This window comes from Kluyvera sp. CHPC 1.251, from assembly GCF_036759945.1.
Lineage (GTDB): Bacteria > Pseudomonadota > Gammaproteobacteria > Enterobacterales > Enterobacteriaceae > Kluyvera > Kluyvera sichuanensis.
On the sequence record NZ_JAPKIC010000009.1, the window covers coordinates 1 to 57,533 of the forward strand.

53 protein-coding genes (1 of these 53 running past the window's edge) are annotated in these 57,533 nt (G+C 55.7%); 38 read left to right on the forward strand and 15 right to left on the reverse strand.

The window, feature by feature from the left end; genetic code table 11:
* Positions 1-257: 257 nt before the first annotated feature.
* The gene (gene mltA / locus V6940_RS16950) at positions 258-1,355 is read left to right on the forward strand and encodes a murein transglycosylase A (RefSeq protein ID WP_333496634.1); all 1,098 of its coding nucleotides are present in this window, start codon (positions 258-260) and stop codon (positions 1,353-1,355) included.
* 107 nt (positions 1,356-1,462) lie between these two features.
* Positions 1,463-2,275 (forward strand): tRNA cyclic N6-threonylcarbamoyladenosine(37) synthase TcdA, encoded by an 813-nt coding sequence (tcdA, locus tag V6940_RS16955; protein ID WP_333496635.1) that lies wholly within the window; start codon positions 1,463-1,465, stop codon positions 2,273-2,275.
* Here the strand turns inward: tcdA and csdE are convergent.
* The gene (gene csdE, locus V6940_RS16960) at positions 2,260-2,709 is read right to left on the reverse strand and encodes a cysteine desulfurase sulfur acceptor subunit CsdE (RefSeq protein ID WP_333496636.1); all 450 of its coding nucleotides are present in this window, start codon (positions 2,707-2,709) and stop codon (positions 2,260-2,262) included. The two genes, tcdA and csdE, sit on opposite strands and share 16 nt — an antisense overlap.
* A complete protein-coding gene (csdA, locus tag V6940_RS16965; protein ID WP_333496637.1) occupies positions 2,709-3,914 on the reverse strand; it encodes a cysteine desulfurase CsdA in 1,206 nt (401 codons plus the stop codon). Before csdA ends, csdE begins: the two co-directional genes overlap by 1 nt.
* A 192-nt stretch (positions 3,915-4,106) precedes the next feature.
* Here csdA and V6940_RS16970 point away from each other — a divergent pair, with 192 nt between their 5' ends.
* From V6940_RS16970 to rlmM, 4 genes are all read left to right on the forward strand, one after another.
* Positions 4,107-4,334, forward strand: coding sequence for a YgdI/YgdR family lipoprotein (locus tag V6940_RS16970; protein ID WP_333496638.1), 228 nt, complete (start codon positions 4,107-4,109; stop codon positions 4,332-4,334).
* Between the two features lie 353 nt (positions 4,335-4,687).
* Positions 4,688-5,605 carry a glycine cleavage system transcriptional regulator GcvA gene (gene gcvA, locus V6940_RS16975; protein ID WP_185667985.1) on the forward strand — a complete coding sequence of 306 codons (918 nt, stop codon included), beginning with the start codon at positions 4,688-4,690 and terminating at the stop codon, positions 5,603-5,605.
* A gap of 19 nt (positions 5,606-5,624) precedes the next feature.
* The gene (locus tag V6940_RS16980) at positions 5,625-6,020 is read left to right on the forward strand and encodes a DUF423 domain-containing protein (protein WP_123650616.1); all 396 of its coding nucleotides are present in this window, start codon (positions 5,625-5,627) and stop codon (positions 6,018-6,020) included.
* Positions 6,013-7,113: a 23S rRNA (cytidine(2498)-2'-O)-methyltransferase RlmM gene (rlmM, locus tag V6940_RS16985; RefSeq protein ID WP_333496639.1), complete on the forward strand. Its 1,101-nt coding sequence runs from the start codon at positions 6,013-6,015 to the stop codon at positions 7,111-7,113. The genes V6940_RS16980 and rlmM overlap by 8 nt, the downstream gene beginning before the upstream one ends.
* A 116-nt stretch (positions 7,114-7,229) precedes the next feature.
* Here the strand turns inward: rlmM and xni are convergent, their stop codons facing one another.
* From xni to queF, 5 genes are all read right to left on the reverse strand, one after another.
* The gene (gene xni, locus V6940_RS16990) at positions 7,230-7,985 is read right to left on the reverse strand and encodes a flap endonuclease Xni (RefSeq protein WP_333496640.1); all 756 of its coding nucleotides are present in this window, start codon (positions 7,983-7,985) and stop codon (positions 7,230-7,232) included.
* 121 nt (positions 7,986-8,106) lie between these two features.
* Positions 8,107-9,474 carry an L-serine ammonia-lyase gene (locus V6940_RS16995; RefSeq protein WP_333496641.1) on the reverse strand — a complete coding sequence of 456 codons (1,368 nt, stop codon included), beginning with the start codon at positions 9,472-9,474 and terminating at the stop codon, positions 8,107-8,109.
* Positions 9,475-9,527: 53 nt separating this feature from the next.
* Positions 9,528-10,817, reverse strand: a complete 1,290-nt coding sequence (locus tag V6940_RS17000; protein WP_185667989.1) for an HAAAP family serine/threonine permease — start codon at positions 10,815-10,817, stop codon at positions 9,528-9,530.
* Between the two features lie 501 nt (positions 10,818-11,318).
* Complete coding sequence (gene ppnN, locus V6940_RS17005) at positions 11,319-12,683, reverse strand: nucleotide 5'-monophosphate nucleosidase PpnN (protein ID WP_035892831.1); 1,365 nt, start codon at positions 12,681-12,683, stop codon at positions 11,319-11,321.
* Positions 12,684-12,798: 115 nt separating this feature from the next.
* The gene (queF, locus tag V6940_RS17010) at positions 12,799-13,644 is read right to left on the reverse strand and encodes an NADPH-dependent 7-cyano-7-deazaguanine reductase QueF (protein WP_333496642.1); all 846 of its coding nucleotides are present in this window, start codon (positions 13,642-13,644) and stop codon (positions 12,799-12,801) included.
* A 69-nt stretch (positions 13,645-13,713) separates the two neighbouring features.
* Between queF and syd the strand changes: the two genes are divergently transcribed.
* The 6 genes from syd to V6940_RS17040 all read left to right on the forward strand — a co-directional run bounded on the left by syd (position 13,714) and on the right by V6940_RS17040 (position 19,236).
* On the forward strand, positions 13,714-14,259 hold the full coding sequence (gene syd, locus V6940_RS17015) for a SecY-interacting protein (RefSeq protein ID WP_333496643.1): 546 nt from the start codon (positions 13,714-13,716) through the stop codon (positions 14,257-14,259).
* A 634-nt stretch (positions 14,260-14,893) separates the two neighbouring features.
* Positions 14,894-15,223, forward strand: a complete 330-nt coding sequence (locus V6940_RS17020; RefSeq protein WP_333496644.1) for a YqcC family protein — start codon at positions 14,894-14,896, stop codon at positions 15,221-15,223.
* The gene (truC, locus tag V6940_RS17025; RefSeq protein ID WP_333012744.1) at positions 15,223-16,005 is read left to right on the forward strand and encodes a tRNA pseudouridine(65) synthase TruC; all 783 of its coding nucleotides are present in this window, start codon (positions 15,223-15,225) and stop codon (positions 16,003-16,005) included. The genes V6940_RS17020 and truC overlap by 1 nt, the downstream gene beginning before the upstream one ends.
* Before the next feature lie 15 nt (positions 16,006-16,020).
* Positions 16,021-16,464 carry a flavodoxin gene (locus tag V6940_RS17030; RefSeq protein ID WP_333496645.1) on the forward strand — a complete coding sequence of 148 codons (444 nt, stop codon included), beginning with the start codon at positions 16,021-16,023 and terminating at the stop codon, positions 16,462-16,464.
* 220 nt (positions 16,465-16,684) lie between these two features.
* Complete coding sequence (gene gudD / locus V6940_RS17035) at positions 16,685-18,025, forward strand: glucarate dehydratase (RefSeq protein ID WP_333496646.1); 1,341 nt, start codon at positions 16,685-16,687, stop codon at positions 18,023-18,025.
* A gap of 62 nt (positions 18,026-18,087) precedes the next feature.
* Positions 18,088-19,236, forward strand: coding sequence for a glycerate kinase (locus V6940_RS17040; RefSeq protein WP_333496647.1), 1,149 nt, complete (start codon positions 18,088-18,090; stop codon positions 19,234-19,236).
* A gap of 116 nt (positions 19,237-19,352) precedes the next feature.
* Here V6940_RS17040 and barA read toward each other — a convergent pair whose 3' ends face one another.
* Positions 19,353-22,106, reverse strand: coding sequence for a two-component sensor histidine kinase BarA (gene barA, locus V6940_RS17045; RefSeq protein WP_333496648.1), 2,754 nt, complete (start codon positions 22,104-22,106; stop codon positions 19,353-19,355).
* A 56-nt stretch (positions 22,107-22,162) separates the two neighbouring features.
* Between barA and rlmD the strand changes: the two genes are divergently transcribed.
* From rlmD to eno, 5 genes are all read left to right on the forward strand, one after another.
* Positions 22,163-23,461: a 23S rRNA (uracil(1939)-C(5))-methyltransferase RlmD gene (rlmD, locus tag V6940_RS17050; protein ID WP_333496649.1), complete on the forward strand. Its 1,299-nt coding sequence runs from the start codon at positions 22,163-22,165 to the stop codon at positions 23,459-23,461.
* Between the two features lie 50 nt (positions 23,462-23,511).
* Positions 23,512-25,749: a GTP diphosphokinase gene (gene relA, locus V6940_RS17055; protein WP_185667999.1), complete on the forward strand. Its 2,238-nt coding sequence runs from the start codon at positions 23,512-23,514 to the stop codon at positions 25,747-25,749.
* Between the two features lie 60 nt (positions 25,750-25,809).
* Positions 25,810-26,601: a nucleoside triphosphate pyrophosphohydrolase gene (gene mazG / locus V6940_RS17060; protein ID WP_333496650.1), complete on the forward strand. Its 792-nt coding sequence runs from the start codon at positions 25,810-25,812 to the stop codon at positions 26,599-26,601.
* Positions 26,602-26,824: 223 nt separating this feature from the next.
* Positions 26,825-28,459, forward strand: a complete 1,635-nt coding sequence (pyrG, locus tag V6940_RS17065; RefSeq protein WP_035892851.1) for a glutamine hydrolyzing CTP synthase — start codon at positions 26,825-26,827, stop codon at positions 28,457-28,459.
* A gap of 79 nt (positions 28,460-28,538) precedes the next feature.
* A complete protein-coding gene (gene eno, locus V6940_RS17070; protein ID WP_035892853.1) occupies positions 28,539-29,837 on the forward strand; it encodes a phosphopyruvate hydratase in 1,299 nt (432 codons plus the stop codon).
* A gap of 49 nt (positions 29,838-29,886) precedes the next feature.
* Here eno and V6940_RS17075 read toward each other — a convergent pair whose 3' ends face one another.
* The gene (locus V6940_RS17075; protein WP_333496651.1) at positions 29,887-30,996 is read right to left on the reverse strand and encodes an SDR family oxidoreductase; all 1,110 of its coding nucleotides are present in this window, start codon (positions 30,994-30,996) and stop codon (positions 29,887-29,889) included.
* Positions 30,997-31,565: 569 nt separating this feature from the next.
* Between V6940_RS17075 and queE the strand changes: the two genes are divergently transcribed.
* Positions 31,566-32,237 carry a 7-carboxy-7-deazaguanine synthase QueE gene (queE, locus tag V6940_RS17080; RefSeq protein ID WP_333496752.1) on the forward strand — a complete coding sequence of 224 codons (672 nt, stop codon included), beginning with the start codon at positions 31,566-31,568 and terminating at the stop codon, positions 32,235-32,237.
* 85 nt (positions 32,238-32,322) lie between these two features.
* Here queE and agp read toward each other — a convergent pair whose 3' ends face one another.
* Together agp and queD are read right to left on the reverse strand one after the other, a co-directional pair.
* Positions 32,323-33,564 carry a bifunctional glucose-1-phosphatase/inositol phosphatase gene (gene agp, locus V6940_RS17085; RefSeq protein WP_333496652.1) on the reverse strand — a complete coding sequence of 414 codons (1,242 nt, stop codon included), beginning with the start codon at positions 33,562-33,564 and terminating at the stop codon, positions 32,323-32,325.
* A 165-nt stretch (positions 33,565-33,729) separates the two neighbouring features.
* Positions 33,730-34,095 carry a 6-carboxytetrahydropterin synthase QueD gene (gene queD / locus V6940_RS17090; protein ID WP_163446301.1) on the reverse strand — a complete coding sequence of 122 codons (366 nt, stop codon included), beginning with the start codon at positions 34,093-34,095 and terminating at the stop codon, positions 33,730-33,732.
* Between the two features lie 304 nt (positions 34,096-34,399).
* Here queD and cysJ point away from each other — a divergent pair, with 304 nt between their 5' ends.
* The 3 genes from cysJ (at position 34,400) to cysH (ending at position 38,767) form a co-directional block, all read left to right on the forward strand.
* Positions 34,400-36,202: an NADPH-dependent assimilatory sulfite reductase flavoprotein subunit gene (cysJ, locus tag V6940_RS17095; protein WP_333496653.1), complete on the forward strand. Its 1,803-nt coding sequence runs from the start codon at positions 34,400-34,402 to the stop codon at positions 36,200-36,202.
* Positions 36,202-37,914 carry an assimilatory sulfite reductase (NADPH) hemoprotein subunit gene (cysI, locus tag V6940_RS17100; protein WP_333496654.1) on the forward strand — a complete coding sequence of 571 codons (1,713 nt, stop codon included), beginning with the start codon at positions 36,202-36,204 and terminating at the stop codon, positions 37,912-37,914. The genes cysJ and cysI overlap by 1 nt, the downstream gene beginning before the upstream one ends.
* A gap of 118 nt (positions 37,915-38,032) precedes the next feature.
* A complete protein-coding gene (gene cysH, locus V6940_RS17105) occupies positions 38,033-38,767 on the forward strand; it encodes a phosphoadenosine phosphosulfate reductase (protein WP_333496655.1) in 735 nt (244 codons plus the stop codon).
* 37 nt (positions 38,768-38,804) lie between these two features.
* On the opposite strand, the gene V6940_RS17110 is transcribed toward cysH, so the two are convergent.
* The gene (locus V6940_RS17110) at positions 38,805-39,707 is read right to left on the reverse strand and encodes a LysR family transcriptional regulator (protein WP_333496656.1); all 903 of its coding nucleotides are present in this window, start codon (positions 39,705-39,707) and stop codon (positions 38,805-38,807) included.
* 103 nt (positions 39,708-39,810) lie between these two features.
* Here V6940_RS17110 and V6940_RS17115 point away from each other — a divergent pair, with 103 nt between their 5' ends.
* On the forward strand, positions 39,811-40,143 hold the full coding sequence (locus V6940_RS17115) for a nuclear transport factor 2 family protein (RefSeq protein WP_333496657.1): 333 nt from the start codon (positions 39,811-39,813) through the stop codon (positions 40,141-40,143).
* Entirely contained in the window at positions 40,121-40,900 is a 780-nt protein-coding gene (locus tag V6940_RS17120) for an SDR family oxidoreductase (RefSeq protein WP_333496658.1), read from the forward strand. Before V6940_RS17115 ends, V6940_RS17120 begins: the two co-directional genes overlap by 23 nt.
* A gap of 40 nt (positions 40,901-40,940) precedes the next feature.
* Here V6940_RS17120 and V6940_RS17125 read toward each other — a convergent pair whose 3' ends face one another.
* Complete coding sequence (locus V6940_RS17125; protein ID WP_333496659.1) at positions 40,941-41,987, reverse strand: aminopeptidase; 1,047 nt, start codon at positions 41,985-41,987, stop codon at positions 40,941-40,943.
* Positions 41,988-42,318: 331 nt separating this feature from the next.
* On the opposite strand from V6940_RS17125, the gene cysD reads away from it, so the two are divergent.
* The 12 genes from cysD to rpoS all read left to right on the forward strand — a co-directional run bounded on the left by cysD (position 42,319) and on the right by rpoS (position 52,118).
* Entirely contained in the window at positions 42,319-43,227 is a 909-nt protein-coding gene (cysD, locus tag V6940_RS17130) for a sulfate adenylyltransferase subunit CysD (protein ID WP_185668011.1), read from the forward strand.
* A 9-nt stretch (positions 43,228-43,236) separates the two neighbouring features.
* Positions 43,237-44,664: a sulfate adenylyltransferase subunit CysN gene (gene cysN, locus V6940_RS17135; protein ID WP_333496660.1), complete on the forward strand. Its 1,428-nt coding sequence runs from the start codon at positions 43,237-43,239 to the stop codon at positions 44,662-44,664.
* Complete coding sequence (cysC, locus tag V6940_RS17140; RefSeq protein ID WP_333496661.1) at positions 44,664-45,269, forward strand: adenylyl-sulfate kinase; 606 nt, start codon at positions 44,664-44,666, stop codon at positions 45,267-45,269. Before cysN ends, cysC begins: the two co-directional genes overlap by 1 nt.
* 43 nt (positions 45,270-45,312) lie before the next feature.
* Positions 45,313-45,639: a DUF3561 family protein gene (locus V6940_RS17145; RefSeq protein WP_333496662.1), complete on the forward strand. Its 327-nt coding sequence runs from the start codon at positions 45,313-45,315 to the stop codon at positions 45,637-45,639.
* Positions 45,640-45,800: 161 nt separating this feature from the next.
* The gene (gene ftsB / locus V6940_RS17150) at positions 45,801-46,118 is read left to right on the forward strand and encodes a cell division protein FtsB (RefSeq protein ID WP_185668015.1); all 318 of its coding nucleotides are present in this window, start codon (positions 45,801-45,803) and stop codon (positions 46,116-46,118) included.
* Positions 46,119-46,137: 19 nt separating this feature from the next.
* The gene (ispD, locus tag V6940_RS17155) at positions 46,138-46,833 is read left to right on the forward strand and encodes a 2-C-methyl-D-erythritol 4-phosphate cytidylyltransferase (protein WP_333496663.1); all 696 of its coding nucleotides are present in this window, start codon (positions 46,138-46,140) and stop codon (positions 46,831-46,833) included.
* Positions 46,834-46,848: 15 nt separating this feature from the next.
* Positions 46,849-47,328: a 2-C-methyl-D-erythritol 2,4-cyclodiphosphate synthase gene (gene ispF / locus V6940_RS17160; protein ID WP_185668017.1), complete on the forward strand. Its 480-nt coding sequence runs from the start codon at positions 46,849-46,851 to the stop codon at positions 47,326-47,328.
* Positions 47,325-48,374 (forward strand): tRNA pseudouridine(13) synthase TruD, encoded by a 1,050-nt coding sequence (truD, locus tag V6940_RS17165; protein ID WP_333496664.1) that lies wholly within the window; start codon positions 47,325-47,327, stop codon positions 48,372-48,374. The genes ispF and truD overlap by 4 nt, the downstream gene beginning before the upstream one ends.
* Positions 48,355-49,116, forward strand: a complete 762-nt coding sequence (surE, locus tag V6940_RS17170) for a 5'/3'-nucleotidase SurE (protein ID WP_333496665.1) — start codon at positions 48,355-48,357, stop codon at positions 49,114-49,116. Before truD ends, surE begins: the two co-directional genes overlap by 20 nt.
* On the forward strand, positions 49,110-49,739 hold the full coding sequence (locus tag V6940_RS17175; RefSeq protein WP_333496666.1) for a protein-L-isoaspartate(D-aspartate) O-methyltransferase: 630 nt from the start codon (positions 49,110-49,112) through the stop codon (positions 49,737-49,739). Before surE ends, V6940_RS17175 begins: the two co-directional genes overlap by 7 nt.
* A 122-nt stretch (positions 49,740-49,861) precedes the next feature.
* Positions 49,862-51,010 (forward strand): murein hydrolase activator NlpD, encoded by a 1,149-nt coding sequence (nlpD, locus tag V6940_RS17185; RefSeq protein WP_442910828.1) that lies wholly within the window; start codon positions 49,862-49,864, stop codon positions 51,008-51,010.
* A 115-nt stretch (positions 51,011-51,125) separates the two neighbouring features.
* The gene (gene rpoS, locus V6940_RS17190) at positions 51,126-52,118 is read left to right on the forward strand and encodes an RNA polymerase sigma factor RpoS (protein WP_035892885.1); all 993 of its coding nucleotides are present in this window, start codon (positions 51,126-51,128) and stop codon (positions 52,116-52,118) included.
* Between the two features lie 61 nt (positions 52,119-52,179).
* On the opposite strand, the gene V6940_RS17195 is transcribed toward rpoS, so the two are convergent.
* Positions 52,180-52,584, reverse strand: a complete 405-nt coding sequence (locus V6940_RS17195) for a MarR family winged helix-turn-helix transcriptional regulator (RefSeq protein ID WP_333496667.1) — start codon at positions 52,582-52,584, stop codon at positions 52,180-52,182.
* A gap of 151 nt (positions 52,585-52,735) precedes the next feature.
* Here V6940_RS17195 and V6940_RS17200 point away from each other — a divergent pair, with 151 nt between their 5' ends.
* Genes V6940_RS17200 through V6940_RS17210 form a run of 3 tightly spaced genes read left to right on the forward strand, consistent with a single transcriptional unit; the run spans position 52,736 to position 55,003 of the window.
* Entirely contained in the window at positions 52,736-53,329 is a 594-nt protein-coding gene (locus V6940_RS17200) for a non-oxidative hydroxyarylic acid decarboxylases subunit B (protein ID WP_333496668.1), read from the forward strand.
* The gene (locus tag V6940_RS17205; protein WP_333496669.1) at positions 53,329-54,756 is read left to right on the forward strand and encodes a non-oxidative hydroxyarylic acid decarboxylases subunit C; all 1,428 of its coding nucleotides are present in this window, start codon (positions 53,329-53,331) and stop codon (positions 54,754-54,756) included. Before V6940_RS17200 ends, V6940_RS17205 begins: the two co-directional genes overlap by 1 nt.
* Positions 54,757-54,766: 10 nt before the next feature.
* The gene (locus V6940_RS17210) at positions 54,767-55,003 is read left to right on the forward strand and encodes a non-oxidative hydroxyarylic acid decarboxylases subunit D (RefSeq protein ID WP_333496670.1); all 237 of its coding nucleotides are present in this window, start codon (positions 54,767-54,769) and stop codon (positions 55,001-55,003) included.
* Positions 55,004-55,746: 743 nt separating this feature from the next.
* Here V6940_RS17210 and mutS read toward each other — a convergent pair.
* On the reverse strand, positions 55,747-57,533 hold the 3' portion of the coding sequence (mutS, locus tag V6940_RS17215; protein ID WP_333496671.1) for a DNA mismatch repair protein MutS. The gene runs 775 nt beyond the window's last position; 1,787 of the gene's 2,562 nt are visible here — the last part of the coding sequence; its start codon lies beyond the right edge, outside the window; the stop codon is at positions 55,747-55,749.

Consider the following 57,533-nt stretch of genomic DNA (forward strand, 5'->3'; position numbering starts at 1 on the left):
CGACCTTCGGGTTATGAGCCCGACGAGCTACCAGGCTGCTCCACCCCGCGTCCGTGGATGCGCACTATACTCTGCTCAGCATTTGTTGCAACCATTTTTGCGGCAAATCACTCATTTTTTTATAAGTTGTACGGATACGACGCAATTTGCGCTTTTTTTGTGCGAATTGGTTACCGTGGGGCGCGTTCGCATTTCAATACCCCTGGGGGTTTGTTATCTTCACCGGGCACTTTCGACTATGCGGAACACAAAATACCATGAAAGGACGTTGGGCCAAATATGTGGCAACGGGCGCACTGCTGGCAATGCTAGCCGCCTGTTCGTCAAAACCGACCGATCGCGGTCAACAGTATAAAGACGGGAAACTCACCCAGCCTTTCTCACTCGTGAATCAACCTGATGCCGTCGGCGCGCCAATCAACGCGGGCGACTTTGCGCAGCAGTTAAATGAGATTCGTAACGCCTCTCCGCGCCTGTACGGCAACCAGAGCAACCTTTATAGCGCCGTGCAGCAGTGGCTGCTCGCGGGCGGCGATACCCGCACCATGCGTCAGTACGGTATCGATGCCTGGCAGATGGAAGGGACCGACAACTACGGCAACGTGCAGTTTACCGGTTACTACACGCCGGTTGTCCAGGCTCGCCATACGCGCCAGGGTGAATTCCAGTACCCTATCTACCGCATGCCGCCTAAACGCGGCAAGCTGCCGTCTCGCGCCAGCATCTATGCCGGTGGGCTTAGCGATACCTACGTGCTGGCCTACAGCAATTCGCTGATGGATAACTTCATCATGGACGTGCAGGGCAGCGGCTATATTGATTTCGGTGATGGTTCTCCGCTGAACTTCTTTAGCTACGGCGGCAAGAACGGCTGGGCGTACAAAAGCATCGGTAAGGTGCTGATCGACCGCGGTGAAGTGAAGCGCGAAGATATGTCGATGCAGGCGATCCGCCACTGGGGCGAAACCCACAGCGAAGCAGAAGTCCGCGAACTGCTGGAGCAGAACCCGTCGTTTGTCTTCTTTAAACCGCAGTCGTTTGCACCGGTAAAAGGCGCTAGCGCTGTGCCGCTGATTGGCCGTGCCTCTGTGGCGTCTGACCGCAGCATCATTCCGCCGGGCACCACGCTGCTGGCTGAAGTGCCGCAGCTCGACAATAACGGTAAGTTTAACGGTCAGTACGAACTGCGCCTGATGGTGGCGCTGGACGTCGGTGGTGCGATTAAAGGCCAGCACTTCGACATCTACCAGGGCATCGGCCCGGATGCCGGGCATCGCGCAGGCTGGTATAATCACTATGGCCGCGTATGGGTGCTGAAAACAGCCTCCAACGGCGGGAATGTGTTTAGCGGCTAGTTGCTGGATGGCGCTTCCTTATCCGGCCTACATGATTGAGTAGGCCTGATAAGGCGTCGCCGCCATCAGGCAGTCATATCGCGCGAAATTGATGAATTTGAGGTTTTATGTCTGTGGTTATCAGTGACGCCTGGCGCCAGCGTTTTGGCGGCACGGCACGTTTATACGGTGAAAAAGCGCTGCAGGTTTTTGCTGATGCGCACGTGTGCGTAGTCGGTATCGGCGGCGTGGGTAGCTGGGCGGCGGAAGCGCTGGCGCGTACCGGCATTGGTGCGATCACGCTTATCGATATGGATGACGTCTGCGTCACCAACACCAACCGTCAGATCCACGCCCTTGGCGGTAACGTCGGGCTGGCGAAAGCGGAAGTGATGGCCGAGCGTATTCGGCAGATTAACCCCGAGTGTCGCGTCACCGTGGTGGACGATTTCGTCACGCCAGATAACGTCGCTGAGTACATGGGCGCGGGCTACAGCTACGTGGTGGATGCTATCGACAGCATTCGCCCAAAAGCGGCGCTGATTGCCTACTGCCGTCGTTATAAAGTCCCGCTGATTACCACCGGCGGCGCGGGCGGGCAGATTGACCCGACGCAGATTCAGGTGAGTGACCTTGCGAAAACTATTCAGGACCCGCTGGCGGCGAAGCTGCGCGAGCGGCTGAAAAGCGATTTCGGCGTGGTGAAGAACAGCAAAGGTAAGCTTGGCGTAGACTGTGTCTTCTCAACTGAAGCGCTGGTGTACCCGCAGGCGGACGGTTCGGTCTGTGCCATGAAAAGCACGGCGGAAGGGCCGAAACGTATGGACTGTGCCGCCGGGTTTGGCGCGGCGACCATGGTTACCGCCACTTTTGGCTTCGTGGCAGTGTCCCATGCGCTGAAGAAAATGCTCGCGAAGGCGGAGCGTCAGGCCAGCGCCTGACGCGCGGCTTCCATCATCGCTTCACTTAGGGCCGTCAGGCCCTGAGTACGTGAAGCGCTCAACTGACCGCGCAGCCCCAGTTCATCGAACAGGTTGAGCGGATCATTTGCCAGAATCTCTGCCGGCTGCTTGCCTTCCGCCGCCGTCAGCAGCACGGCCAACAGGCCGCGTACAATCCTTCCTTCGCTATCGCCAAAGAAGTGCAGCGCCCCGTCTGACGCCTGCGTGTAGCCCAGCCAGACGCGGTTTTCGCAGCCGGGAATTTCGCGTGCCTGCGCTTTAAGTTCGTCCGACAGCGCCGGAAGCTGTTTCCCTAACAGGATCAGCTGGCGGTATTTCTCTTCCCATTGTGACAGCGCCGCGAACTGCTGGCGCAACGTCTCAGGCGTTACGCGGGTGCCGAACGGGTGTTCGGAGAGTGAAGGCATCGTCATTAATCCACCAGAAGTTCGAGTGCACGATCGACGGCACTGACCAGCGCCTGTACGTCGTCCTGTGTATTGTAAGGCGCAAACGAGGCGCGCAGCGTACCGCTCACGCCCATCGCCGCCAGCAGCGGCTGAGCGCAGTGCTGACCGGCGCGCAGCGCAATGCCGTATTCCGCCAGCAGCGTCACCATATCGCTGTGGTGAACGCCAGCAAAATCAAAGGCCAGCAGGCTGGAGTCCTGGCAGCGGAAGGAGCGGAAGCCCGGTCGTTTTGCCAGTTCCTCTTCCGCAAGCGTCGCCAGACCCCGGCTCCAGGATTCAGCCTGCACCATATCAATCTCGGATAGCCACTCCAGCGCCGCGCTCAGACCAATTACCCCGGCGACGTTTGGCGTACCCGCTTCCAGGCGATACGGCACCGGCTGCGTGGTGAAGCCATCGAAAGTCACCTCGCTTATCATCTTGCCGCCACCTAGCCACGGGGTCATGGCGTCGAGCAGCTCAGTTTTACCGTACAGCGTGCCGATGCCGGTTGGCCCATAAAGCTTATGGCCGGAAAAAGCATAGAAGTCGATATCCAGCGCCTGCACGTCTGCCGGGAAGTGAACGGCACCTTGTGCGCCATCGACCATCACTATCATGTTCGCCTGATGGGCGAGGGTGATGGCTCGGGCCAGATTCGGGCAGCCGCCGGTGACGTTGGACATCTGCCCCAGCGCCAGAATGCGGCTGCGTGGGGTAATCAGCGCCGTTAGCCGTTCAACGTCGGGAAGACGGTCAGCGCCCAGCGGCAACTGGACGATGTTCGCGCCGGTCTGTTGGGCGACCATCAGCCACGGCACCAGGTTGGCGTGGTGCTCGGCAACGCTGACGATGATTTCATCACCCGGCTGCAGGCGAGGGCGCGCGTAGCACTGGGCCACCATGTTGATGGCTTCAGTGGTACCGCGCGTCCAGACGATATCCTTGCCGCTCGGCGCGTTGAGCCAGTGGGCGACCTGGTCGCGGGCGGCTTCATAACGCGCAGTCAGGCGCTGCGCTTCGGCAAACTGGCTGCGATGGACGTTACCCGCGCTCAGCGAGTAGAAATTCGTCGTCGCCTCGATAACCGCCTGCGGTTTTAACGCGGTGGCGGCGCTATCAAGGTATACCCCGGCATCGTGCAGGGCGGGAAACTGGGCGCGAAAGTGCGCAAGGGAGAAGGCGTTCATGGAATTCCTCATATCAATAAGGAGATCGTCGCGCAAAATGCGCGTTGATACAAGGTTTGTACTCATCGTCGGAATTGTCCGGAACTTCATACGAAGCCGTATCAGTGTCTTATGCTGTTTAGTGTTGGGGAAGAATTAATCCCTGTTGTTAATCTTATATTGAATAGCATAAGTCGCTTTAAGGAGAAGAAAATGAAAAAGACTGCCGCCGTACTCTCTGCCTGTATGCTGACTTTCGCGCTGAGCGCCTGCGCTGGACCTAACTACGTGATACACACCAATGATGGCCGGAGCATCGTTTCTGAGGGTAAACCGCAGACGGATAACGATACCGGATTGATTTCGTACAAAGATGCGAACGGTGTGAAACAGCAGATTAATCACAGCGAAGTGAAAGAGATGATTGCGCTGGAGAAATAAAACCGCGATCGTCCAGGCAAAAAAAAGCACCGCAAATAGGCGGTGCTACATTAATCACTATGGACAGACAGGGTAAATGTACAGGAAGTGAAAAAGGGTAGCCTTGCTACCGTGATCTGAATTGCAGACCAATTGCAAACACAACAACACAACATCACAACCGTAAGCCAAAAGCCCTTCAGAACACGCATTCCAAAAAAAGCTTCTCGTTCCGGCTCAGGAAGTGCCGCCATGATAGGTATTTGCTGGTAGAAGCTCAACGGACAAATTATAATGGCTCAGATAAAAAAAACTAATAGGTTAACTGTTGTTTCCTATTTGTTAAATTCAGTTAACAATTGAGTTCTGGGACCATGTCAAAGCGTTTGCCACCTCTTAATGCATTACGTGTATTTGATGCTGCCGCACGCCATTTAAGCTTCACGCGCGCGGCCGATGAGCTTTTTGTGACGCAGGCCGCAGTAAGCCACCAAATCAAGTCTCTTGAGGATTTTCTGGGGTTGAAGCTGTTCCGGCGGCGCAATCGATCTCTGCTTCTGACCGAAGAAGGGCAGAGCTATTTTCAGGATATCAAAGAGATCTTTTCGCAATTAACAGAGGCAACGCGTAAACTACAGGCACGAAGCGCGAAAGGGGCGTTAACCGTCAGTTTATTGCCCAGTTTTGCGATTCAGTGGCTGGTGCCGCGTCTCTCAAGCTTTAACTCAGCTTATCCGGGAATTGATGTCAGAATCCAGGCTGTAGATCGCCAGGAAGATAAGCTTGCGGACGACGTCGACGTGGCGATTTTTTATGGTCGCGGCAACTGGCCGGGGCTACGCGTGGAAAAACTGTACGCCGAGTATCTGCTCCCCGTCTGTTCCCCGCTGTTGCTGACCGGTGAGAAAGCGTTAAAGACGCCCGCCGATCTTGCCAAACACACGCTGCTGCACGATGCTTCCCGCCGTGACTGGCAAACGTATACGCGCCAGCTGGGGCTCACCCATATCAACGTACAACAGGGACCGATCTTCAGCCATAGCGCCATGGTGCTACAGGCTGCCATCCACGGACAGGGGGTTGCGCTCGCGAATAACGTGATGGCGCAGTCTGAAATTGAGGCAGGCCGTCTGGTCTGCCCGTTTAATGATGTTCTGGTCAGTAAGAATGCGTTTTATCTGGTTTGTCATGACAGTCAGGCTGAACTGGGTAAAATAGCGGCCTTTCGGCAGTGGATACTGGCGAAAGCGGCCCATGAACAAGAAACGTTCCGTTTCCGTTACGAACAATAAACGAATTTAGGGTAATACCATGACCAGCCGTTTTATGCTGATTTTTGCCGCTATCAGCGGCTTTATCTTTGTCGCACTGGGCGCGTTTGGCGCGCATGTGCTGAGTAAATCGTTGGGCGTTGTAGAAATGGGCTGGATCCAGACCGGCCTGGAGTATCAGGCGTTCCACACCCTGGCGATTTTCGGACTGGCGGTGGCGATGCAGCGCCGCATTAGTATCTGGTTCTACTGGAGCAGCGTATTTCTGGCGCTAGGCACCGTGATGTTCAGCGGTAGCCTGTACTGCCTGGCGCTCTCTCATTTACGCCTGTGGGCGTATGTTACCCCGGTGGGCGGCGTCAGCTTCCTCGCCGGTTGGGTTTTGATGTTGATTGGTGCCATTCGACTTAAGCGTAAGGGTGTTGTTCATGAATAAGGTTGTGCTGTATTGCCGCCCTGGGTTTGAGAAAGAGTGTGCTGCGGAAATTACCGATAAAGCCGGTCGCCGCGAAGTGTTTGGCTTTGCGCGCGTTAAAGATAATTCCGGCTATGTGATTTTCGAATGCTATCAGGAAGGGGACGCCGACAAGCTGGCGCGCGAGCTGCCGTTTAGCTCGTTGGTGTTTGCACGTCAGATGATTGTGGTGGGCGAACTGCTGAAAGATTTACCGGCCGAAGACCGCGTGACCCCGGTTGTCGGCATGCTGCAAGGCGTGGTGGAGAAAGGGGGCGATCTGCGCGTTGAAGTGGCGGACACCAACGAAAGCAAAGAGCTGATGAAGTTCTGCCGCAAATTCACCGTACCGCTGCGCGCCGCGCTGCGTGAAGCTAACGTGCTGGCGCCATACGAGACTACCAAGCGCCCGGTGGTGCACGTGTTCTTTATCGCGCCGGGCTGCTGCTATACCGGATACTCCTATAGCAACAACAACTCGCCGTTCTACATGGGGATTCCGCGTCTGAAATTCCCGGCCGATGCCCCAAGCCGCTCAACCCTGAAGCTGGAAGAGGCGTTCCACGTCTTTATCCCTGCCGATGAGTGGGACGAGCGTCTGGCCAACGGTATGTATGCGGTCGATCTCGGGGCTTGCCCTGGCGGCTGGACCTATCAGCTGGTGAAGCGCAACATGTGGGTCTCCTCCGTGGATAACGGCCCAATGGCGCAGAGCCTGATGGATACCGGACAGGTCACCTGGCTGCGTGAAGATGGCTTCCGCTATCGTCCAACCCGCAGCAACATCTCGTGGATGGTGTGCGACATGGTTGAGAAGCCGGCGAAAGTGGCGTCTCTGATGGCCGATTGGCTGGTGAACGGCTGGTGCCGTGAGACCATCTTCAACCTCAAGCTGCCGATGAAAAAGCGTTATGAAGAGCTGTCGCAGAACCTGGCGCACATCCAGGCAAGGCTTGATGAGAACGGGATTAACGCCCAGATCCAGGCGCGTCAGCTGTATCATGACCGCGAAGAGGTAACCGTTCACGTGCGTCGTCTGTGGGCTGCTGTTGGTGGTCGTCGCGACGAACGTTAATAACGCATAACCCGGTCTAATGTGGTTTGTAGGCCGGATAAGGCGAAGCCGCCATCCGGCAGTCCGGTGGACATTGCCGGATGGCGGCTTCGCCTTATCCGGCCTACGTCATTACGTTATCGGTTAAGCCGCAGCTGCTGCAAATTCCCATCAATATGCAAATCCGTCTGAAGCCGTGCGATATCGCGGCATAAAAACGCCATCTCCCGGTGTTCTACCAGCTTCTTGCGCCACTTCTCTGGCACCTCATCCTGATGCTCATACAGCGCTTCCAGCGTGGGAAACTGCGTTAACAGCTGAGTGGCGCTCTTCGGACCAATACCCGCCACACCCGGCACCTTCGAGCTGCTGATGCCCGCCAGCCCCCAGTAGTCCGGTAGTTGATGCGGCTGGACGCCAAATTCGTTTTCGATAAACGGCACGTCGAGCCAGCGTTTCTGGAAATAGTCGCGAATGCGCAGGTTTGGCGAGAGCAGCTGGCAGTAGCCTTTATCGGTGGAGACGATGGTGGCCTGATGGCCCGCTCCGGCGACTTTTACCGCCAGCGTTGCCGCTAAATCATCGGCCTCGTTGCCGCTGGAGACCCAGCAGCGTACCCCGCGTAGCTCGAAGGCGGCGCGCAGCGCGGGCATCTCGGCGTGCAGGTCGTCTGGCATCGGCGGGCGGCCCGCCTTGTAGTCAGGAAGACGCTGGTGTCGCCAGCCGCTATTGCGCGCCTCATCGTCAAACACCGCCACCGCGTGAGTCGGCTGGCTATGGGCAATCAGCAGATCCAGCGCATGCTGGCAGGTTTCCACACAGGGGGAACCCTGAACGGCATGAATACGGCGTATCAGGTTGAGTGCATCAACAATCAGCAAATGGACGGCCACGGGTGTTCTCCCTAACGATTCGAGCGGTAAGGGTAACATTCACGGCAGAGTGAGGCTATTGGCGGGGGATAAAACGGGAAGAGGCCTCGCAAAACTGCACGAGGCCTCTGGGGGGATGACGTTAGTCGCAGGCAACCACTTTCATTGCCAGGCCGCCGCGAGAGGTTTCGCGATACTTGGCGTTCATGTCTTTACCGGTTTCGTACATGGTCTCGATAACCTTATCGAGGCACACGCGCGGCTCGCTGGTACGGCGCAGCGCCATACGTGCGGCGTTTACCGCTTTCACCGAGGCAATCGCGTTACGCTCGATGCACGGGACCTGAACCTGGCCCGCAACCGGGTCGCAGGTCAGACCGAGGTTATGCTCCATGCCGATTTCCGCCGCGATGCATACCTGCGCAGGGCTTGCGCCCAGCAGTTCAGCCAGACCGGCTGCCGCCATCGAGCAGGCCACGCCCACTTCACCCTGGCAACCGACTTCCGCACCGGAGATAGAGGCGTTCATCTTGTACAGTGAGCCAATCGCGCTTGCGACCAGCATGTAGCGCGCCAGCGAGTTGGCGTTCACTTCGCGGATAAACTTGTCGTAGTACGCCAGCACCGCAGGAACAATCCCGCAGGCGCCGTTGGTTGGCGCCGTCACTACGCGGCCACCGGCGGCGTTTTCTTCGTTAACGGCCAGCGCAAACATGTTGATCCAGTCCACCACCGCCATCGGGTCGCTGCTGATTTTATCCTGGCTTACCAGCATGCGGCGCAGCGCTGCGGCACGGCGCGGAACGCGCAGTTTACCCGGCAGGACGCCTTCAGTGGTGGTGCCGTGTTCGATACCGCCCTTCATCACTGCCCAGACGTCAGCGAAGTGTTTTTCCAGCTCTTCTTTGCTGTGCAGCGCGAGTTCGTTTTTCATCATCAGGCCAGAGAGTGACAGCCCGGTTTCGTTGCAGTGACGCTGCAGGTCGGCGGCGTTTTTGTACGGGTAAGGTACGGCCACCGGCGCTTCAGTCTCCTGACCGAAGTGCTCTTCATCGACGATAAAGCCACCGCCGATGGAATAATAGGTTTTGCTGTAAACGGCGTTATCGCCCGCCAGTGCGGTGATACGCATGCCGTTTTCATGCAGGGAGAGGTTGTCGGCATGGAAGTTCATGCACTGGTCAACCGGGAATTCCACTTCGTGCTGACCGTTAGCAAGCATCAGGCGACCGTGGGTGTTCACATCCTGGATAAACGCCGGGATAGACTCGATATCGACCGTATCAGGCAGATTTCCTGCCAGACCCATAATGATGGCGATATCGGTATGGTGACCTTTACCGGTCAGAGAGAGTGAGCCGTAAACATCGACGACTACGCGAGTAATATCATTGAGGATCCCACGCGCAATCAAGTCGTCCGTGAACTGTTTGCCTGCTTTCATTGGCCCAACGGTGTGTGAGCTGGAAGGACCAATGCCGATTTTGAAAATATCGAATACGCTAATCATGAGGCGTCCCTATGGTATTGAAGAGCGCCGCCCCAAGGGACGGCGCAGGGTGATTAACTAAACAGAGAGTAGGAGATAGCGGAGATAGCGATGAGACCCATCAGGACAACGAAGACGTTGCTGATGTGACCGCTGTACTTACGCATTGCCGGTACTTTCTGGATAGCATACATCGGCATCAGGAACAGAATCATCGCGATGATTGGGCCGCCCAGGGTTTCAATCATCCCCAGGATGCTTGGGTTCATGGTTGCCACGATCCAGGTGGTAATCAGCATGAACAGCGCAGTGATTTTGTTCAGTTTGTTGATTTCGATGGTTTTGCCTTTGCTACGCAGAGACTTAATAACCATACCGTTAAAGCCTTCACGTGCGCCCAGGTAGTGGCCCAGGAAGGATTTGGTGATAGCGATAATCGCGATAATCGGTGCCATCCAGGCGATAACCGGCGCGTTAAAGTGGTTCGCCAGGTAAGACAGGATGGAGATGTTCTGCTCTTTTGCCGCTGCCAGGTCCGCTGGGGACAGGCTCAGTACGCAGCTGAAGACGAAGAACATAACGGTCAGCACCATCATCACGTGGGCACGTGCCAGGATAGAGGAGCATTTTTTCTCTGCGCCCTGGCCGTATTCTTCACGCTTCGCGACCGCGAAGGAGGAGATGATTGGTGAGTGGTTGAAGGAGAACACCATAACCGGGATTGCCAGCCACAGGGTCATCCACAGGCCGTTGCCAGTAGAGGCTGCGCTGCTGAAGGACAGCGTTTCCAGCGCCGCACCGCTCCACTGTGGGATCAGGTACAGAGCCAGCACCATCAGGGCTGCGACAAACGGGAACACCAGGATGCTCATCGCTTTAACAATCATCTGCTCACCGAAGCGAACGATGGTCATCATTCCGACGATCAGAATCAGCGACAGCAGCGCACGCGGTGGCGGCGTGATGTGCAGCTGGTGAGCCAGGAAGCTCTCAACGGTGTTGGTGATAGCTACGCTGTAAACCAGCAGGATTGGGTAGATAGCGAAGAAGTAGAGCAGGGTAATCAGTTTACCTGCGCCGATACCAAAGTGCTCTTCAACCACTTCAGTGATGTCTTCGCCCGGGTTTTTACCGGACAGCACGAAGCGAGTCAGACCGCGGTGTGCGAAGAAGGTCATCGGGAAAGCAAGGATAGCCATGATGATCAGCGGGATCATGCCACCAACGCCGGCGTTGATTGGCAGGAACAGAACGCCTGCACCGATTGCGGTGCCGTAAAGACCCAGCATCCACATTGTATCTGTTTTGCGCCATCCGCTAGCAGATTCTGCTGTGACGATAGTGCTGGTTTGAGTGTTTTCCATCTGTATCTCCTGGAGGAAGGAAAATGCTAATTTTTTAGTCAAATAAAATAAAAATAACGTTAAAACCAAGATTAAATTTTATAAGTATCGGCTTTTTTGTGATTTTTACCCGATACCGTTTTAGACGAGCGCAAATGTACATTTAACTGGTAAATGTATCAGTGATCATGATCGCAAATGTAATAATCCACTTTTAGTGTGGGTTATTGCAGGCGTTTTTACTGTAATTGCAATATATGCAGAAATTAATGGTCGCGAAGGCTACCATTCGCAGTATGTGTGGTAAATGGTTGAGGGTGTAAATGCGATGTTTTCGCTGATAAAAATGGTGAAAATGGCGTTTTTTAGCGCTCAATCATAACTATTGCTAATAATATGTGGTTGGATAATGCACGCAAACGATTGGCTGTGAATGAATAGGTGGAGCTAAGCGGGCTGTTTTGGGAGAAATTCCGGCGGAAAAGACCGCCGGATGGGGAGTGAATTACGCTGGGGTCAGACTCAGGCGCAGATTTCGTAGCACGGAATATAGGCAGAGCCTGGCAGTTTCATGCGGTGCTGGGCGACGAAGCCCTGCAGCAGTTCATCCATGCGGCGCATCATCTCTTTATCACCGTGGATCTTATACGGCCCAAACTCTTCGATAGCGCGAATGCCCACTTCCTTCACGTTCCCTGCCACGATGCCGGAGAAGGCGCGGCGCAGGTCGGCGGCCAGCACTTCAACCGGCTGATCGGGATAGAGCTTCAGGCTTGCCATGTTTTCGTGCGACGGCTCGAACGGCATTTGCAGGTCTGGCGCAATGCGAATTGACCAGTTAAAGCTGTAGGCATCACCGGTATCGCGACGGTTCTCTTTCACCAGCGGCATCGCTTTCTTCATTTGACGCGCCACTTCCACTTCATCATCAATGATGATTTTGTAATGACGGCGTGCGCCTTCGCCCAGCGTATGCACGACAAAATCGTCCAGCACGCGGAAGTAGTCGGCGCTCTCTTTCGGGCCGGTGAGGATAAGCGGCAGCACCTGGTCTTTGTTCGCTGGGTTCATTAGAATGCCCAGCAGATACAGCAGCTCTTCCGCCGTACCGACGCCGCCAGGGAAGATAATGATCCCGTGGGCAATACGGACAAACGCTTCCAGACGCTTTTCGATATCCGGCATGATGATCAGTTCGTTCACCAGCGGGTTAGGCGGTTCTGCGGCAATAATCGACGGTTCGGTCATGCCGATAAAGCGGCCTTCTTTATAGCGTTGCTGCGCGTGACCCACTGCGGCGCCTTTCATTGGTGCTTCCATCGCGCCTGGGCCACAGCCGGTGCAGATGTTCAACTCACGCAGACCAAGCTGGTTACCGACGCGGCGAGCGTACAGGTATTCGTTTTCATTAATGGAGTGACCGCCCCAGCACACCACCATGCTCGGTGCTTCCCCGACGTGCAGCGCGCGGGCGTTACGCAGAATAGAGAAGACCAGGTTGGTAATGTGGGTCGAGCTTTCCAGATCGAGGTTCGGGAAGCGGACGGTGTTATGGATCTGCCCGTAGACAAACAGAATATCGCGCAGGACGGCGAACAGGTTGGCCTGCAGCGAGCGGATAATACGCCCGTCAACGAAGGCATCTTCCGGGGGATTAATCAGTTCAAGCTTCACGCCGCGCTCGCGGCGCAGCACGTTAATGTCGAAGCTTTCAAAACGGGACAGCAGCTCTTTGCTGTTATCGGTCAGGCTGCCTGAGTTCAGTACGGCCAGGGAACAGTTGCGGAACAATTGATACAGGTCGCTGCTGGCCGTGCGTTTAAGCATGTCAACTTCCAGCTGCGACAACATATCCATTGAGCCAAGCGGGCTAATATGTGTAATCAAGTGAACTCCTTACGGGACGAAAATCGTCTTCCTTGATGATTACAATAGCCTCGCTGGCCCGTTTACTACAACCTCAGCGCGGAACAAAGCGCGCAAAATTGAGATTTTGTTAAGCTTACTGACGTACCAGTCGGCCGATGGCCGGGACAAACTCGCCGTTTGAGCGCCATGGGTTGATATCCAGACCGCCGCGACGTGTGTAGCGGGCGTAAACGCTCAGGCTTTCCGGCGCGCAGAAACGCAAAATGTCATTGAAGATACGTTCAACGCACTGCTCGTGGAATTCGTTGTGATGACGGAATGACACCAGATAGCGCAGCAGCTTCTCGCGGTCGATTTGCGGGCCGCGGTATTGGATCTGCACGGAGCCCCAGTCTGGCTGATGGGTGATCAGACAGTTGGATTTCAACAGATGGCTGACCAGCGTCTCCTGCACCACCTTTTGCCCAGCGGCGCCATCGAGATAGTCAGCATTAAACTCGTAGCTTTCAATCTCGATATCCTGGTCATCGATGCAGTTGCCATGGAAATGGGCAATAGGCTGGCCTTCCAGTTCATCGATGCGATACAGCGCGACGGTCACGACGCCCTGCGCGCAGGCGCTCAGATCGCGCTCCAGCGTCTGTTGAACCGATTCCCAGCTATCAAAGCGCGTTTGGTTGAAGCTGTTGAGGTATAGTTTGAAGCTTTTGGACTCCACCAGATTGACCGTCGCGTGGCTCAGCTCGACGTGGCCAACGGCCACCTGCGGCAGCCCTTTAGCATTCAGCCAGGAGAGTTCATACAGCGTCCAGATATCCGCGCCGTGGAACGGCAGGGTATCCGCGTGCAGCCCCAGCGGGTCGCGGTTTAAGCTGCGCGGTACGCCCTGAAGCAGAGAGGCGTCGTAAGTATCGCGATAATCTGTGGTTTTACCCAGGGTCAGGCCAGACAGCGCCTGGTGGTTCTCGTAAGAAGACATGTTTCACCGTTACAAAGCAGGTACACTATTGTTTCTAGTGTATCTTAGCTAACCAGAAGAGAGAAATTCGTGGATCAGCAGACCGCAGACGCATTACACGCTTTCACCCAACGCTATTGCGATGCCTGGCAGCGTGAGCACAACAGCCTGCCGCGCAGCGAGGAACTTTACGGCATTCCGTCCCCGTGCCAGGTCTCAACGACCGATGATGAGGTGCTCTGGCAGCCTCAGCCGTTTGACGGCGAGCAGAATGTAAATGGCGTTGAACGCGCAATGGAGATTGTGGTACAACAACCCATTCACACCTATTATACCACTCAGTATGCGGGTGATATGCGCGCGATGTTCATGGGGGAAACCCTGACGCTGCTGCAGGTGTGGAGTCCCGACGATTTCCGTCGCGTGCAGGAAAACCTGATTGGTCACCTGGTTACGCAAAAGCGCCTGAAGCTTTCACCGACGCTTTTTATCGCCACGCTGGACAGCGAACTGGACGTGATTTCCGTGTGCAACGTGACCGGTGAAGTGGTCAAAGAGACGCTCGGAACCCGTAATCGTCTGCCGCTAGCCTCTTCTCTTGCGAGTTTCCTGACTCAACTTGAGCCTCTCCTGTAAGGCAATTCGCCCATCACCTTGTGAGAGATCTCTTACACGCCCTGTGAGAGATCGCCAGAATATAAGTAAGACACTCATCCCATTTGTTTAGTCATTTCGTTGTATATCAATAAGATAAATGAATCCTGTGCGCTTAATCTCTCATGTAAGCCTTAAGTGTTTGCCTGAGAGGCACTTGTAAGACGGGGCGGAATAGCGGATTCTATCTACGTCGACAGGGAGTCGCACAATGAAGTGAACATCAGGATGATGACGCTTCATAGGACACACCGGGAAGGTGATTCAAGGAAAGGCTTCAGGATGAAGCAAGAGGATAACGCAGGTACGCGTTAAAGGACACCTCCAGGACGGAGAATGAGAGCCAGACAGGATATCTGGTGGATCAGGAAGATCAGGATACACTCACGGATTGGGTGAAATCACATCGGGGTGGTGTGATGCAGGATGCAACCGTTTATGGATGAACATGGTCAGGAGACCACAGGAAAAGTTGTCACGGACGAGCAGGGAGCACCAAAAGTAGCTGGATTGCTGCGAAACGAACCGGGAGCACTGTTTTTACAGTGCTCCCTTTTTTTTGTTTCCCGCCAACTAGTGATATCCTGCGCCCGATTTTGTTTCCTCTGAGGTTCCCATGACACGCCACGACAACGTACGCGACCAACTACTGCTTATTGAAAACCTGCTGCGTCAGCATGAACACTGGCAGGAGACGGCACCGCATGAGAGCGCATTTGCCAGCGACCAGCCGTTCTGTATGGATACGCTTGAGCCGTTGGAGTGGCTGCAATGGGTGCTGATTCCGCGCATGCACCAACTTCTCGACGGCGGCATGCCGCTGCCAACCGGTTTTGCTATCGCCCCCTATTATGAAATGGCGCTGGATGCCGCCCATCCGCTGCGCGCGATCATTTTGCCGCCGCTGGAGCAGTTGGACGCCTTCTTCGTGAGCGATGCGCACTGATGCTGGAAATCATTTACCAGGATGAGTGGCTGGTGGCGGTGAATAAGCCCTCCGGCTGGTTGGTTCACCGTAGCTGGCTCGACCGTGATGAAAAAGTGGTGGTGATGCAAACGGTGCGTGACCAGATTGGGCAGCACGTCTTCACCGCCCATCGCCTCGACCGCCCAACCTCAGGCGTACTGCTGATGGGGCTCTCCAGCGAAGCTGGCCGCCTGCTGTCGCAGCAGTTCGAACAGCACCAGATGCAGAAACGCTATCATGCCATCGTGCGCGGCTGGCTGACGGACGATGCGGTGCTCGATTATCCGCTGGTGGAAGAACTCGATAAAATCGCCGATAAGTTCGCCCGTGAAAATAAAGACCCGCAGCCGGCGGTAACCCACTACCGCGGTCTGGCGACGGTGGAAATGCCGGTCGCTACCGGGCGCTACCCGACCACCCGCTACGGGCTGGTGGAGCTGGAGCCGAAAACGGGTCGCAAGCATCAGCTGCGTCGCCATCTGGCGCATCTTCGTCACCCGATTCTTGGCGACAGCAAGCACGGCGACCTGCGCCAGAACCGCAGTGCTGCGGAGCATTTTGGCTGCCATCGCCTGATGCTACACGCCAGCCAGCTCTCGTTAACCCACCCCTTTACCGGCGAGCCGCTGACCATTCGCGCCGGGCTGGATGACGTCTGGATGCAGGCGCTATCACATTTCGGCTGGCGCGGGCTTCTCCCCGAGAATGAAAGGGTTGAGTTTGTGGCCGACTCCGGTCAGGATGAAGCTATCGAGAAGTAAACAGGGAGTTAAATCATGGCTGAAGTAGGGATTTTTGTCGGCACCATGTACGGCAATTCGCTGTTGGTGGCCGAGGAAGCGGAAACCATTCTGAGCGGTCTTGGCCATCAGGCGAAGGTGTTTGAAGACCCGATGGTTGCCGATTGGGAAAGCTATACCGGGAAGTATGTGCTGGTGGTGACGTCCACCACCGGTCAGGGCGATTTGCCTGATAGCATCGTGCCGCTGTTTAACGATCTGCAGGATATGTATCAGCCTCACCTGCGCTACGGCATTATTGCCTTGGGTGATAGCACCTATGCTAATTTCTGCGGCGGCGGTAAGCGGTTCGACGCACTGTTGCAGGAGCAGGGCGCACAGCGCATCGGCGACATGCTGATGATTGATGCGTCCGAAGACCCCGAGCCGGAGAGCATCTCCAATCCGTGGGTGGAGCAGTGGGCGACGCTGCTGAAATAAACGGTTTTCTTCTGGCACCGGTACGAGACTGTCGTACCGGCTGCTATTTGTACATTAGCCATATCATCTCATAATATCCCCTAAAAAAATTGTGCATATGCACGATGAGCTGCCGCTCACCGCTTCCTATACTGCGTTAAGTCATCCCATCTTATGGATAGCGAGATGCCCAATGCTATGCGCCGTTCCCGCTATCGCTATTGTTAACAAGGATTGAACCATGTCGATTCACGCTTCCACGCCTGTAGTGACGTCTATGCAGGTTATCCCGGTTGCCGGGCACGACAGTATGCTAATGAACCTGAGCGGGGCGCATGCGCCGTTCTTTACTCGCAATATTGTGGTTATCAAAGATAACGCGGGTCATACGGGCGTAGGAGAGATCCCCGGCGGTGAGAAGATCCGCCTGACTCTTGAAGACGCCATTCCGCTGGTGGTGGGGAAAACGTTGGGCGAGTACAAAAACGTACTGAATGCTGTGCGCAATACCTTCGCCGACCGCGATGCTACCGGTCGTGGCCTGCAAACCTTCGACCTGCGTACCACTATTCATGTGGTGACCGGTATTGAAGCGGCGATGCTGGATCTGTTAGGCCAATATTTGGGCGTGAACGTGGCATCGCTGCTGGGGGAAGGCCAGCAGCGTAGTGAAGTCGAAATGTTGGGCTACCTATTCTATATCGGGAACCGCCATGCAACTCCGCTGCCGTATCAAAGCCAGCCGGACGAGAAATGTGACTGGTATCGGCTGCGTCATGATGAAGCAATGACTCCGGATGCGGTGGTGCGCCTGGCGGAAGCGGCGTATGAAAAGTACGGCTTCAACGACTTTAAGCTGAAAGGCGGCGTGCTGGCAGGCGAAGAGGAAGCGGAGTCTATCGTGGCGCTGGCAAAACGCTTCCCGCAGGCGCGCGTGACGCTCGACCCGAACGGGGCATGGTCGCTGGACGAAGCGATTAAGATTGGCAAATACCTTAAGGGAACGCTCGCCTACGCCGAAGATCCGTGCGGGGCGGAGCAGGGCTTCTCCGGGCGCGAAGTGATGGCCGAATTCCGTCGTGCTACCGGACTGCCGACGGCGACCAACATGATTGCCACCGACTGGCGTCAGATGGGCCATACGCTGGCGTTGCAATCGGTGGATATCCCGCTGGCGGACCCGCACTTCTGGACCATGCAGGGCTCGGTACGCGTGGCGCAGATGTGCCATGAGTTCGGCCTGACCTGGGGCTCGCACTCCAATAACCACTTCGATATTTCGCTGGCGATGTTCACCCACGTGGCGGCCGCCGCACCGGGGAACATTACGGCGATAGATACCCACTGGATCTGGCAGGAAGGTAATCAGCGTCTGACCAAAGAACCGTTTGAAATCAAAGGTGGTATGGTACAGGTGCCGAACAAACCGGGTCTGGGCGTTGAGTTGGACATGGACCAGTTGATGCAGGCTAACGCGCTGTACAAAAAGCATGGCCTTGGCGCGCGTGATGATGCAATGGGAATGCAGTACCTGATCCCAAACTGGAGGTTTGATAACAAACGCCCGTGCATGGTGCGCTAAGCTTACCGCCAACTCTGCTGGAGTACGCAGAATCCAACCGCAAACTCGCATAAGGACAGCCCATGAAGATTGTGATTGCCCCTGACTCCTACAAAGAAAGCCTGAGCGCGCTCGATGTTGCCTGCGCGATAGAGGATGGCTTTCGTGATGTGTTCCCCGATGCTGAATACTTCAAGCTGCCCGTTGCCGACGGTGGCGAGGGGACGGTAGAAGCGATGGTAGCGGCAACGCAGGGGCGGGTGCTTGAGGTTGAAGTGACCGGCCCGTTGGGTTATCCCGTGTCAGGCTTCTTCGGTATTTCCGGCGATGAGCAATGTGCGTTTATTGAAATGGCAGCGGCAAGCGGCCTGGAAAGCGTGCCTGTCGCAAAGCGTAATCCACTAAAAACCACATCCTGGGGAACGGGAGAACTCATTCGTCATGCGCTGGACCAGGGCGTGAGCCGGATTATTATTGGCCTTGGTGGCAGTGCCACTAATGACGGCGGCGCGGGTATGGTTCAGGCGCTGGGGGCAAAGCTGTTAGCGGGCGACGGACAGCCTATTCCACCTGGCGGTGCGGGGCTGGAGATGCTGGCGAGTATTGATATCAGCGGGCTGGATAGCCGACTATTGCGCTGTCAGATTGATGTTGCCTGCGATGTTACCAACCCATTGACCGGCGCAGAGGGTGCATCAGCGGTGTTTGGGCCGCAAAAGGGGGCAACGCCGGAAATGGTGAGACTCCTTGATCGGGCACTGGCGCACTATGCGGCATGTATTCGACGAGATCTAGGCCGCGATGTGCTGACGCTAGAGGGCGGCGGTGCGGCGGGAGGAATGGGGGCTGCGTTGTCCGCGTTCTGCGGCGCAACGCTGCGACCAGGCATTGAGATTGTCACCGAGGCATTGCATCTTGATGCGCTGGTGGCGGATGCCAGTCTGGTGATTACCGGTGAAGGGCGGATGGATAGCCAGACGATTCACGGCAAAGTGCCGGTGGGCGTGGCGAAGGTGGCGAAACGCTACCGTATCCCGGTGATTGGTATTGCTGGCAGCCTGACACCGGACGTCGGCGTGGTGCATCAGCACGGGATTGACGCGGTGTTCAGCGTGATGTATCGCATTTGCACGCTGGAGGAGGCACTGTCGGAGGCAGGTGAGAATGTGAGAATGGCAGCGCGGAATATTGCCGCCGCCATTAAATTAGGCCAGGAGCTGCAGGCCGGATAAGGCATTTATGCCGCCATCCGGCGAGCTGCGCCGAATTGCCTGATGGCGCTGCGCTTATCAGGCCCACAAATCCCGCATTGTAGCCCGGCCAGGCGAAGCGCCGCCGGGATCGGCACCTATCCTAATATCTTCCGGGTTTCCCGAGTCACATTGTCCATCTCATCTAACAGTTCCAGCAGCTCCGGTTCCAGCTCTTCCGCCGCCGTGCCGCTACGCAGCTGGCTCTCGATCAGATGACACAAATGCTTGAGACGCGGAACGCCGCTGTAGCCGCAGCTACCGTGCAGTTTATGAATGGCATCGACCAGATTTTCCGGCTGCTCACCCACCAGTTGTTCTTCCACTTTGTTACGCACTTCCGGCAGGAAGGCGATCAGCATCTGCAACATCTCGCGCGCCAGGTCAGGCTTATAGGCGGCCTGACGCAGCGCCAGCTGCCAGTCCAGCGTCGCGTTGAGGTCGACCGGTGGTTCAATCGGGTCGGCGTGCATCGGGCGAGGCACCACATTCACGCCGGGCTTATAGCGCAGCAGTAAATCGTGCAGCCGGTTTTCTTCAATCGGCTTCGCCAGATAGTCGTTCATACCGGCGGTCAGCAGCTTCTCGCGCTGCCCGGCAAGGGCGTGGGCGGTAACGGCAATCACCGGCGTTTGCTGCTGATGAGGAAGCTGGCGTATCAGCTCGCAGGCGCGAATGCCGTCGATGTCCGGCATCTGAATATCCATCAGAATCAGATCGAACTTCATCTGTTTGGCGCACTCAACGGCCTGGTGGCCGCTTTCGCAAAGTTCTACGTGCTGCACCTGATCGTCTAACAGCGCGCCAATCAGCTTCAGGTTGGCCGGGTTATCGTCCACTGCCATGACCGTCATCGGCAGGCGATGTTCGGTATGCGGAACGGCAATCTGAGAAGATGTGCTGAGGCTAAACTCCAGCAACACCGGCATCAGTCGGGTAATGGTCAGCGGTTTCAACAGACAGGCTGATGCCCCGTCCTTCTTCAGCGCTTCTGCATCGACCTGCGCGTGGCACGGCAGCGCCAGCACCAGGTGATCGGTCATATTGAGCGCCATGCTCAGCTTCTCGCGGTGAATACTCAGATCGCGAACGGATACCGGCACCGCAACCAACAGAATGTCGTAAAACTCGGCCGGGAGCGCGGCGATGCTGACGGCATAGACCACCTCCAGCGGCGTAGAAGCAAGCATATCCAGCGTGGCCTGCGCGGCGGCGGCGTTAGCCTCCACGTAGGCAATGCGTTTGCCTTTCAGGCTGCTGGTATCCGGGCCATCGGCAATCACGTTCGGGTTCAGATCGAGGTTGATGTTAAACCAGAAGGTCGAACCGCGGTTTGGCTGGCTGTGGAAGGAGATATCACCGCCCATCTCGCGGACCAGTTTCTGGGTAATAACCAGCCCCAGCCCGGTGCCCCCGTGGCGGCGAGAGATGCTGGCATCTGCCTGACGGAAGGCCTGGAACAGACGGGACTGATCGCGTTCCGGAATACCAATCCCGGTATCGCGGATCTGCACTTCAATCTGCACCTTGTTATTGCTGATGGCGCGCTGCTCAACCAGCACGTCGATGTTACCGTTTTCGGTAAACTTGATGGCGTTCCCCACCAGGTTAGTGATCACCTGCTGCAGACGCAGCGGGTCGCCGATGACGTTATCCGGCACGTCGTTCTTAATATTGAGCGTCAGCTCCAGCCCTTTATCGTGGGCCGAGTGCGCCAGCAGGGTGACCACTTCATCAAGAGAGTTACGCAGCGGGAAGGGAATGCTTTCCAGCAGTAGCTTACCGGCTTCCAGCTTCGAGAAGTCGAGCACGTCGTTGATGATCGCCAGCAGGTTGTTGGCCGAACGCTCGATGGTATTGAGGTGGTCGCGCTGGGTTGGGTTTAGTTCGGTTTTGAGCGTCAGGCGGGTAAAGCCGATCACCCCATTAAGCGGCGTACGCAGCTCGTGTGACATGTTGGCCAGGAACTCGGACTTGATGCGCGCAGCTTCCTGCGCACGCTTTTTCGCCAGATCCAGCTCCACGTTCTGGATCTCCATCTGCTCAAGCGTTTCCCGCAGATCCGAAGTGGCCTGGTCGACGTTATGCTGCATCTCCTCATGATAGGCGGCCAGCGACATGGCCATCGAGTTGATGCCGTTTTTCAGCATATCCAGCTCGCCGAGCATAAAGCCTTCAACGCGGCTATCGAGCTGCCCTCGTCGGATGCGGTCAACGGTATTGACCATATTGCGAATCGGCCCCGTGACATCCTGCATCAGCCGCCAGCCGAAGATCAGCGCAATACCGATACAGAACAGCATCATCACGCTGGAGATGAAAATCTCTTTGTACTGCTGTAGCCGCACCGATTTAAGGTCCAGCTCTAGCGCTACGTAGCCCAGCATGTTGATCGGCGTTTTGGCATCCGACTGCGGCGACTCGTCCGGCGAATAATGCTCGGAGATAATCGGCGTACGCAGAATCATGATATCGCCAAGCCGCGTGACGCTTAGCCTTCGGGGAAACGCGGTGCCGCGCGGCAGCTGTAACTCGCTGGGATCCAGCTGATAGTTAGAGGTGACGAACAGCTTGTTGTGCTCATCGTATACGGAAATGGCGCGCACAATATCGGAATGACGGCGATGCAGCACGCTGATCAATTGGCCAATCGACTCGCGATTTTGCAAATTCATACCATATTCACTGGAGACGGCGAGCGGTTCAATAATGCTGGCACCGGCGTCTTCCAGCTGACGCTGCAGGTCGTTATAGCGGTGTACGACGAAGAAGATACTGAGCAGTAAACCGATGAGTACGGTCGGCGCCAGGATCAAAATCATCATTCTTGCACGCAGGCTGTAGTTGGTCATGGAGGTCCGTTGTGGGAGAATCAGTGCAATATTTTTGATTGAGAACAATCTCTACGATGGCGCAATTCTACTCTGCAAAACGGCGCGTGACGACGCGCCAGATCATAACCGTGACAGTCAGCAGTCTTGACCCTTTCGGGCAAGGTGTGGCGCGCCACAACGGTAAAGCATTATTCATCAATGGGTTATTGCCAGATGAAAGCGCGGAAGTGACCCTGACGGAAGATAAAAAACAGTACGCGCGCGGGCAGGTAAAACGCCGTCTGACCACCAGTTCTGAGCGTGAAACGCCACGCTGTCCGCATTTTGGCGTCTGCGGCGGTTGCCAGCAGCAGCATGCTGCCGTTGCACTACAACAGCGCAGCAAACGCGAGGCGTTGAACCGGCTAATGAAACACGACGTCGATGACGTTATCTCGAGCGAACCCTGGGGATATCGCCGCCGGGCGCGTCTGAGCGTGAATTATCAGCCCAAAACTCAACAATTGCAGATGGGTTTTCGCAAAGCAAATTCGAACGATATTGTCGACGTGGTGCAGTGCCCCGTTTTGGTGCCCAATCTTGAGGCGCTGCTGCCCACCGTGCGGGAATGTCTGGAGAGCCTGAAGGGAAAACGCCAGCTCGGACACGTTGAACTGGTCAGTGCCGACAACGGTCCGCTGATGGTACTGCGCCATACGGCGGCGCTCTCGGATGAAGATAAAGAAAAACTGGAACGCTTTTCGCATTCTTCCGGCGTTGCGCTTTATCTGGCGCCGGAAAGCGAGATACTTGAACGCGTGACCGGCGAGGAGCCCTGGTATTCGTCAGACGGGCTACGCTTAACCTTCAGCCCGCGCGATTTTATTCAGGTAAACGACGGCGTGAATCAGCAGATGGTTGCAACGGCGTTGTCGTGGCTCGATGTACAGTCAACCGACCGTGTACTGGATCTGTTCTGCGGAATGGGGAACTTTACTCTGCCGCTGGCCACCCGTGCGCAAAGCGTCGTCGGCGTTGAAGGCGTCCCGGCGCTGGTGGAGAAAGGGCGGGAAAACGCCGCGCTGAACCACCTGGAGAATGTCACCTTTTTCCACGAAAATCTGGAAGAGGATGTCACGCTTCAGGCATGGGCGAAACATGGTTTTGACAAGGTTTTACTCGATCCTGCCCGTGCTGGCGCATCGGGCGTGATGCAGCATGTTATAAAATTAGCGCCAACGCGGGTGGTATACGTTTCCTGTAATCCGGCAACGCTGGCGCGCGATAGCGAAGCGTTGTTGAATGCGGGGTACCAAATTCAGCGTCTGGCAATGCTTGATATGTTCCCGCACACTGGGCACCAGGAATCTATGGTGCTGTTTGAGCGTAGGTAATAACGGTGGCTTGTCGACTTCGACAGGCCGGTCCCTGAAAGGAGAGGACAATGGTTGCGGTAAGAAGTGCACATCTCAATAAAGCTGGTGAATTTGACCCACAAAAATGGATCGCAAGTCTGGGAATTTCCAGCCAGCAGTCGTGTGAACGCTTAGCCGAGACCTGGGATTATTGTCGTCGCCAGACCGTGGGACATGATGACGCCGAGCTGATGCTGTGGCGCGGCGTAGAGATGGTCGAAATCCTCTCCACGCTGAGTATGGATAACGACACGCTGAGAGCCGCGCTGCTGTTTCCGTTAGTAGACGCTAACGTTGTCAGTGAAGAAGTGCTGAGCGAAAGCGCCGGTCAATCCGTCGTGACCCTGATTCACGGCGTGCGCGACATGGCGGCAATTCGCCAACTGAAAGCCACCCATACCGATGCGGTCTCATCTGAGCAGGTGGATAACGTCCGCCGCATGCTGCTGGCGATGGTGGATGACTTCCGCTGCGTGGTTATCAAGCTTGCCGAGCGTATTGCCCACCTGCGCGAAGTGAAGGATGCGCCGGAAGATGAACGCGTGCTGGCGGCTAAAGAATGTACCAACATCTATGCGCCGCTGGCTAACCGCTTAGGCATCGGTCAGCTCAAATGGGAGCTGGAAGATTACTGCTTCCGCTATCTGCACCCGGCGGAATACAAGCGCATCGCGAAGCTGCTGCACGAGCGTCGTATTGACCGTGAGCACTACATTTCCGATTTCGTCGGCCACCTGCGCAGCGAAATGAAGACCGAAGGCGTGAAGGCTGAAGTGTACGGCCGCCCGAAACACATCTACAGCATCTGGCGCAAAATGCAGAAAAAACACCTCGCCTTTGACGAGCTGTTTGACGTGCGCGCGGTGCGTATCGTCGCGGAGCGTTTACAGGACTGCTACGCCGCGCTGGGGATAGTGCACACTCACTATCGCCACCTGCCAGATGAGTTCGACGACTACGTTGCAAACCCGAAACCAAACGGCTACCAGTCCATCCATACGGTGGTATTAGGGCCGGGCGGAAAAACGGTTGAAATCCAGATTCGTACCAAACAGATGCACGAAGACGCCGAGCTGGGCGTTGCCGCGCACTGGAAATACAAAGAGGGTACTGGTACGGCGAGCGGGCCGCGTTCCGGCCATGAAGATCGCATCGCCTGGCTGCGTAAGCTGATTGCGTGGCAGGAAGAGATGGCCGACTCCGGCGAAATGCTCGACGAGGTGCGCAGCCAGGTCTTCGACGACCGCGTGTATGTGTTTACGCCAAAAGGCGACGTGGTGGACCTTCCGGCAGGCTCCACGCCGCTGGACTTCGCCTATCACATTCACAGCGATGTCGGCCACCGCTGCATCGGCGCCAAGATTGGCGGGCGCATCGTGCCGTTCACCTATCAGCTGCAGATGGGCGACCAGATTGAAATTATCACCCAGAAGCAGCCGAACCCGAGCCGCGACTGGCTGAACCCGAACCTCGGTTACGTAACGACCAGCCGTGGACGTTCGAAAATCCACGCCTGGTTCCGTAAACAGGACAAAGACAAGAACGTACTGGCCGGGCGGCAGATCCTCGACGACGAGCTGGAGCATCTGGGCATCAGCCTCAAGGAAGCCGAGAAGCACCTGCTGCCGCGTTACAACTTTAACGACGTGGAAGAGCTGCTGGCGGCCATCGGCGGCGGTGATATTCGCCTCAACCAGATGGTGAACTTCCTGCAGGCGCAGTTCAATAAGCCGAGCGCCGCCGAGCAGGACGCCGCCGCGCTGAAACAGCTTCAACAGAAGACGTATACGCCGCAGAACCGCAGCAAAGATAACGGCCGCGTAGTGGTAGAAGGTGTCGGTAACCTGATGCACCATATCGCGCGCTGCTGCCAGCCTATTCCCGGCGACGAGATTGTTGGCTTTATCACCCAGGGGCGCGGGATTTCCGTGCACCGGGCGGACTGCGAACAGCTGGCGGAGCTGCAGTCGCACGCGCCGGAGCGCATTGTTGATGCCGTGTGGGGCGAAAGCTACTCGGCGGGCTACTCGCTGGTGGTACGCGTTCAGGCCAACGATCGCAGCGGCCTGCTGCGCGATATCACTACCATTCTCGCCAACGAGAAGGTGAACGTGCTGGGCGTGGCCAGCCGTAGCGACACCAAGCAGCAGATGGCGACTATCGACATGACCATCGAAATCTACAACCTGCAGGTGCTGGGCCGCGTGCTTGGCAAACTGAACCAGGTACCGGATGTGATCGACGCCCGTCGACTGCACGGCGGTTAATGTTCTTTTTACCCTCTCCCAATGGGGGAGGGTAACTCTCTCTTTTTGCAAGGAATCATCATGACTCAAATCGACCGACTGCTCGGCATCATGCAGCGCCTGCGCGACCCGGAAAACGGCTGCCCGTGGGATAAAGAGCAGACGTTCAACACCATTGCCCCTTACACGCTGGAAGAGACATACGAAGTGCTCGACGCCATTGCGCGCGAAGACTTTGACGACCTGCGCGGCGAACTGGGCGACCTGCTGTTCCAGGTGGTGTTTTACGCGCAGATGGCCCAGGAAGAGGGGCGCTTTGATTTCAATGATATTTGCGCCGCTATCAGCGACAAGCTGGAGCGTCGTCACCCGCACATCTTCGGCGACGCCAGCGCCGAAAACAGCCAGGAAGTGTTGACCCGCTGGGAGAAAATCAAAACCGCCGAACGGGCAGAGAAAGCGCAGCACTCCGCGCTGGACGATATTCCGCGGGCCTTCCCGGCGCTGATGCGGGCGTATAAAATTCAGAAACGCTGCTCGGCAGTTGGTTTTGACTGGACCACGCTTGGCCCGGTGCTCGATAAAGTTTACGAAGAGATCGACGAAGTGATGGACGAAGCCAGGCAGGCGGTAGTCGACGAAGCTAAACTGGAAGAGGAGGTGGGCGACCTGCTGTTTGCCACCGTTAACCTCTCTCGCCATTTAGGGGTAAAAGCAGAGACCGCATTGCAGAAGGCGAACGAAAAATTTGAGCGCCGTTTCCGCGAAGTTGAGCGGATTGTCGCCGCGCGTGGCCTGGAAATGACCGGTGTGGATCTGGATGTGATGGAAGAAGTTTGGCAGCAGGTAAAACGGCAGGAATCTGATCTCTAAAGAATTTTTGTGGGAAAGGGCGAAAAGTGCGAAATCTTAAATGACAAGCGCTTGATTTGCGTCAAAAACTTTTACCCCAAAGGGGCTATTTTCTCACTCCCCATGTTTGTTTCTGCGGCGATTGAGGAGCGAGAATGAAAGTTTGTGGCGCTCGCCATGTTCGGGTATACTACTTTCCCGTCTTGGTTATTCCATCGTTTCACCCTAACTTCTCAGGTCCAGCATGACAACGAACTATATTTTTGTGACCGGCGGGGTCGTATCCTCTCTGGGTAAAGGCATTGCCGCAGCATCCCTGGCAGCCATTCTTGAAGCCCGTGGCCTCAACGTGACCATGATGAAACTGGATCCGTATATTAACGTCGATCCTGGCACCATGAGCCCGATCCAACACGGGGAAGTGTTCGTTACCGAAGACGGCGCTGAAACCGACCTGGACCTGGGTCACTATGAGCGCTTCATTCGTACCAAAATGACTCGCCGTAATAACTTCACTACCGGTCGTATCTACTCAGATGTCCTGCGCAAAGAGCGTCGTGGCGACTATCTGGGCGCAACCGTGCAGGTCATCCCACACATCACTAACGCGATCAAAGAACGCGTCCTCGCTGGTGGCGAAGGTCATGATGTGGTGCTGGTTGAAATCGGCGGTACCGTCGGTGATATCGAATCTCTGCCATTCCTGGAAGCGATTCGTCAGCTGGCCGTGGATATCGGTCGTGAAAACGCGCTGTTCATGCACCTGACTCTGGTGCCTTATATGGCAGCCGCGGGCGAAGTCAAAACCAAACCGACTCAGCACTCCGTGAAAGAGCTGCTGTCCATCGGTATTCAGCCAGATATTCTGATCTGTCGTTCCGATCGCGCGGTTCCGGCCAACGAACGTGCAAAAATTGCATTGTTCTGTAACGTGCCAGAAAAAGCCGTTATTTCAATGAAAGACGTCGATTCCATTTATAAAATTCCAGGCCTGTTGAAATCTCAGGGGCTGGACGATTATATTTGTAAACGATTCAGCTTGAACTGCCCGGAAGCAAACCTGGCCGAATGGGAACAGGTTATCTTCGAAGAAGCGAACCCGGCAGGCGAAGTCACGATTGGTATGGTCGGCAAGTACATTGAACTGCCAGATGCTTATAAATCGGTGATTGAAGCGCTGAAGCACGGTGGCCTGAAAAACCGCGTAACCGTCAACATCAAGCTGATTGATTCGCAGGATGTGGAAACGCGCGGCGTCGAAATTCTGAAAGATTTGGATGCTATCCTGATCCCTGGCGGCTTCGGCTACCGTGGTGTTGAAGGTAAGATCGCTACCGCACGCTATGCGCGTGAGAACAAAATTCCTTATCTGGGCATCTGCCTGGGTATGCAGGTTGCGCTGATCGAATTCGCGCGTAACGTTGCAGGCATGGAAAACGCCAACTCTACGGAATTTGTGCCAGACTGTAAGTACCCGGTTGTGGCGCTCATTACCGAATGGCGTGATGAAGATGGTAATGTCGAAGTTCGTACTGAAAAGAGCGATCTCGGCGGCACAATGCGCCTTGGCGCACAGCAGTGCCAGCTTAGCGATGACAGCCTGGTCCGCCAGATGTACGGCGAGCCAACTATCGTTGAGCGTCACCGTCACCGCTATGAAGTCAACAACATGTTGTTGAAACCGATTGAAGCTGCAGGTCTGCGCGTTGCGGGCCGTTCCGGGGATGATCAGTTGGTCGAGATCATCGAAGTTCCGAACCACCCGTGGTTCGTTGCTTGTCAGTTCCATCCGGAGTTTACTTCCACGCCTCGTGATGGGCACCCGCTGTTTGCTGGCTTCGTGAAAGCCGCGAGCGAGTACCAGAAGCGTCAGAAGTAAGAAAAGTTAGAACGGCAACGCCCCACGAGGGGCGTTGTTTGTCTGGAGTTTTAGTTTAACTTGTACTGAGGAAAACCTAATGTCCAAAATCGTTAAAATCATCGGTCGTGAAATCATCGACTCCCGTGGTAACCCGACTGTTGAAGCAGAAGTTCACCTGGAAGGTGGTTTCGTTGGTATGGCAGCAGCCCCGTCAGGTGCTTCTACTGGTTCCCGCGAAGCGCTGGAACTGCGCGATGGCGACAAATCTCGCTTCATGGGTAAAGGCGTACTGAAAGCAGTTGGCGCTGTAAACGGCCCAATCGCTCAGGCTCTGCTGGGTAAAGATGCTAAAGATCAGGCTGGCATCGACAAGATCATGATCGATCTGGACGGTACTGAGAACAAATCCAACTTCGGCGCGAACGCAATCCTGGCCGTATCTCTGGCAAACGCCAAAGCAGCAGCTGCTGCTAAAGGTCTGCCACTGTACGCTCACATCGCTGAACTGAACGGCACCCCAGGCAAATACTCCATGCCAGTTCCGATGATGAACATCATCAACGGCGGCGAGCACGCTGACAACAACGTCGACATTCAGGAATTCATGATTCAGCCAGTTGGCGCGAAATCCCTGAAAGAAGCCGTACGTATGGGTTCCGAAGTGTTCCATAACCTGGCTAAAGTACTGAAAGCTAAAGGTATGAACACTGCAGTTGGTGACGAAGGCGGCTACGCTCCTAACCTGGGTTCCAACGCTGAAGCTCTGGCTGTTATCGCTGAAGCGGTTAAAGCAGCTGGCTACGAGCTGGGCAAAGACATCACTCTGGCGATGGACTGTGCAGCTTCTGAATTCTACAAAGACGGTAAATACGTTCTGGCTGGCGAAGGCAACAAAGCATTCACCTCCGAAGAATTCACTCACTTCCTGGAAGAACTGACCAAACAGTACCCAATCGTCTCCATCGAAGATGGCCTGGACGAATCTGACTGGGCTGGTTTCGCATACCAGACCAAAGTACTGGGCGACAAAATCCAGCTGGTTGGTGACGATCTGTTCGTAACCAACACCAAGATCCTGAAAGAAGGCATCGAAAAAGGCATCGTTAACTCCATCCTGATCAAATTCAACCAGATCGGTTCCCTGACCGAAACTCTGGCTGCGATCAAAATGGCGAAAGACGCTGGCTACACCGCTGTCATCTCTCACCGTTCTGGCGAAACTGAAGACGCTACCATCGCTGACCTGGCTGTTGGTACCGCTGCTGGCCAGATCAAGACTGGTTCTATGAGCCGTTCTGACCGTGTTGCTAAGTACAACCAGCTGATTCGTATCGAAGAAGCTCTGGGTGAACAAGCGCCGTACAACGGTCGTAAAGAGATCAAAGGTCAGGCATAAGCCCGACTTTCTCTGATATAAAAATGCCAGCCCTCGGGCTGGCATTTTTTTACTTAAAATCGACCGCCATCTGCTGCGGTATGGTCAGCCCGCGAGTGGTCTGCACGCAGCGGTCAATATAGTCAGTAAAGCGAGGGGGTTTTGGCATCCCCATACTCAGCAGCTTGTCGTTGCTAAAACGCACGTTCAGCGTGGCGAAGGCCCCATACAGGCGCATTGCCTTCAGCATCAATCGTTCGTTGCACGGGCCGAAAATGGTTTTCAGCTCGCGGCGCATTTTGACCAGCGTTTCGTAGCTGACCTGAGCGTATTTATCGCCCACCGGCGCTTGCTCTAGCGCGGAAGCCATTGCGTTGTCGATATCGGCAAAGCGAACGCTGTTCTCTTCACCGGCTGAAATATGTACCACTTCTCCCTGAGCGACCGTTGCCGTCAGCAGCATAAGCAGCGCGCTGGCGCAGTAGTCTACTGGGATCACGTCGATGCGGTCTTCCATAGAGCACATGAACTTTTGCAGCATCAACCCCATGCTGAAGACCCAGAAAATGCTGCTGGAAGGCTGGCAGCCATGATGGGTGTGGCCCACGACGATAGAAGGGCGGGCAATCACCAGCGGTAGCGTCGGGAGCTGCTGCTGCATCAGCTGTTCGATGGTAGATTTGGAGTGCGTATACTCCACCAGATGCTCTGCGCGCTCACGGAACTCTGCGCTTTCAGCCACCAGAGAATCCGGCTCAGGCGAGCAGGACATTGCCGTACCAACGTGCAGGAAGCGCTGTAACCCTTCTACCTTCGCCATACGATGAGCAAACTGCAGCGTGCCTTCTACGTTCACTTTCCAGATCAGCGGGTTGCTGCCGAATGACGCGACGGCGGCGCAGTTCAGCACGTGGGTTACGCTGTTCAGGCGTGAATCGTTGAGAAAATGCTCCGGGGAGGCCAGGTCACCGAGCAGGATATTGCGTGGGGTGATCTTCGCCAGCTTCTCTTCGTCGATATTGAATTTACGTAAGTTCTCCTTAACCCTTGCGACAGCGGCTTCACCGTTATCCGCACGGACTAAAAGCAGTAAATTAACGCCGCTGTGGCTATTGAGGATTGCTTCCAGTGCCGCGCCGCCCAGAAAACCGGTAACGCCTGTGATTAATAGTGTATTCATGAATACTGTCTCGTCATGGTTGGTTTGCGGATTCTAGGATCGAGAAAGTAAACGGCAGTTAAATAAAGAATGGAGCAATAAAAGGAGGGCTTAAGCTTATTTTAAGCTTGTGGAGTGAAGCGGGTTAAATTTGACAATATGCTATTTAAAAAAATTCAATAATTTTCAATTTAAAAATTAATTCATTGTTTTTAATGACGTTTATTAATTTAATGGTTATTTCATAACTGTAAAAATGAACATCTCTTGTTACATGATAAATGGCTGGTTTTGTCGCGATAAAATAAGTTCCCGTACGGAAAGGTGCGTGTTATCTATGACGGTTTTTTTTAAATAAGTGAAGATGATTAATTTGCTCCATAATACAATTAACGAATCGACAACGGAGTAAGTTAATTTTAAAAGCCATAGGCAGCTTGTGGTATTTAAGGATATTGCCCGTTAGTGAGCACGAAACGCAGGAAGGCGGCACTTCCCCTTATCTTCGCATGCGGTTGCGCAAGAAGTGCGAGGGATAGTTGGCGCGAAGTATGCAATAATAACGGTTTACCACTACTGAAGAGTTGATGATGCAGTACCCGATTAACGAGATGTTCCAGACCCTGCAGGGTGAAGGTTATTTTACTGGCGTCCCCGCCATTTTTATTCGTTTACAGGGATGCCCGGTAGGCTGTGCCTGGTGTGATACTAAGCATACCTGGGAAAAGCTTAGCGATCGGGAAGTTTCGCTGTTCAGTATCCTGGCAAAAACCAAAGAGAGCGACAAATGGGGGGCGGCGAGCAGCGAAGACCTGCTGGCGATTATTGGCCGTCAGGGGTGGACCGCGCGCCACGTGGTGATTACCGGTGGTGAACCCTGCATCCATGATTTAACGCCGCTCACGGCGCTACTCGAGCAAAATGGCTACAGCTGTCAGATTGAAACCAGCGGCACCCATGAAGTGCGCTGCACACCGGGTACCTGGGTGACCGTGTCGCCGAAGGTGAATATGCGCGGTGGCTATGACGTGCTGTCGCAGGCGCTGGAGCGTGCCGATGAAATCAAGCACCCGGTAGGGCGCGTGCGCGATATCGAAGCGCTGGATGAACTGCTGGGTACGCTGAGCGATGACAAACCACGCATCATTGCACTGCAGCCAATCAGCCAGAAAGATGATGCCACCCGCCTGTGCATTGAAACCTGCATTGCGCGCAACTGGCGCCTGTCGATGCAGACGCACAAATATCTGAATATTGCCTGATAAGATTCGTAGCCCGGACGAGGCGCATCGCGCCGACTCCGGGGAATTCCCGGCGTCGCGTTGCTCAGCCGGGCTACGTTAAGCGTTATTTCGCCGCGTCGTTCATCACCTTCGAAAAGGTATCCATCGGGCAGAAACCGTTGGCATCTACCGGGCAGCCTTTCAGCGACAGCGTGACGCGCTGCGGCGGCGTCTTCAGCGTCAGCGTATCGGCGTTACGCAGCTGATCCGCGCTCTGATAAACATACTCAATCTTCATCAATTCCCGATTTGCTTTCGTATCATGCCAGCGCTGGAACACAATTTTCCCGCCAATCGGCGTGCGCTCGTACTGTCCCGGCAGCGTGTAGGCGTCGAAATCAAGCGCCGTCAGCAGCGAGGCAATATTCGAGTCGTGCCCGACCAGCACGGTGATTTTTGGCGTTTTCGCCGCCTCGGTCACCAGCGCATTATCGATATATTTCACCAGCGGTTTCGCCACGTTGCGTGCCACTTCCGGCGAGGTAAACAGGTTATCCTGATAGCTGTTTTTCAGCTGTGAAAGCAGGCGCCACTGCTGATCGGTTTTGATTTCACCCCAGGCCACCTGGTCCAGCGGGAACCCTTCGTAATATTGCAGCGTGAACGCATCAACCAGCGAGTTACCTATCGCCAGCGGCCCCTTAACGCCAGGCTCTTTCTGGTAATTGGCGCTAAAGCTGTCTTTCGCTTCAGTCAGTGAGCACTGCTGTTTTTCCTTGCAGGATGGCGAATCCTGATAGCGGGCAATCTGCGACAGCAGCTTGTAGCTCTCGTCGAGCTGTCTGGCCTGGCGCGCTTTCTCCATCGCCTGTACCGCTTGCTCGCGGAATTGGGTGGAGTCATCGGTGATCACCGGGTTGAACGTGGGGTCCATGGTGCCCATCTTTTCCTGGTGGTGGACCTCCACGTCGCAGCCAGGGAAGGCGCCATTAATAAAGAATTGTGCGGTAGCGACGGTGCGCTGCAGGCTGTTAGCATAGGCGTATACCGTGTCTGGCGCCGGACATTCACCGCTGGTGACCATTCCCTGCTGCGCCAGCCACTCACGCATATAGTGGCCCATATAGACTTCGAGCACACCGCCTTTGGTGGTCAGTTGCCCGCCGGGGACATCCCACTCAGGCCAGGCGTTCGGCGTTGACTGTTCCAGCACGCTGCCGTTGGTCGCCAGCGGCGCACGCAGGTTGTGACGGCTCATCATCAGCACCTGCTGAAGCTGATAGCCTTCGGGTGGGGTTTGCGCCTGACTCAGTCCTGAGAACAATAACAGTGCCGGCATCGCTGCGGCGAGAAGCGTTTTCTTCATCCCTTATTCCTCACAATGTATTAACCAACCCAATGAGTGTGACAGAACTTCGTCATTTTTCCTGGGCAGATGCCGCATTCTGAAAGATTAGGGAAATGAATGTGATAGGACACTACGGAAGGGAGAACGGGGAGGCGTGAACCCGCTCCCCGCTTGCAGGCGTACTTATTCGCCGCGATAAACGCAGCCCGCCGTGCAGGTTTCTTTAACCATGACTGCGCTAAGCAGTGGAACAACCGGTTTTACCTGTTCCCAGATCCAGCGGGACAGCACTTCGCTGGTTGGGTTTTCGAGGCCCGGAATATCGTTCAGGTAGTAGTGATCCAGACGATCGTAGGTTGGCTTGAATGCCGCTTTCAGTTCGGCAAAATCCATGATCCAACCGGTATGTGGATCGACTTCACCGGTTATCTCAAGACGCACCATAAACGAGTGGCCGTGCAGGCGACCGCATTTGTGGCCTTCCGGCACGTGCGGCAGATGGTGGGCGGCTTCGAAGGTGAAATCTTTAAACAGTGTGGTGGACATCATGAACTCTCAGTCTTGCGGAAAAAAACGCCGCATAGTACCCGAATGCACATTTTTCTGCATTAACTAAAACGGCCAAATAGACAACGAGTACAAGCATTAATCTTGATGATGATTATTTTCTAATTATATCAATATGTTATTCAACCTGTTTTATCGCTAATAACTACCAGGAAAACAGGTTAGTCCATTTGGTTATTTGATATTTCTATCACTTCTTTAATTGTTATTATCGACGTCGTTAACCTTACATTCAGTTCTGTTTTTCCTGATTAGAAACAGCTTTGCTACTGGAACATAACGACGCATGACAACACAGTCCCCCCCTTCAGCGTTGCTCCCGCTAAACCCGGAGCAGATGGCACGCCTTCAGGCGGCCACTACCGATTTATCACCAACCCAGCTTGCCTGGGTTTCCGGCTATTTTTGGGGCGTGCTTAATCAGCAGCCTGGTGCGGGTGCAGTCGCTGCCGCACCGGTCGCCGTTGAAGTCCCGAGCATTACGCTTATCTCTGCGTCGCAAACGGGTAACGCCCGCCGCGTGGCTGAAGCGCTGCGTGACGATCTGCTGGCTGCCAAACTGAACGTGAACCTGGTGAACGCCGGGGATTATAAATTCAAACAAATCGCGTCAGAAAAGCTGTTGGTTGTTGTAGCGTCTACACAGGGTGAAGGGGAAGCGCCGGAAGAAGCCGTGGCGCTGCATAAATTCTTATTCTCGAAGAAAGCGCCGAAGCTCACCGATACCGCCTTTGCGGTGCTGGGGCTGGGCGATACGTCCTATGAATTCTTCTGCCAGGCCGGTAAAGATTTCGACAGCAAGCTGGCTGAGCTTGGTGGTGAACGCCTGCTCGATCGCGTAGATGCCGATGTGGAATATCTGGCCGCGGCTGCCGAATGGCGTGCGCGCCTGGTGGAGGTGCTGAAAGCTCGTGCGCCAGCGGCACCTTCCGTTCAGGCGGCGGCGAGCGGAGCGGTTAACGACATCCACTCCAGTCCGTACACCAAAGAAGCCCCGCTCACGGCGTCGTTGTCGGTGAACCAGAAAATTACCGGCCGCGATTCAGAAAAAGACGTTCGCCATATCGAAATCGATCTCGGCGACTCCGGGCTGCGTTACCAGCCGGGCGATGCGCTGGGTGTCTGGTACCAGAACGATCCAGAGCTGGTCAAAGAACTGGTTGAACTGCTGTGGCTCAAGGGCGACGAGCCAGTCACGGTTGATGGCAAAACGCTGCCACTCGCCGATGCGCTGCAGTGGCACTTCGAGCTGACGGTCAACACCGCCAATATCGTGGAAAACTACGCCACGCTGACCCGCAGTGAATCTCTGCTGCCGCTGGTGGGCGATAAAGCGCAGTTGCAGCAGTATGCCGCGACTACGCCGATTGTCGACATGGTGCGTTTCTCTCCTGCTCAGCTGGATGCCGATGCGCTGATTGGCCTGCTGCGTCCGTTAACGCCTCGCCTCTACTCCATTGCCTCATCGCAGGCGGAAGTCGAGAGCGAAGTACACGTGACGCTGGGCGTCGTGCGCTACGAGATTGAAGGCCGCGCCCGCGCCGGCGGTGCCTCCAGCTTCCTCGCCGACCGCGTGGAAGAAGAGGGCGAAGTCCGCGTATTCATCGAACATAACGACAACTTCCGCCTGCCGGCTAACCCGCAGACGCCGGTCATTATGATTGGCCCAGGCACCGGCATCGCCCCGTTCCGCGCCTTTATGCAGCAGCGCGCGGCCGATGGCGCCGAAGGCAAGAACTGGCTGTTCTTTGGTAACCCGCACTTTACCGAGGATTTCCTCTATCAGGTGGAGTGGCAGCGTTACGTGAAAGAAGGCGTGCTGAGCCGTATCGATATGGCCTGGTCACGTGACCAAAAAGAAAAAATCTACGTACAAGACAAACTGCGCGAACAGGGCGCGGAACTGTGGCGCTGGATCAATGACGGTGCCCACATTTATGTCTGCGGCGACGCTAATCGCATGGCGAAAGACGTTGAGCAGGCATTGCTGGAAGTGATTGCTGAATTTGGTGCAATGGACATCGAATCGGCGGATGAATTTTTAAGTGAGCTGCGCGTTGAGCGCCGTTATCAGCGAGATGTCTACTAATGAGCGAAAAATACCCAGGGCCTTTAGTGGTCGAAGGCAAACTGACTGACGCCGAGCGCATGAAGCGTGAAAGTAATTTCCTGCGCGGCACCATCGCGGAAGACCTGAATGACGGTCTGACCGGCGGCTTCCACGGCGATAACTTCCTGCTGATCCGCTTCCACGGCATGTACCAGCAGGATGACCGTGACATTCGCGCCGAGCGCGCCGAGCAGAAGCTGGAGCCGCGTCATGCGATGCTGCTGCGCTGCCGTCTGCCGGGCGGGGTGATCACCACCACGCAGTGGAAGGCCATCGATAAATTTGCCGCTGATAACACCATTTACGGCAGCATCCGTCTGACCAACCGTCAGACCTTCCAGTTCCACGGCATTCTGAAGAAGAACGTGAAGCCGGTGCACCAGATGCTGCACTCCGTAGGGCTCGATGCGCTGGCGACCGCCAACGACATGAACCGTAACGTGTTGTGCACCTCCAACCCGTATGAGTCCGAGCTGCACGCCGAGGCCTACGAGTGGGCGAAGAAAATTTCTGAGCATCTGCTGCCGCGCACCCGCGCTTATGCTGAGATCTGGCTCGATCAGGAGAAAGTGGCAACGACGGACGAAGAGCCGATCCTCGGTTCAACCTATCTGCCGCGTAAGTTCAAAACGACCGTGGTGATCCCGCCGCAGAACGATATCGATCTGCACGCTAACGACATGAACTTCGTGGCGATTGCCGAAAACGGCAAACTGGTGGGCTTCAACCTGCTGGTCGGTGGCGGTCTGTCCATCGAACACGGCAACAAGAAAACCTACGCCCGCACGGCAAGCGAGTTCGGCTTCCTGCCGCTTGAGCATACGCTGGCGGTAGCGGAAGCGGTGGTGACGACCCAGCGTGACTGGGGTAACCGTACCGACCGTAAAAATGCCAAAACCAAATATACCCTTGAGCGCGTCGGCGTCGACACCTTCAAGGAAGAGGTTGAGCGTCGCGCGGGGATCAAATTTGAGCCGATCCGCCCTTATGAGTTTACCGGTCGTGGCGATCGCATTGGTTGGGTGAAAGGGATCGACGATAACTGGCACCTGACGCTGTTTATCGAAAACGGTCGTATTCTCGACTATCCGGGCCGTCCGCTGAAAACCGGACTGCTGGAGATCGCGAAGATCCACAAAGGCGATTTCCGCATCACCGCTAACCAGAACCTGATCATCGCCGGCGTGCCGGAGAGCCAGAAGGCGAAGATAGAGAAACTGGCGCGTGACCATGGGTTAATGAATGCGGTGAAGCCGCAGCGTGAAAATTCTATGGCCTGCGTGTCGTTCCCGACCTGTCCGCTGGCGATGGCAGAAGCTGAACGTTTCCTGCCGTCGTTCACTGACAAAGTGGAAGATATTCTGGAAAAACACGGCATTCCTGAAGAACACATTGTGATGCGCGTGACCGGCTGCCCGAACGGCTGTGGCCGTGCGATGCTGGCCGAGCTGGGGCTGGTGGGTAAAGCGCCGGGCCGCTACAACGTGCATCTGGGCGGTAACCGCATGGGGACGCGCATTCCGCGTATGTATCGCGAAAACATTACGGAAACGGAAATTCTCGCTTCCGTAGACGAACTGGTTGGGCGCTGGGCGAAAGAGCGTGAAGCGGGTGAAGGCTTCGGCGACTTTACGGTGCGTGCGGGCATCATTCGCCCGGTGCTCGATCCAGCGCGTGATTTCTGGGAATAATACCGTTTCCCCCTCACCCCGGCCCTCTCCCCAAAGGGGCGAGGGAGAAAACAGAACGGTCCCCTCTCCCCCATGGGGAGAGGGTTAGGGTGAGGGGAAACACACAAACGAGGTTGCTATGTCCGTACTGTCTTTAAGCGCGCTGAACGAACTGCCGAAAGTGGAACGCGTATTAGCGCTGGCCGAAACCAACGCCCAGCTGGAAAAGCTGAGCGCCGAGGAGCGCGTGGCGTGGGCGCTGGAAAACCTGCCCGGCGAATACGTGCTCTCCTCGAGCTTTGGCATCCAGGCGGCGGTAAGCCTGCATCTGGTGAATCAGATTCGCCCGGATATCCCGGTGATCCTCACCGATACCGGCTATCTGTTCCCGGAAACCTATCAGTTTATCGACGAGTTAACGGACAAACTCAAACTCAACCTGCAGGTCTACCGCGCGAAAGAGAGCGCGGCCTGGCAGGAAGCGCGCTATGGCAAGCTGTGGGAGCAGGGCGTTGAGGGCATTGAGAAATACAATGACATCAACAAGGTTGAGCCGATGAACCGCGCGCTTACCGACCTTAACGCACAAACCTGGTTTGCTGGCCTGCGCCGCGAGCAGTCAGGAAGCCGCGCTACGCTGCCGGTGCTGGCCATTCAGCGCGGCGTCTTTAAAGTGCTACCGATCATCGACTGGGACAACCGTACGGTTTACCAGTACCTGCAAAAGCACGGTCTGAAGTACCATCCGCTGTGGGATCAGGGCTATCTGTCAGTGGGCGATACGCACACTACCCGCAAATGGGAACCGGGCATGGCGGAAGAAGAGACGCGCTTCTTCGGGCTTAAGCGCGAGTGCGGGTTGCACGAAGGGTAATCGCATTATTACGCAGCGGGTTTTCCGCTGCGTAATATCAAATTTGCCGGCTGCCTGACTCCCTCGCCATCGCCAGAAACGCGGCAAGCCCTGCGGAAGGGTTGCGACGTCCGGGGTAGTAGATACACAATCCGGGGAAAGGCGGCGTCCAGTCGCTAAGCAGGCGAATCAAGCGGCCTGCGGCAATATCTTCCATCACATCCTGCTCCAGAAAACAGCCAATACCTGAACCTTCCAGCACGGCAATCCTCGCTAAAGAGGCTTCATCAAGCGTGAGCTGCCCGCGAACATCCACCTGAACCACCTCTCCGGCGTTCTCCAGATGCCAGCGATAAATCGTGCCGTCTGGTAACCTGACCCGGATGCAGGCGTGTTGAAGAAGGTCGAGGGGCGTTTCTGGGCTGCCGTGCTGCGCCAGATAATGCGGCGAGGCGACGATGGCGTGACGCTGCGGCTGGCCTAATGAAATGGCAATCATGTCGTTGGGGATAAGCTTCGCCACGCGGACACCCATATCAAAGCCCTCCGCCACGATATCAATCAGGCGGCCATCGGTGACAATATCCACCTGCATTTCGGGATAGCGCTGCAGAAATTTCAGCACCAGCGAAGAGAGGATCGTGCGTGCCGCAAAGGGCGGCGTGTTAATCCGCAGCAGGCCCGACGGCGTTTCGCGACGGGCGCGGACGACATCCAGAGCGTCATAAACCCCCTGTAGCGACGGGCCAACGTTATCAATAAACAGGCGGCCTGCATCGGTAAGGCTGACGCTACGGGTGGTGCGGTTAAACAGTCGGACGCCAAGCCCGGACTCAAATTTGGCAATGGTGTGGCTTAACGCCGTGGTGGAGACACCTAAATCGACCGCCGCCGCGCGGAAAGTACCCCGACGCGCAATGGCCATAACGGCTTCTAAATCGGTGAGCGTAACGCGCGACATTATCCCGTTTCCTTCATTACTTCATCAATATTTGTCCTGATTGTTTAAATTATAGCGGCTCCTTAAAGTAAACCCGTAACGTTTATTTAAGAGGAGCGGCAGCATGAACATGCCAATGGCAATACAGCATTTCTTTAATGAAGAGAGTCTCGATACGGCAATGAGCGCCTTTGCCGAATATGCGGTGGTCAAAGACGAGGGGAATATTTACACCGGCCGCACGGCGATCCGCGCATGGCGGGTTGCCTCAAGAGAACAATATGATTTTGTCTCCGAGCCGTTGGACATGTTTTCACGCGGCGATATCGTCACGATTCGCGCCAACGTCAGCGGTAACTTCCCGGGGAGCCCGGTGTTGCTGGACTACGATTTCCGTCTCATGATGAACCGTATTGTTGAACTGGAGATTGGCTATGCCGAGCTTCCTGGGGCTTGAGGGGAAACGAGTGCTGGTCACGTCAGGGACCAAAGGCGCGGGGGCGGCGACGGCTGCGCTGTTTTTAGCACAGGGGGCGCGGGTGATGATCAGTGCCAGACATCAGCCGGAGTCCCGCAGCGAGGCGCTGTTTGTTGCCGCTGACCTCACCACTGCAGAAGGCTGTACGACGCTGGCCGATGCGGTACAGACGCAGCTTGGCGGCGTTGATATTGTCGTCCATATGCTGGGTGGATCGTCATCGCCAGCTGGAGGCTACGCCGTGCTCAGCGACGATATCTGGCAGCAGGAGCTGGCGTTGAACCTCTATCCTGCCGTCCGTCTGGATCGCCTGCTGCTGCCTGCAATGGTCGCTAATGGGAAGGGCGTGGTGGTTCACGTCTCGTCTATTCAACGCACGCTGCCGTTGCCGGAGTCCACCACGGCCTACGCGGCGGCGAAAGCGGCGCTATCCACCTACAGCAAAAGCCTGTCCAAAGAGGTGTCGCCAAAAGGCGTGCGTGTTGTAACGGTGTCGCCGGGATGGATTGAAACCGAAGCGGCGGTTCGTTTTGCCGAGCGGCTTGCCGTTGAGAAGGGGATTGACTACGAAGGCAGTAAAAAGATCATTATGGATTCACTGGGCGGCATTGCGCTCGGTCGGCCGTCAACGCCGGACGAGGTGGCGAACCTGATCGCCTTCCTGGCCTCTGAGCGGGCCGGTTCGATTACTGGCAGCGAATACGTCATTGATGGCGGGACGATCCCGACGGTGTAATGCGAAAAAAGGTCAGGCAGGATGCCTGACCTTGATGATATTAGCTGCTCGTTTTCGCCTTCGCCAACTCACGCATCAGCGGCATCATTACCCGCACGACTTCACGGCTGCGACGTTCAATACGCCCCGGCAGCGCTTTATCGAGATATTGCTGATTGTCGATATGGGCATTGTGCCAGCTGGTGCCGTCGGGGAAGCTCGCGCTTTTTGCCCGTTGCTGGTAGCCATCTTTTTTACCGAGCGACCAGTTCGTCGCCTCAACGGAGAGCACCGGAATTCCGGCTTTATCGAAAATCTCCGCGTCGTTGCAACAGCCGGTTCCCTGCGGATATTCTGCGTTCAGGCCTGGATTGGTTGCCGCTGCGATACCGCGGCTATGCGCGAGGGTCAGCGCGCGGTCGCGGGTCAGTTTGCGCACCGAGGCGGGCGTTTTCACGCCGCTGTTAAAATAAATTTTATCGCCGACCACCAGGTTATCGAGGTTGATAACCAGCAGGGTATTTTTCTTCTCTGCGCTGCTCATGCGTTTGAGAAGGTTCTCTGCGCCGAGCTTGCCTTCCTCTTCGCCGCTGGTGGCGATAAAGCGAATGCCATACTGGGTCGGAATGCTTTTAAAACGCTCAGCCAGCTCCAGCATGACGCCCAGGCCGAGCGCGTTATCGTCGATCCCCTGAAGCGTCAATCCACCAAGGTTATTCTCTACGTCGCTGTCGTTATGCGGCGCGTAGGTATCCAGATGCGCCATCACAATAATCTGCTGCGGTGATTTCCCTTCATGGGCGGCGATCACCGTGCTGCCAACCACGTTATGCCAGTTCTTACGGTTATCTTTGGTGGTGTAGATATAGCGGCTGTTAAAAGTGCGGATATCGCTCTGGTAGCCCATTTGCGCAAACTGCTGGCGAATGTAGTCAGCGGAGAGCATTTCGGCTGGCGTACCGGTAATACGGCCAGGAAAATAGGTAGCGATATAGCGAGCTTGCGTATTAGCGATGGTTCCCAGAGGCGTGGTGGCCGCCTGTGCTGGAAGAAGAGTGCAGACGCCGAGCGCCATGGCTGTCAGACAGTGGCGCAGTGCGGAGAACATAGGAGGTCCTTACAACGATGCAAAAAAATAGTCGCGAGTAGTATGAAACCGTGAAGGGGATTACACAATTTCAAAACCTCCTAAATGCCCGAAATAGCGGGCGTTAAGCACTTTTTGATATTTGCTTTTTCAGCTCGTTATTCCTTTGAGTAACAACTCATTCCTTTTCGTAATTTCATTTGGTCTAAACCACCCCCTATAGTCCCTCTATTGCTGATTGTTAGCGAGTTGTAGCACGACACCCGCAACAACAAAAAAAAGCGCCCGACGACACGACACAATCCGGCATCAACACAACAGACGTGCAATGAATCAGGCTTAAGGAACGGTTATGGACCAAAAACGACTTACTCACCTGCGGCAACTGGAGGCGGAAAGCATCCATATCATCCGTGAGGTGGCCGCCGAATTCGCTAATCCGGTGATGATGTACTCCATCGGTAAAGATTCCAGCGTAATGCTGCACCTGGCGCGCAAAGCGTTTTATCCTGGTACGCTGCCGTTCCCGCTGCTGCACGTTGATACCGGCTGGAAATTCCGTGAAATGTACGAATTCCGTGACCGTACCGCGAAGGCCTACGGCTGCGAACTGCTGGTGCATAAAAACCCGGAAGGGGTGGCGATGGGGATTAACCCGTTCGTGCACGGCAGCGCTAAGCATACCGACATCATGAAAACCGAAGGGCTGAAGCAGGCGCTGAACAAATACGGCTTTGATGCCGCGTTCGGCGGCGCGCGCCGTGACGAAGAGAAGTCACGAGCCAAAGAGCGTATCTACTCCTTCCGCGACCGCTTCCACCGCTGGGACCCAAAAAACCAACGTCCTGAACTGTGGCACAACTATAACGGCCAGATTAACAAAGGCGAAAGCATCCGTGTCTTCCCGCTTTCCAACTGGACCGAGCTGGATATCTGGCAGTACATCTACCTGGAAAACATCGATATTGTTCCACTGTACCTGGCCGCCGAACGTCCGGTGCTGGAGCGTGATGGCATGCTGATGATGATCGATGATGATCGTATCGACCTGCAGCCGGGTGAAGTGATTAAAAAACGGATGGTGCGCTTCCGTACCCTGGGATGCTGGCCGTTGACCGGCGCGGTAGAGTCCGATGCGCAGACGCTGCCGGAAATTATCGAAGAGATGCTGGTCTCGACCACCAGTGAACGTCAGGGCCGCGTGATTGACCGCGACCAGGCTGGCTCCATGGAGCTTAAAAAACGTCAGGGTTATTTCTAAGGAGCCGCCATGAACACCACTATTGCACAACAAATCGCTGATGAAGGCGGCGTGGAAGCGTATCTGCACGCCCAGCAGCACAAAAGCCTGCTGCGTTTCCTGACCTGCGGCAGCGTGGATGACGGCAAAAGTACGCTGATTGGCCGCCTGCTGCACGACACTCGTCAGATTTATGAAGACCAGCTCTCCTCGCTGCATAACGACAGCAAACGTCACGGTACCCAGGGTGAAAAACTCGATCTGGCGCTGCTGGTGGACGGCCTGCAGGCCGAGCGCGAGCAGGGTATTACCATCGACGTGGCATACCGTTACTTCTCCACCGAGAAGCGCAAATTTATTATTGCCGACACCCCGGGGCATGAGCAGTACACCCGCAACATGGCGACCGGTGCGTCTACCTGCGACCTGGCGATCCTGTTGATCGACGCCCGTAAAGGCGTACTCGATCAAACCCGCCGTCACAGCTTTATCTCGACGCTGCTGGGGATCAAACACCTGGTGGTGGCTGTCAATAAAATGGATCTCGTCGACTACAGCGAAGAGACCTTTACCCGCATTCGCGAAGAGTACCTGACCTTTGCCGAACAGCTGCCGGGCAACCTTGATATTCGCTTCGTACCGCTCTCCGCTCTGGAAGGCGATAACGTGGCCAGCAGCAGCGACAAGATTGCATGGTACAGCGGTCCGACGCTACTGGAAGTTCTGGAAACCGTGGAGATCCGCCGTACGGTGGACACCCAGCCAATGCGCTTCCCGGTACAGTACGTTAACCGCCCGAATCTCGATTTCCGCGGCTTCTCCGGCACCGTTGCCTCGGGCAGCGTGAAGGTCGGTCAGCGCATTAAAGTGCTGCCATCAGGCGTGGAGTCCACCGTTGCCCGTATCGTCACTTTTGATGGCGACCTGCCGGAAGCCTACGCCGGTGAAGCGGTGACGCTGGTGCTGAAAGATGAAATTGATATTAGCCGCGGCGATCTGCTGCTGGACGCGCAGGATGCGCTGCCGTCGGTGCAGCGTGCCGCCGTTGATGTGGTATGGATGGCCGAACAGCCTCTGGCGGCAGGGCAGAGCTACGACATCAAAGTCGCTGGCAAGAAAACCCGCGCCCGCGTGGATGGCATTCAGTATCAGGTGGATATCAATAACCTGACCCAGCGCGACGTCGATGCGCTGCCGCTGAACGGCATTGGCCTTGTAGACCTGACCTTTGACGAACCGTTGGTGCTCGACAAATATCAGGAAAACCCGGTGACCGGTGGCCTTATCTTTATCGACCGCTTAACCAACGTCACCGTTGGTGCCGGTATGGTGCGCGAGCCAAATACCCAGGAAACCGTGACCACCTCTGAATTCAGCGCCTTCGAGCTGGAGCTGAACGCACTGGTGCGCAAACACTTCCCACACTGGGGTGCGCGCGATCTGCTGGGAGGCAAGTAATGGCTCAGCATGACGAAAACGTCGTCTGGCACGCCCATCCCGTCACCGCGCAGCAGCGCGAACAGCTCCACGGTCACCGTGGGGTTGTGCTGTGGTTTACCGGGCTTTCGGGATCGGGGAAATCCACCGTAGCCGGGGCGCTGGAAGAGGCGCTGCATGAGCTGGGCGTGAGCACCTATCTGTTGGATGGTGACAATGTGCGTCATGGCCTGTGTAGTGATTTGGGCTTTACCGATGCGGACCGTAAAGAAAATATTCGTCGTGTGGGTGAAGTGGCAAAGCTGATGGTGGATGCCGGGCTGGTCGTATTGACTGCGTTTATTTCACCGCACCGGGCGGAGCGTCAGATGGTTCGCGAGCGCGTCGGCGATGACCGCTTCTTTGAAGTGTTTGTCGATACGTCACTGGCGACCTGTGAAGCGCGCGATCCGAAAGGACTCTACAAAAAAGCGCGCGCCGGCGAACTGCGGAATTTTACCGGAATTGATTCATCATATGAATCTCCCGAGCAGCCTGCAATCCGCCTTGATGGTGAACAATTAGTAACAAATTTGGTTGCGCAATTATTAGATCTACTCAAGCAGAGCGATATTATCAGATCCTGAAAACGTGCCGGAGTTTCCTGGCTCCGGCCTAACAGGATTATTTATGCGCAATACTCAGAACATCAACGTGGCCGAATCCGAGTCACTCGCCCCTACCTATGATGAGACCACATGGTCTTTGTCAGGGGCTTTTGTCGGCTTTGTCGCGTGGTTGATGGCGCTGGGTATTCCCTATCTGCATTACGGCAATAATACGCTGTTCTTCTTTTTGTACACCTGGCCTTTCTTCCTCGCCCTGATGCCTGTCTCGGTCGTAATCGGCGTTGCCTTTCACTCATTAGTGAAAGGCAAACTCGGCTACACCATTGTGGCAACGCTGGTAACGGTCGCGATTCTGTGTGGTTTGCTATTCATGTGGCTTATGAGTTAATGCGTCTGCATTAGCGCTTACCCGTGACGCGAGCGATGACCAGACGTGCCTTTCTGCGCTTGAAATATGGTACATTTCCAGCGATATGCGGTATCACCTGTGGCTGGAGTGGAGTATGACGGCAAGTTATGGGATGATAGTGCCGTTTTTCAGGGGGCAGGATGGGTAAATTAACGCTGCTATTACTGGCTTTGCTGGTCTGGCTACAATATTCGTTGTGGTTTGGAAAAAATGGTCTTCATGACTTCAGCAAGGTCCGTGATGATGTGACCGTACAACAGTCAACCAACGCGAAATTAAAAGCGCGAAACGATCAGCTCTTTGCTGAAATTGATGACCTCAACGGTGGCCAGGAGGCGATCGAGGAACGCGCACGTAACGAACTCAGCATGACCCGTCCGGGCGAAACTTTCTATCGTCTGGTTCCGGATGCGTCTAAACGCAGCCAGGGTGCGGGGCAAACGCAAACTAATCGATAAACAGTCCCAGGATGACGACATGGCCGTAACTTTTCCGGGCGTATGCGCCGTGGTGCCGGCAGCCGGATTTGGCCGCCGCATGCAAACGGACTGCCCAAAACAATATCTCTCAATCGGTAACAAAACGATTCTCGAACATTCGGTGGATGCGCTGCTGGCTAATGCCCGCGTCCAGCGGGTGATCATCGCCGTCTCCGCAGGAGATGAACGCTTCCAGCAGCTTCCGCTTGCGCAACACCCACAGATTACCGTCGTTGAAGGCGGCAGCGAACGCGCCGATTCCGTGCTGGCCGGTCTGCGTGCGATTGATGACGCCGAATGGGTGCTGGTGCACGATGCGGCGCGCCCGTGCCTGCATCAGGATGACCTTGCGCGACTGCTCCGCTTAAGCGACACCAGCCGCGTTGGCGGCATTCTGGCGGCGCCGGTACGCGATACCATGAAGCGTGCCGAACCCGCTAAAGCAGAGATTGCGCACACGGTCGATCGTAACGATTTGTGGCACGCGCTGACCCCACAATTTTTCCCTCGTGAGCTGCTGCTGGCGTGTTTAACCCGCGCGCTGAACGAAGGGGCGTCGATTACCGACGAAGCATCGGCATTAGAATATTGCGGCTTTCATCCCGAGTTGATTGCCGGACGTGCTGATAATATTAAGGTTACTCGCCCGGAAGATCTGGCGCTTGCCGAATTTTACCTCACCCGCTTGGGTTGACCTGGAGAAGACATAATGCGCATTGGACACGGTTTTGACGTACACGCGTTTGGCGGTGAAGGCCCAATTATCATCGGCGGCGTGCGTATCCCTTATGAAAAAGGGCTGCTGGCGCACTCAGACGGTGACGTCGCGCTGCACGCGCTGACCGATGCCCTGCTGGGCGCGGCGGCGCTGGGCGATATCGGCAAACTGTTCCCGGATACCGACCCGGCCTTTAAAGGGGCTGACAGCCGCGCTTTGCTGCGCGAAGCGTGGAAACGCGTGCAGGCGAAGGGCTACACGCTGGGTAACGTCGATGTCACCATTATTGCTCAGGCACCGAAGATGCTGCCGCATATCCCACAAATGCGCGTGTTTATTGCCGAAGACCTCGGCTGTCATATGGACGACGTTAACGTAAAAGCGACCACTACCGAAAAGCTCGGTTTTACCGGGCGCGGGGAAGGCATTGCTTGTGAAGCGGTCGCACTGCTGCATAAGGCGAAACCATGATTCCGTTTGACGCACTCACCTACCTGCACGGCAAACCGCAGGGAACCGGGCTGCTGAAGGCCAACCCGGAAGATTTTCTGGTGGTCGAAGATTTAGGCTTTGAGCCGGACGGCGAAGGCGAACATATACTGGTGCGCATTCTGAAAAATGGCTGCAACACCCGGTTTGTTGCCGACGCGCTGGCAAAATTCCTTAAAATACATGCTCGTGAAGTGAGCTTTGCTGGGCAAAAAGATAAACATGCGGTCACCGAACAGTGGCTGTGCGCCCGCGTGCCGGGCAATGTGATGCCGGATTTAAGTCAGTTCCAGCTGGAAGGGTGTCAGGTGCTGGAATATGCCCGCCATAAGCGTAAATTACGTTTAGGCGCGCTGAAGGGTAACCAGTTCACGCTGGTACTGCGCGAAGTCAACGGCCGCGACGATGTCGAAGCCAGGCTGCAGGCGATTGCCGAACGCGGCGTGCCGAACTACTTTGGCGCTCAGCGCTTTGGTATTGGCGGCAGCAACCTTCTTGGCGCGCTGCGCTGGGCCGAGAGCGGCGCACCGGTGCGCGATCGTAATAAACGCAGTTTTTGGTTGTCGGCGGCCCGCAGCGCGTTGTTTAATCAGATTGTGAGTGAGCGCCTAAAAAAACCGGACTTTAATCAAGTTGTTGACGGCGATGCGCTACAATTAGCGGGGCGTGGCAGCTGGTTTGTGGCCACCGACGACGAGCTTGCGGTGCTGCAGGCTCGCGTGGACGCGCGTGAACTGATGATTACCGCCGCGCTGCCCGGTAGCGGCGAATGGGGCACGCAGCGAACTGCTCTGGAATTTGAACAAACGACGCTGGCCGAAGAGACCGCGCTGCAGTCATTGCTGCTGCGCGAAAAGGTCGAGGCCGCACGCCGCGCCCAGCTGCTCTATCCGCAGCAACTTAGCTGGAACTGGTGGGACGACGTCACCGTCGAACTGCGTTTCTGGCTGCCGGCGGGAAGCTTTGCGACCAGCGTGGTAAGGGAACTTATCAATACAACAGGTGATTATGCGAATATTGCTGAGTAACGATGACGGGATCCATGCGCCAGGCATTCAGACGCTGGCCAGAGCCTTACGGGAGTTTGCCGAGGTTCAGGTAGTTGCACCCGATCGTAACCGCAGCGGTGCGTCGAATTCGCTGACGCTTGAGTCCTCGCTTCGTACCTTCACTTTCGAAAACGGCGACATCGCCGTCCAGATGGGCACGCCAACGGACTGTGTCTATCTGGGCGTGAATGCGCTGATGCGTCCGCGCCCGGACATCGTGGTTTCTGGCATTAACGCCGGGCCGAATCTGGGCGATGACGTTATCTATTCCGGCACGGTAGCGGCCGCGATGGAAGGCCGCCACTTAGGCTTTCCCGCGCTGGCGGTTTCACTCAATGGTCATCAGCATTATGACACCGCCGCCGCCATCACCTGCTCGCTGCTGCGTGCTTTAGCGCGCGAGCCGCTGCGGACCGGGCGCATTCTAAACGTTAACGTTCCGGATCTGCCGCTCGATCAAATCAAAGGCATTCGCGTCACGCGCTGCGGTAGCCGTCATCCGGCGGATAAAGTGATCCCGCAGCAGGATCCGCGCGGTAACACGCTTTACTGGATTGGCCCGCCGGGCGACAAATGCGATGCTGGCCCGGACACCGATTTCGCTGCCGTTGACGCAGGATACGTGTCCGTCACGCCGCTGCACGTCGACCTCACAGCCCATAGCGCGCATGAGGTGGTCACCGACTGGCTGGAGCAGGTGAGGGTTGACGTGCAATGGTAGTCAGTAAACGCATCCAGAGCCTGCTTAATCAGCTGCGCCAGCTCGGCATTCATGACGAGCGGGTGCTGGACGCGATGGCGCAGGTGCCGCGTGAAAAATTTATTGATGAAGCGTTTGAACACAGCGCGTGGGATAACGTTGCGCTGCCGATAGGGCAGGGACAGACCATTTCGCAGCCGTATATGGTGGCGCGAATGACGGAGCTGCTGGAGCTGACTCCGGACTCCAGAGTGCTGGAAATCGGCACCGGTTCGGGGTACCAAACCGCAATTCTCGCCCATCTGGTGCATCACGTCTGTTCCGTTGAGCGAATTAAAAGCCTGCAATGGCACGCGCGTCGTCGCCTGAAGCAGCTTGATTTACACAATGTATCTACCCGCCACGGCGATGGCTGGCAGGGGTGGCAGGCGCGCGCCCCGTTTGATGCCATTATCGTCACGGCGGCTCCGTTGGAGATTCCGGTTGCGCTGATGTCGCAGCTCGACGAAGGCGGTATTCTCGTTTTGCCCGTGGGTGATGATCAGCAATATCTGAAGCGCGTTCATCGGCGGGGAGGCGAATTCATTATCGATACCGTAGAGGCCGTCCGTTTCGTTCCCCTGGTGAAAGGGGAACTGGCCTGAGACCCGGATTATTCTGAGGTTTTTTGGCCCAATTCAGCGTATGGTGAACACGTTTTCCAGTGTTCAGCACGTGCGTTGCGCGGTATTCAGTCACTGGCAGTTAACCTATTCCTGGGGGATAAATGAGCGCGGGAAGCCCTAAATTTACCGTTAATCGTATTGTGGCATTATCACTGGCTTCACTTTGGCTAGCCGGTTGTACATCATCGAATAATGCCCCAGCGCCAGTCAGCTCCGTGAACAGTAACGGTTCCAGCAGCACGAGTTCCGGCATGTTAATTACGCCGCCGCCAAAAATGGGCAGCACGGCGCAGTCTACTCCTCAGATTCAACCGGTACGGCCGGTTCAGACGCAGCCCGTTCAAACCCAGCCGCGCATTGCTCAGCCCGTTGCTGAGCAGCCGGTGCAGATGGAAAACGGCCATATCGTCTACAACCGTAAATACGGTGATATTCCAAAAGGCAGCTACGCGGGCGGCAGCACCTATACGGTGAAGCACGGCGATACGCTGTTCTACATTGCCTGGGTCACCGGCAATGATTTCCGTGACCTTGCCCAGCGCAACAACGTCGCCGCGCCTTACGCGCTGAACGTTGGTCAGGTGCTGCAGGTAGGGAACGCTTCAGGGCAGCCGATCACCGGTAATAACCCGGTTGCGATAGCCAGCTCACAGACCAGCAGCGGAAGTTCCGGATTAGTCTCAAAACCTGCACAAAAATCAACCGCACCTGTTGCGTCGACCACGACAATTACGTATTCTGAGGATTCAGGTGAACAAAGTGCTAACAAAATGTTGCCTAATAACAAGCCTGCGACGAGCACCGTCACAGCGCCTGTAACGGCACCAACTGCGAGCACAACCGTACCGACTGCCAGCAGTACTTCAACCAGTTCGCCAATCTCATCATGGCGCTGGCCAACTGACGGCAAGATTATCGAAAACTTTAGCGGCACCGACGGTGGCAACAAAGGTATCGATATTGCGGGCAGTAAAGGACAGGCAATCGTCGCAACCGCCGATGGGCGCGTCGTCTATGCCGGTAACGCACTGCGCGGTTACGGTAATCTTATTATCATCAAACACAACGATGATTACCTGAGTGCCTACGCTCATAACGATACGATGCTGGTCCGGGAACAACAGGACGTAAAAGCGGGGCAGAAAATCGCTACCATGGGTAGCACCGGAACCAGTTCAACACGTTTGCATTTTGAAATTCGTTACAAGGGGAAATCCGTCAACCCGCTGCAGTATTTACCGCAGCGATAATTCGGCAAAGTACTTCACATGAACGCTTTCAGGCGACGCTGGCCGATGCTGGAGCCGCCTGAAAAGTAACATGCTAAGGTGCATTGCCTGGGGATCACGGGTAGGAGTCACCTTAATGAGTCAGAATACGCTGAAAGTTCATGATTTAAATGAAGACGCGGAATTTGATGAGAATGGAGTAGAGGTTTTCGATGAGAAAGCCTTGAGTGAAGAGGAACCCAGTGACAACGAACTCGCGGAAGAAGAGCTCTTATCGCAGGGTGCCACTCAACGTGTACTCGATGCGACTCAGCTTTACTTAGGCGAGATCGGCTATTCTCCGTTATTGACCGCTGAAGAAGAAGTCTATTTTGCTCGTCGTGCTCTGCGTGGCGATGTTGCCTCACGCCGTCGGATGATTGAAAGTAACCTCCGTCTGGTGGTGAAAATTGCCCGCCGTTACGGCAATCGTGGTCTGGCGCTGCTGGATCTTATCGAAGAGGGCAATCTGGGGCTGATTCGTGCCGTAGAGAAGTTCGACCCAGAACGTGGGTTCCGTTTTTCAACCTACGCCACCTGGTGGATCCGTCAGACCATTGAACGGGCTATCATGAACCAAACCCGTACCATTCGTCTGCCAATCCATATTGTTAAAGAGCTGAACGTTTATCTGCGTACCGCGCGTGAACTGTCGCACAAGCTGGATCACGAACCGAGTGCGGAAGAGATTGCCGAACAGCTGGATAAACCGGTTGATGACGTAAGCCGTATGCTGCGTCTCAATGAACGCATCACCTCAGTTGATACGCCGCTGGGCGGGGATTCTGAGAAAGCGCTGCTGGACATCCTGGCCGATGAAAATGAAAACGGCCCGGAAGACACCACGCAGGACGATGACATGAAGCAAAGCATCGTGAAATGGCTGTTCGAGCTGAACGCCAAACAACGAGAAGTGCTGGCGCGTCGTTTTGGTCTGTTGGGGTATGAAGCAGCTACGCTGGAAGATGTTGGTCGCGAAATTGGCCTGACCCGCGAGCGCGTGCGTCAGATTCAGGTTGAAGGTCTGCGTCGTCTGCGCGAAATCCTGCAGACTCAGGGGCTGAATATCGAAGCGCTGTTCCGCGAGTAATAAAGTTTTGTTCAAAGAGGTCAGCAGCAATGCTGGCCTTTTTCTTTGCCTTTTTTCCTCGCTATTCCATCATCTTACGCACCAGGTGCGTAAACTGCTCGCGTTCTTCGGGCGTTAAACGCTGCAAAAATTCGTTATCGACGCGATTTCCCACCGGCTGGCTGGCGGCCAGCAGCGCTTCACCTTGCTCCGTCAGAAAAACAAACCGACGGCGTTTATCGTCTGGGTCGTGCTCGCGTCTCACCAACCCTTTGAGCTCCATCCGGCTAAGCATCTCAGCGAGCGTGGCCTTGGTGCTGACCGCCACGCTGGTCAATGCCACCTGTTCAATGCCTGGGCTTTCAGCAATAGAGCGCATCACCGCATACTGCGGCTTGGTCAGCTCGGGTAATTCCTGCTGCCAGCGTGAAGTATGCTGCTGAAAAAGATGGCGAAGCAGATGGAACGCTTCGTTTTTGATTTTCATAATGGCTCTCCTGCAGGGGCGGGTGCCTATGATAGCCGTTCCCGGCAATTTGAACAAAAAATGCGAGCAAAGACGAACCGTCTTGTCAGCCTCAGTCGACAGGAGTAAGTTGGCATATATTGTTCGTACACGAACGAAATTGAGGTGAGCGATGAGACTGATTATTGGCATGACGGGAGCGACCGGCGCGCCGCTGGGTGTTGCGCTTCTCCAGGCATTGCGCGACATGCCGGAGGTGGAGACCCACCTGGTCATGTCGAAATGGGCGAAAACCACCATTGAGCTGGAGACCCCGTGGAGCGCACGCGATGTCGCGGCGATGGCCGACTTCAGCCACAGCCCGGCAGACCAGGCAGCCACCATCTCTTCCGGCTCTTTCCAGACCGACGGCATGATTATTATCCCGTGCAGCATGAAAACGCTGGCCGGTATCCGTGCAGGCTATGCCGAAGGCTTGGTCGGGCGCGCTGCCGACGTGGTGATAAAAGAGGGGCGCAAGCTGGTGCTGGTGCCGCGCGAAATGCCGCTCAGCACCATCCATCTGGAAAACATGCTGGCGCTGTCCCGCATGGGCGTGGCGATGGTGCCTCCGATGCCGGCTTTTTATAACCACCCGGAAACAGTGGACGACATTGTTCAGCATGTGGTGACGCGAGTGCTCGATCAGTTCGGCCTCAAACACGATAAAGCGCGCCGCTGGCAGGGTTTACCGGTGACAAAACAACTTTCACAGGAGAATGCATAATGGCTTTTGATGACTTACGCGGTTTTTTGCAGGCGCTGGAAGACCAGGGTCAGCTGCTCAAAATCAGTGAAGAGGTAAATGCCGAGCCGGATCTGGCGGCCGCGGCCAATGCGACAGGACGTATTGGCGACGGTGCGCCAGCCGTATGGTTCGACAATATCCGCGGCTTTACCGATGCCCGTGTGGTGATGAACACCATCGGCTCCTGGCAGAACCATGCGATTTCGATGGGCCTGCCGATGAATACGCCGGTGAAAAAACAGATTGATGAGTTTATTCGCCGCTGGGATAAATTCCCGATTACGCCGGAGCGCCGTGCTAACCCGGCGTGGGCGGAAAACACCGTCGATGGCGATGAGATTAACCTGTTCGATATCCTGCCGCTGTTCCGCCTGAACGATGGTGACGGTGGTTTCTACCTCGACAAAGCGTGTGTCGTGTCCCGCGATCCGCTGGACCCGGACAACTTCGGCAAGCAGAACGTCGGCATCTACCGTATGGAAGTGAAGGGCAAGCGTAAGCTCGGCCTGCAGCCGGTACCGATGCATGATATCGCGCTGCACCTGCACAAAGCGGAAGAGCGCGGTGAAGACCTGCCGATTGCGATTACCCTCGGTAACGACCCAATTATTACCCTGATGGGTGCCACGCCGCTGAAATATGACCAATCTGAATATGAGATGGCCGGTGCGCTGCGCGAAAGCCCGTACCCGATTGCCACTGCGCCGCTGACTGGCTTTGACGTGCCGTGGGGCTCTGAGGTGATCATCGAAGGGGTTATCGAAGGGCGTAAGCGCGAAATCGAAGGCCCGTTCGGTGAGTTTACCGGCCACTATTCCGGCGGCCGCAACATGACGGTAGTGCGAATTGATAAAGTCTCTTATCGCACGAAGCCGATTTTTGAATCCCTCTACCTCGGCATGCCATGGACTGAAATTGACTACCTGATGGGCCCGGCAACCTGCGTACCGCTGTATCAGCAGCTGAAAGCCGAGTTCCCGGAAGTGCAGGCGGTCAACGCCATGTATACCCATGGCCTGCTGGCAATCATCTCTACCAAAAAACGCTACGGCGACTTTGCCCGCGCGGTTGGCCTGCGGGCGATGACCACGCCGCACGGTCTGGGCTACGTGAAGATGGTGATTATGGTCGATGAAGACGTCGACCCGTTCAACCTGCCGCAGGTGATGTGGGCGCTGTCGTCGAAGGTGAACCCGGCGGGTGATCTGGTGCAGCTGCCGAATATGTCGGTGCTGGAACTCGACCCTGGCTCAAGCCCGGCGGGGATTACCGACAAACTGATTATCGACGCTACCACGCCGGTTGCGCCGGACAACCGTGGTCACTACAGCCAGCCGGTACAGGATTTACCTGAAACCAAAGTCTGGGCTGAAAAACTGACCGCCATGCTGGCTAACCGTAAATAAGGAGGAAAAGATGATTTGTCCACGTTGCGCCGATGAACATATTGAAGTGATGGCGAAATCGCCGGTAAAAGATGTCTGGACCGTATACCAGTGCCAGCATTGCCTGTACACCTGGCGCGATACCGAACCGCTACGCCGCACCAGCCGCGAACATTATCCGGAAGCGTTCCGCATGACGCAGAAAGATATTGATGACGCGCCGATGGTGCCAGCCATTCCACCGCTGCTGGCAGAAGATAAGCGCTAATGCACTCAACAGCGATGGGGTTTCGCCTTGTCGCTGTTGCTTTTTTACGGAAAACGCTGCTCATATTCCGGATTTTTTCTTATTTCTGAGACGCTCAATATTCCTTGGTATGTAAATATAGACATGGTTTTAAAAACAGTGTTGACACCGTGCGATAAGTGAGTAGATTAAGTATTAACAGCACAATAAAAGTAAGTGTTTAATCAGAAGTACTGGGGTTAGCCATTTTGTAATAAGGCCACGAAGTTTGTAGTTTGGGATGCAGTATGTTTTAAGGCCTCGTAGTAATTGTGCTGGAAAGCAAAATGGTAGAGTATGCGCGACGATGTAACGCCTTGTTTTAAATTCATTTACTGCGATTATCTTATTATGGTAAACGCAACGGTAATAAGGCAACGCATCAAAGAGTATATGTCGCGATGGGGGAATGTACTTGTTTAAGGCGCCATGCTTAAGTTCGTGATAAGGCTGGCGGTGTGTGTAACAGGATAACTAGAGGGAGGTTTTTAAGTTTTAATGCCCAATATTATCTGTAGTAAACGGGTGCATTTGAAAGCAGCATAAATTGTAGTATCAATTCAGTAAGTTAATTAATGTTAAATCAGAAGTTTGTAGCACCTTAAAAGCCCTTGCCGTACTGGTAAGGGCTTTTTTTCATTTGATGTAAGTGCGCGTTTTTATTTTTCGATAAATTCAGCAGCTATGAAGGCGCCACTTCAGCATAAGCGAAGCGGCGCAGATAATTACACCATTCCTTTCAGGCGATAAATCCACTCCAGCGCCTGACGCGGACTCAGCGAGTCAGGATCCAGACCTTCCAGCGCTTCTACCGCCGGGGAGGCCTCTTCCGGTGCCGACAATAGCGACATCTGCGTACCATCGACCTGCGTCGCTGCTGCGTTTGGTGAAATGCTTTCCAGCTCGCGCAGCTTCTGACGCGCACGCTTGATAACCTCTTTCGGCACGCCCGCCAGCTGCGCTACCGCCAGACCATAGCTCTTGCTGGCCGCGCCGTCCTGCACGCTGTGCATAAAGGCGATGGTATCGCCGTGCTCCAGCGCGTCCAGATGGACGTTCGCCACCCCTTCCATTTTTTCCGGCAATTGTGTCAGCTCGAAGTAGTGGGTCGCAAACAGCGTTAACGCCTTGATCTTATTCGCCAGATTCTCCGCACAGGCCCAGGCCAGCGACAGACCGTCGTAGGTTGACGTACCGCGACCAATCTCATCCATCAGCACCAGGCTGTTTTCGGTGGCGTTATGCAGAATATTGGCGGTTTCGGTCATCTCCACCATAAAGGTTGAGCGACCAGAAGCCAGGTCATCCGCTGCACCCACGCGGGTGAAGATACGGTCGATAGGGCCAATCTCCACGCTCTGCGCCGGGACGTAGCTGCCGATATAGGCCAGCAGCGCAATCAGCGCCGTTTGCCGCATATAGGTACTTTTACCGCCCATGTTCGGGCCAGTAATGATCAGCATTCGACGCTGTGGCGACAGGGTCAGCGGGTTGGCGATAAACGGCTCGTTCAGCACCTGTTCCACCACCGGATGGCGGCCTTCGATAATCCGGATGCCGGGCTTATCGATAAACGTTGGGCAGGTGTAGTTAAGCGCGTAGGCGCGCTCCGCGAGGTTCACCAGCACGTCCAGCTCTGCCAGCGCGCTGGCGCTCTGCTGAAGGTCTCCCAGATGCGGCAGCAGCAGGTCGAACAGTTCGTCATAAAGCTGTTTTTCCAGCGCCAGCGCCTTGCCTTTCGAGGTCAGAACTTTGTCTTCGTACTCTTTCAGCTCGGGGATGATATAGCGTTCGGCGTTTTTCAGCGTCTGGCGGCGCACGTAGTTGATCGGTGCCATATGGCTCTGACCGCGGCTGATCTGAATGTAATAACCGTGGACGGCGTTATACCCCACCTTCAGCGTATCCAGCCCGGTGCGCTCGCGTTCGCGAATTTCCAGACGGTCGAGGTAGTCGGTCGCGCCATCGGCCAGCGCTCGCCACTCATCGAGCTCTTCATGGTAGCCAGGGGCAATCACGCCGCCATCGCGCACCAGCACCGGTGGAGCATCAATAATCGCTCGTTCCAGCAGCTCGCGCAGTTCGGTGAACTCGCCCATTTTCTCGCGCAGCATCTGCACCGGCGCGCTGTCGACGCTTTCCAGTTGAGCACGCAGTTCCGGCAGTTGCTGGAACGCGTGACGCATGCGGGCGAGGTCGCGTGGGCGCGCGGTGCGCAGTGCCAGACGAGCAAGGATACGTTCCAGGTCGCCGACCTGACGCAGCACCGGCTGCAGATCGGCAGTGACATCCTGTAACGCGCCGATGGTCTGCTGACGTTCGGTCAGGGTTTTGATATCGCGCACCGGCATATGCAGCCAACGCTTAAGCATACGGCTGCCCATCGGCGTGACGGTGCAGTCGAGCACGGAGGCGAGGGTGTTTTCCAGCCCGCCCGCCAGGTTCTGGGTAATCTCCAGATTGCGGCGCGTGGCGGCATCCATAATGATGCTGTCCTGCTGGCGATCCATGG

Bases quoted from the DNA above. Each gene is read 5' to 3' on its own strand.
- truD (WP_333496664.1), top strand. From the start codon at position 47,325: ATGATTCCGTTTGACGCACTCACCTACCTGCACGGCAAACCGCAGGGA.
- rpoS (WP_035892885.1), top strand. From the start codon at position 51,126: ATGAGTCAGAATACGCTGAAAGTTCATGATTTAAATGAAGACGCGGAA.
- csdE (WP_333496636.1), bottom strand. From the start codon at position 2,709: ATGACGATGCCTTCACTCTCCGAACACCCGTTCGGCACCCGCGTAACG.
- ftsB (WP_185668015.1), top strand. From the start codon at position 45,801: ATGGGTAAATTAACGCTGCTATTACTGGCTTTGCTGGTCTGGCTACAA.
- V6940_RS16980 (WP_123650616.1), top strand. From the start codon at position 5,625: ATGACCAGCCGTTTTATGCTGATTTTTGCCGCTATCAGCGGCTTTATC.
- queE (WP_333496752.1), top strand. From the start codon at position 31,566: ATGCAGTACCCGATTAACGAGATGTTCCAGACCCTGCAGGGTGAAGGT.
- V6940_RS17030 (WP_333496645.1), top strand. From the start codon at position 16,021: ATGGCTGAAGTAGGGATTTTTGTCGGCACCATGTACGGCAATTCGCTG.
- V6940_RS17075 (WP_333496651.1), bottom strand. From the start codon at position 30,996: ATGAATACACTATTAATCACAGGCGTTACCGGTTTTCTGGGCGGCGCG.
- V6940_RS17120 (WP_333496658.1), top strand. From the start codon at position 40,121: ATGCCGAGCTTCCTGGGGCTTGAGGGGAAACGAGTGCTGGTCACGTCA.
- surE (WP_333496665.1), top strand. From the start codon at position 48,355: ATGCGAATATTGCTGAGTAACGATGACGGGATCCATGCGCCAGGCATT.
- agp (WP_333496652.1), bottom strand. From the start codon at position 33,564: ATGAAGAAAACGCTTCTCGCCGCAGCGATGCCGGCACTGTTATTGTTC.
- cysI (WP_333496654.1), top strand. From the start codon at position 36,202: ATGAGCGAAAAATACCCAGGGCCTTTAGTGGTCGAAGGCAAACTGACT.
- cysH (WP_333496655.1), top strand. From the start codon at position 38,033: ATGTCCGTACTGTCTTTAAGCGCGCTGAACGAACTGCCGAAAGTGGAA.
- rlmD (WP_333496649.1), top strand. From the start codon at position 22,163: ATGGCGCAATTCTACTCTGCAAAACGGCGCGTGACGACGCGCCAGATC.
- cysN (WP_333496660.1), top strand. From the start codon at position 43,237: ATGAACACCACTATTGCACAACAAATCGCTGATGAAGGCGGCGTGGAA.
- V6940_RS17205 (WP_333496669.1), top strand. From the start codon at position 53,329: ATGGCTTTTGATGACTTACGCGGTTTTTTGCAGGCGCTGGAAGACCAG.
- truC (WP_333012744.1), top strand. From the start codon at position 15,223: ATGCTGGAAATCATTTACCAGGATGAGTGGCTGGTGGCGGTGAATAAG.
- queF (WP_333496642.1), bottom strand. From the start codon at position 13,644: ATGTCTTCTTACGAGAACCACCAGGCGCTGTCTGGCCTGACCCTGGGT.
- gudD (WP_333496646.1), top strand. From the start codon at position 16,685: ATGTCGATTCACGCTTCCACGCCTGTAGTGACGTCTATGCAGGTTATC.
- V6940_RS17195 (WP_333496667.1), bottom strand. From the start codon at position 52,584: ATGAAAATCAAAAACGAAGCGTTCCATCTGCTTCGCCATCTTTTTCAG.
- V6940_RS17145 (WP_333496662.1), top strand. From the start codon at position 45,313: ATGCGCAATACTCAGAACATCAACGTGGCCGAATCCGAGTCACTCGCC.
- cysC (WP_333496661.1), top strand. From the start codon at position 44,664: ATGGCTCAGCATGACGAAAACGTCGTCTGGCACGCCCATCCCGTCACC.
- csdA (WP_333496637.1), bottom strand. From the start codon at position 3,914: ATGAACGCCTTCTCCCTTGCGCACTTTCGCGCCCAGTTTCCCGCCCTG.
- barA (WP_333496648.1), bottom strand. From the start codon at position 22,106: ATGACCAACTACAGCCTGCGTGCAAGAATGATGATTTTGATCCTGGCG.
- ispF (WP_185668017.1), top strand. From the start codon at position 46,849: ATGCGCATTGGACACGGTTTTGACGTACACGCGTTTGGCGGTGAAGGC.
- cysJ (WP_333496653.1), top strand. From the start codon at position 34,400: ATGACAACACAGTCCCCCCCTTCAGCGTTGCTCCCGCTAAACCCGGAG.
- V6940_RS17125 (WP_333496659.1), bottom strand. From the start codon at position 41,987: ATGTTCTCCGCACTGCGCCACTGTCTGACAGCCATGGCGCTCGGCGTC.
- mazG (WP_333496650.1), top strand. From the start codon at position 25,810: ATGACTCAAATCGACCGACTGCTCGGCATCATGCAGCGCCTGCGCGAC.
- relA (WP_185667999.1), top strand. From the start codon at position 23,512: ATGGTTGCGGTAAGAAGTGCACATCTCAATAAAGCTGGTGAATTTGAC.
- V6940_RS17000 (WP_185667989.1), bottom strand. From the start codon at position 10,817: ATGGAAAACACTCAAACCAGCACTATCGTCACAGCAGAATCTGCTAGC.
- pyrG (WP_035892851.1), top strand. From the start codon at position 26,825: ATGACAACGAACTATATTTTTGTGACCGGCGGGGTCGTATCCTCTCTG.
- V6940_RS17040 (WP_333496647.1), top strand. From the start codon at position 18,088: ATGAAGATTGTGATTGCCCCTGACTCCTACAAAGAAAGCCTGAGCGCG.
- V6940_RS16970 (WP_333496638.1), top strand. From the start codon at position 4,107: ATGAAAAAGACTGCCGCCGTACTCTCTGCCTGTATGCTGACTTTCGCG.
- V6940_RS17110 (WP_333496656.1), bottom strand. From the start codon at position 39,707: ATGTCGCGCGTTACGCTCACCGATTTAGAAGCCGTTATGGCCATTGCG.
- V6940_RS17210 (WP_333496670.1), top strand. From the start codon at position 54,767: ATGATTTGTCCACGTTGCGCCGATGAACATATTGAAGTGATGGCGAAA.
- nlpD (WP_442910828.1), top strand. From the start codon at position 49,862: ATGAGCGCGGGAAGCCCTAAATTTACCGTTAATCGTATTGTGGCATTA.
- V6940_RS17020 (WP_333496644.1), top strand. From the start codon at position 14,894: ATGACACGCCACGACAACGTACGCGACCAACTACTGCTTATTGAAAAC.
- gcvA (WP_185667985.1), top strand. From the start codon at position 4,688: ATGTCAAAGCGTTTGCCACCTCTTAATGCATTACGTGTATTTGATGCT.
- mltA (WP_333496634.1), top strand. From the start codon at position 258: ATGAAAGGACGTTGGGCCAAATATGTGGCAACGGGCGCACTGCTGGCA.
- V6940_RS17115 (WP_333496657.1), top strand. From the start codon at position 39,811: ATGAACATGCCAATGGCAATACAGCATTTCTTTAATGAAGAGAGTCTC.
- queD (WP_163446301.1), bottom strand. From the start codon at position 34,095: ATGATGTCCACCACACTGTTTAAAGATTTCACCTTCGAAGCCGCCCAC.
- rlmM (WP_333496639.1), top strand. From the start codon at position 6,013: ATGAATAAGGTTGTGCTGTATTGCCGCCCTGGGTTTGAGAAAGAGTGT.
- cysD (WP_185668011.1), top strand. From the start codon at position 42,319: ATGGACCAAAAACGACTTACTCACCTGCGGCAACTGGAGGCGGAAAGC.
- V6940_RS16995 (WP_333496641.1), bottom strand. From the start codon at position 9,474: ATGATTAGCGTATTCGATATTTTCAAAATCGGCATTGGTCCTTCCAGC.
- tcdA (WP_333496635.1), top strand. From the start codon at position 1,463: ATGTCTGTGGTTATCAGTGACGCCTGGCGCCAGCGTTTTGGCGGCACG.
- V6940_RS17200 (WP_333496668.1), top strand. From the start codon at position 52,736: ATGAGACTGATTATTGGCATGACGGGAGCGACCGGCGCGCCGCTGGGT.
- eno (WP_035892853.1), top strand. From the start codon at position 28,539: ATGTCCAAAATCGTTAAAATCATCGGTCGTGAAATCATCGACTCCCGT.
- V6940_RS17175 (WP_333496666.1), top strand. From the start codon at position 49,110: ATGGTAGTCAGTAAACGCATCCAGAGCCTGCTTAATCAGCTGCGCCAG.
- ispD (WP_333496663.1), top strand. From the start codon at position 46,138: ATGGCCGTAACTTTTCCGGGCGTATGCGCCGTGGTGCCGGCAGCCGGA.